At 69.0% G+C, this 53,582-nt stretch carries 60 protein-coding genes and 1 riboswitch (1 of these 61 cut by a window edge); of the genes, 30 read left to right on the top strand and 30 right to left on the bottom strand.

Annotated features, from left to right (window positions below):
* Positions 1–303 precede the first annotated feature (303 nt).
* Complete coding sequence (locus ACT54R_RS20670) at positions 304–1,980, bottom strand: lysine--tRNA ligase (protein WP_476329424.1); 1,677 nt, start codon at positions 1,978–1,980, stop codon at positions 304–306.
* 172 nt (positions 1,981–2,152) lie between these two features.
* Positions 2,153–2,255: riboswitch (glycine riboswitch) on the top strand.
* Between the two features lie 197 nt (positions 2,256–2,452).
* Here ACT54R_RS20670 and gcvT point away from each other — a divergent pair.
* From gcvT to ACT54R_RS20710, 8 genes are all read left to right on the top strand, one after another.
* Positions 2,453–3,619: a glycine cleavage system aminomethyltransferase GcvT gene (gene gcvT, locus ACT54R_RS20675; RefSeq protein ID WP_476329426.1), complete on the top strand. Its 1,167-nt coding sequence runs from the start codon at positions 2,453–2,455 to the stop codon at positions 3,617–3,619.
* A gap of 2 nt (positions 3,620–3,621) precedes the next feature.
* Complete coding sequence (gcvH, locus tag ACT54R_RS20680; protein WP_476329428.1) at positions 3,622–3,993, top strand: glycine cleavage system protein GcvH; 372 nt, start codon at positions 3,622–3,624, stop codon at positions 3,991–3,993.
* Positions 3,994–4,014: 21 nt separating this feature from the next.
* On the top strand, positions 4,015–4,491 hold the full coding sequence (locus ACT54R_RS20685; RefSeq protein ID WP_476329430.1) for an OsmC family protein: 477 nt from the start codon (positions 4,015–4,017) through the stop codon (positions 4,489–4,491).
* 18 nt (positions 4,492–4,509) lie between these two features.
* On the top strand, positions 4,510–5,850 hold the full coding sequence (gene gcvPA, locus ACT54R_RS20690) for an aminomethyl-transferring glycine dehydrogenase subunit GcvPA (RefSeq protein WP_476329432.1): 1,341 nt from the start codon (positions 4,510–4,512) through the stop codon (positions 5,848–5,850).
* A complete protein-coding gene (gene gcvPB, locus ACT54R_RS20695) occupies positions 5,850–7,424 on the top strand; it encodes an aminomethyl-transferring glycine dehydrogenase subunit GcvPB (protein WP_476329434.1) in 1,575 nt (524 codons plus the stop codon). Before gcvPA ends, gcvPB begins: the two co-directional genes overlap by 1 nt.
* 73 nt (positions 7,425–7,497) lie before the next feature.
* The gene (locus ACT54R_RS20700; RefSeq protein WP_168457579.1) at positions 7,498–7,938 is read left to right on the top strand and encodes an NUDIX domain-containing protein; all 441 of its coding nucleotides are present in this window, start codon (positions 7,498–7,500) and stop codon (positions 7,936–7,938) included.
* A gap of 95 nt (positions 7,939–8,033) precedes the next feature.
* Entirely contained in the window at positions 8,034–8,252 is a 219-nt protein-coding gene (locus ACT54R_RS20705) for a hypothetical protein (protein WP_476329437.1), read from the top strand.
* Positions 8,253–8,283: 31 nt separating this feature from the next.
* On the top strand, positions 8,284–8,877 hold the full coding sequence (locus ACT54R_RS20710) for an SCO family protein (protein WP_476329439.1): 594 nt from the start codon (positions 8,284–8,286) through the stop codon (positions 8,875–8,877).
* Here the strand turns inward: ACT54R_RS20710 and ACT54R_RS20715 are convergent.
* On the bottom strand, positions 8,822–10,834 hold the full coding sequence (locus tag ACT54R_RS20715) for a glycosyltransferase (protein WP_476329441.1): 2,013 nt from the start codon (positions 10,832–10,834) through the stop codon (positions 8,822–8,824). The genes ACT54R_RS20710 and ACT54R_RS20715 overlap by 56 nt on opposite strands.
* Positions 10,835–10,873: 39 nt before the next feature.
* On the opposite strand from ACT54R_RS20715, the gene ACT54R_RS20720 reads away from it, so the two are divergent.
* Entirely contained in the window at positions 10,874–11,842 is a 969-nt protein-coding gene (locus ACT54R_RS20720; protein ID WP_476329444.1) for a transporter substrate-binding domain-containing protein, read from the top strand.
* Between the two features lie 16 nt (positions 11,843–11,858).
* On the opposite strand, the gene ACT54R_RS20725 is transcribed toward ACT54R_RS20720, so the two are convergent.
* Complete coding sequence (locus ACT54R_RS20725; protein ID WP_476329446.1) at positions 11,859–12,467, bottom strand: TetR/AcrR family transcriptional regulator; 609 nt, start codon at positions 12,465–12,467, stop codon at positions 11,859–11,861.
* Positions 12,468–12,587: 120 nt separating this feature from the next.
* Between ACT54R_RS20725 and ACT54R_RS20730 the strand changes: the two genes are divergently transcribed.
* Positions 12,588–12,815, top strand: coding sequence for a hypothetical protein (locus ACT54R_RS20730; RefSeq protein WP_168457575.1), 228 nt, complete (start codon positions 12,588–12,590; stop codon positions 12,813–12,815).
* A gap of 75 nt (positions 12,816–12,890) precedes the next feature.
* Here ACT54R_RS20730 and ACT54R_RS20735 read toward each other — a convergent pair whose 3' ends face one another.
* From ACT54R_RS20735 to rph, 6 genes are all read right to left on the bottom strand, one after another.
* The gene (locus ACT54R_RS20735) at positions 12,891–13,211 is read right to left on the bottom strand and encodes a lipopolysaccharide assembly protein LapA domain-containing protein (protein WP_168457574.1); all 321 of its coding nucleotides are present in this window, start codon (positions 13,209–13,211) and stop codon (positions 12,891–12,893) included.
* A gap of 5 nt (positions 13,212–13,216) precedes the next feature.
* Positions 13,217–13,501 carry an integration host factor subunit beta gene (gene ihfB, locus ACT54R_RS20740; protein ID WP_024277130.1) on the bottom strand — a complete coding sequence of 95 codons (285 nt, stop codon included), beginning with the start codon at positions 13,499–13,501 and terminating at the stop codon, positions 13,217–13,219.
* A gap of 150 nt (positions 13,502–13,651) precedes the next feature.
* The gene (gene sppA / locus ACT54R_RS20745; RefSeq protein WP_476329449.1) at positions 13,652–14,617 is read right to left on the bottom strand and encodes a signal peptide peptidase SppA; all 966 of its coding nucleotides are present in this window, start codon (positions 14,615–14,617) and stop codon (positions 13,652–13,654) included.
* An 86-nt stretch (positions 14,618–14,703) separates the two neighbouring features.
* The gene (hemW, locus tag ACT54R_RS20750; protein WP_476330107.1) at positions 14,704–15,900 is read right to left on the bottom strand and encodes a radical SAM family heme chaperone HemW; all 1,197 of its coding nucleotides are present in this window, start codon (positions 15,898–15,900) and stop codon (positions 14,704–14,706) included.
* Between the two features lie 5 nt (positions 15,901–15,905).
* A complete protein-coding gene (rdgB, locus tag ACT54R_RS20755; RefSeq protein ID WP_476329452.1) occupies positions 15,906–16,538 on the bottom strand; it encodes an RdgB/HAM1 family non-canonical purine NTP pyrophosphatase in 633 nt (210 codons plus the stop codon).
* On the bottom strand, positions 16,538–17,251 hold the full coding sequence (gene rph, locus ACT54R_RS20760) for a ribonuclease PH (protein WP_476330110.1): 714 nt from the start codon (positions 17,249–17,251) through the stop codon (positions 16,538–16,540). The genes rdgB and rph overlap by 1 nt, the downstream gene beginning before the upstream one ends.
* 157 nt (positions 17,252–17,408) lie before the next feature.
* Between rph and hrcA the strand changes: the two genes are divergently transcribed.
* Entirely contained in the window at positions 17,409–18,509 is a 1,101-nt protein-coding gene (gene hrcA / locus ACT54R_RS20765) for a heat-inducible transcriptional repressor HrcA (RefSeq protein WP_168457571.1), read from the top strand.
* 119 nt (positions 18,510–18,628) lie between these two features.
* Positions 18,629–19,276 carry a nucleotide exchange factor GrpE gene (gene grpE, locus ACT54R_RS20770; RefSeq protein WP_168457570.1) on the top strand — a complete coding sequence of 216 codons (648 nt, stop codon included), beginning with the start codon at positions 18,629–18,631 and terminating at the stop codon, positions 19,274–19,276.
* Between the two features lie 17 nt (positions 19,277–19,293).
* Here grpE and ACT54R_RS20775 read toward each other — a convergent pair whose 3' ends face one another.
* Both ACT54R_RS20775 and efp read right to left on the bottom strand, forming a co-directional pair.
* Positions 19,294–19,695 carry a response regulator gene (locus ACT54R_RS20775; protein ID WP_476329455.1) on the bottom strand — a complete coding sequence of 134 codons (402 nt, stop codon included), beginning with the start codon at positions 19,693–19,695 and terminating at the stop codon, positions 19,294–19,296.
* A 170-nt stretch (positions 19,696–19,865) separates the two neighbouring features.
* The gene (gene efp, locus ACT54R_RS20780; RefSeq protein ID WP_476329458.1) at positions 19,866–20,435 is read right to left on the bottom strand and encodes an elongation factor P; all 570 of its coding nucleotides are present in this window, start codon (positions 20,433–20,435) and stop codon (positions 19,866–19,868) included.
* A 191-nt stretch (positions 20,436–20,626) separates the two neighbouring features.
* On the opposite strand from efp, the gene epmA reads away from it, so the two are divergent.
* A complete protein-coding gene (gene epmA / locus ACT54R_RS20785; protein WP_476329461.1) occupies positions 20,627–21,700 on the top strand; it encodes an EF-P lysine aminoacylase EpmA in 1,074 nt (357 codons plus the stop codon).
* Between the two features lie 72 nt (positions 21,701–21,772).
* Here epmA and ACT54R_RS20790 read toward each other — a convergent pair whose 3' ends face one another.
* The 8 genes from ACT54R_RS20790 to ACT54R_RS20825 form a co-directional block, all read right to left on the bottom strand.
* Positions 21,773–22,075 carry an STAS domain-containing protein gene (locus ACT54R_RS20790; protein ID WP_168457568.1) on the bottom strand — a complete coding sequence of 101 codons (303 nt, stop codon included), beginning with the start codon at positions 22,073–22,075 and terminating at the stop codon, positions 21,773–21,775.
* Positions 22,059–23,708 (bottom strand): Na/Pi cotransporter family protein, encoded by a 1,650-nt coding sequence (locus tag ACT54R_RS20795; protein WP_476329464.1) that lies wholly within the window; start codon positions 23,706–23,708, stop codon positions 22,059–22,061. The genes ACT54R_RS20790 and ACT54R_RS20795 overlap by 17 nt, the downstream gene beginning before the upstream one ends.
* Before the next feature lie 142 nt (positions 23,709–23,850).
* Entirely contained in the window at positions 23,851–24,294 is a 444-nt protein-coding gene (locus tag ACT54R_RS20800) for an ATP-binding protein (RefSeq protein WP_168457566.1), read from the bottom strand.
* A gap of 11 nt (positions 24,295–24,305) precedes the next feature.
* Positions 24,306–24,656 carry an STAS domain-containing protein gene (locus ACT54R_RS20805; RefSeq protein WP_168457565.1) on the bottom strand — a complete coding sequence of 117 codons (351 nt, stop codon included), beginning with the start codon at positions 24,654–24,656 and terminating at the stop codon, positions 24,306–24,308.
* Positions 24,657–24,773: 117 nt separating this feature from the next.
* Complete coding sequence (locus ACT54R_RS20810; RefSeq protein WP_476329468.1) at positions 24,774–25,448, bottom strand: hypothetical protein; 675 nt, start codon at positions 25,446–25,448, stop codon at positions 24,774–24,776.
* Positions 25,448–26,521, bottom strand: a complete 1,074-nt coding sequence (locus ACT54R_RS20815) for an ABC transporter substrate-binding protein (RefSeq protein ID WP_168457563.1) — start codon at positions 26,519–26,521, stop codon at positions 25,448–25,450. Before ACT54R_RS20815 ends, ACT54R_RS20810 begins: the two co-directional genes overlap by 1 nt.
* Positions 26,521–28,506: an MFS transporter gene (locus ACT54R_RS20820; protein ID WP_476329470.1), complete on the bottom strand. Its 1,986-nt coding sequence runs from the start codon at positions 28,504–28,506 to the stop codon at positions 26,521–26,523. The genes ACT54R_RS20815 and ACT54R_RS20820 overlap by 1 nt, the downstream gene beginning before the upstream one ends.
* Positions 28,503–29,141, bottom strand: a complete 639-nt coding sequence (locus tag ACT54R_RS20825; RefSeq protein WP_476329472.1) for a hypothetical protein — start codon at positions 29,139–29,141, stop codon at positions 28,503–28,505. Before ACT54R_RS20825 ends, ACT54R_RS20820 begins: the two co-directional genes overlap by 4 nt.
* A gap of 250 nt (positions 29,142–29,391) precedes the next feature.
* Between ACT54R_RS20825 and ACT54R_RS20830 the strand changes: the two genes are divergently transcribed.
* From ACT54R_RS20830 to ACT54R_RS20845, 4 genes are all read left to right on the top strand, one after another.
* Positions 29,392–30,138 carry a hypothetical protein gene (locus tag ACT54R_RS20830; protein WP_476329474.1) on the top strand — a complete coding sequence of 249 codons (747 nt, stop codon included), beginning with the start codon at positions 29,392–29,394 and terminating at the stop codon, positions 30,136–30,138.
* Entirely contained in the window at positions 30,128–30,961 is an 834-nt protein-coding gene (locus ACT54R_RS20835) for a hypothetical protein (RefSeq protein WP_168457559.1), read from the top strand. Before ACT54R_RS20830 ends, ACT54R_RS20835 begins: the two co-directional genes overlap by 11 nt.
* Positions 30,961–33,012, top strand: a complete 2,052-nt coding sequence (locus ACT54R_RS20840; protein WP_168457558.1) for a SpoIIE family protein phosphatase — start codon at positions 30,961–30,963, stop codon at positions 33,010–33,012. Before ACT54R_RS20835 ends, ACT54R_RS20840 begins: the two co-directional genes overlap by 1 nt.
* A gap of 279 nt (positions 33,013–33,291) precedes the next feature.
* Positions 33,292–34,500, top strand: a complete 1,209-nt coding sequence (locus tag ACT54R_RS20845; protein WP_476329478.1) for an MFS transporter — start codon at positions 33,292–33,294, stop codon at positions 34,498–34,500.
* A gap of 71 nt (positions 34,501–34,571) precedes the next feature.
* Here ACT54R_RS20845 and ACT54R_RS20850 read toward each other — a convergent pair whose 3' ends face one another.
* On the bottom strand, positions 34,572–36,020 hold the full coding sequence (locus ACT54R_RS20850; protein WP_476329480.1) for an FAD-binding oxidoreductase: 1,449 nt from the start codon (positions 36,018–36,020) through the stop codon (positions 34,572–34,574).
* A gap of 171 nt (positions 36,021–36,191) precedes the next feature.
* On the opposite strand from ACT54R_RS20850, the gene rimM reads away from it, so the two are divergent.
* The 3 genes from rimM to rplS all read left to right on the top strand — a co-directional run bounded on the left by rimM (position 36,192) and on the right by rplS (position 38,035).
* On the top strand, positions 36,192–36,746 hold the full coding sequence (rimM, locus tag ACT54R_RS20855) for a ribosome maturation factor RimM (protein WP_476329482.1): 555 nt from the start codon (positions 36,192–36,194) through the stop codon (positions 36,744–36,746).
* 48 nt (positions 36,747–36,794) lie between these two features.
* The gene (trmD, locus tag ACT54R_RS20860) at positions 36,795–37,508 is read left to right on the top strand and encodes a tRNA (guanosine(37)-N1)-methyltransferase TrmD (RefSeq protein ID WP_476329485.1); all 714 of its coding nucleotides are present in this window, start codon (positions 36,795–36,797) and stop codon (positions 37,506–37,508) included.
* A 104-nt stretch (positions 37,509–37,612) separates the two neighbouring features.
* Positions 37,613–38,035 (top strand): 50S ribosomal protein L19, encoded by a 423-nt coding sequence (gene rplS / locus ACT54R_RS20865; protein ID WP_476329487.1) that lies wholly within the window; start codon positions 37,613–37,615, stop codon positions 38,033–38,035.
* 56 nt (positions 38,036–38,091) lie between these two features.
* Here the strand turns inward: rplS and ACT54R_RS20870 are convergent, their stop codons facing one another.
* Positions 38,092–39,006, bottom strand: a complete 915-nt coding sequence (locus ACT54R_RS20870; protein ID WP_476329490.1) for a hypothetical protein — start codon at positions 39,004–39,006, stop codon at positions 38,092–38,094.
* Positions 39,007–39,254: 248 nt separating this feature from the next.
* On the opposite strand from ACT54R_RS20870, the gene ACT54R_RS20875 reads away from it, so the two are divergent.
* Both ACT54R_RS20875 and ACT54R_RS20880 read left to right on the top strand, forming a co-directional pair.
* Positions 39,255–39,845: an ANTAR domain-containing response regulator gene (locus tag ACT54R_RS20875; protein ID WP_024277102.1), complete on the top strand. Its 591-nt coding sequence runs from the start codon at positions 39,255–39,257 to the stop codon at positions 39,843–39,845.
* Positions 39,842–40,969, top strand: coding sequence for a CmpA/NrtA family ABC transporter substrate-binding protein (locus ACT54R_RS20880; RefSeq protein ID WP_168457551.1), 1,128 nt, complete (start codon positions 39,842–39,844; stop codon positions 40,967–40,969). The genes ACT54R_RS20875 and ACT54R_RS20880 overlap by 4 nt, the downstream gene beginning before the upstream one ends.
* A gap of 2 nt (positions 40,970–40,971) precedes the next feature.
* On the opposite strand, the gene der is transcribed toward ACT54R_RS20880, so the two are convergent.
* The 3 genes from der to ACT54R_RS20895 are packed head-to-tail and all read right to left on the bottom strand — an operon-like array spanning position 40,972 to position 43,403.
* The gene (gene der / locus ACT54R_RS20885; RefSeq protein ID WP_476329494.1) at positions 40,972–42,360 is read right to left on the bottom strand and encodes a ribosome biogenesis GTPase Der; all 1,389 of its coding nucleotides are present in this window, start codon (positions 42,358–42,360) and stop codon (positions 40,972–40,974) included.
* A 42-nt stretch (positions 42,361–42,402) separates the two neighbouring features.
* On the bottom strand, positions 42,403–42,663 hold the full coding sequence (locus ACT54R_RS20890; protein WP_476329497.1) for a hypothetical protein: 261 nt from the start codon (positions 42,661–42,663) through the stop codon (positions 42,403–42,405).
* A gap of 50 nt (positions 42,664–42,713) precedes the next feature.
* Complete coding sequence (locus ACT54R_RS20895) at positions 42,714–43,403, bottom strand: tetratricopeptide repeat protein (protein ID WP_476329500.1); 690 nt, start codon at positions 43,401–43,403, stop codon at positions 42,714–42,716.
* Positions 43,404–43,618: 215 nt separating this feature from the next.
* Between ACT54R_RS20895 and ACT54R_RS20900 the strand changes: the two genes are divergently transcribed.
* A complete protein-coding gene (locus ACT54R_RS20900; RefSeq protein WP_476329503.1) occupies positions 43,619–44,419 on the top strand; it encodes a LytTR family DNA-binding domain-containing protein in 801 nt (266 codons plus the stop codon).
* Positions 44,420–44,562: 143 nt separating this feature from the next.
* Positions 44,563–44,892 (top strand): N(2)-fixation sustaining protein CowN, encoded by a 330-nt coding sequence (gene cowN / locus ACT54R_RS20905; protein ID WP_476329506.1) that lies wholly within the window; start codon positions 44,563–44,565, stop codon positions 44,890–44,892.
* Between the two features lie 3 nt (positions 44,893–44,895).
* Here cowN and ACT54R_RS20910 read toward each other — a convergent pair whose 3' ends face one another.
* The 6 genes from ACT54R_RS20910 to ACT54R_RS20935 form a co-directional block, all read right to left on the bottom strand.
* The gene (locus ACT54R_RS20910; protein ID WP_476329509.1) at positions 44,896–45,399 is read right to left on the bottom strand and encodes a YaiI/YqxD family protein; all 504 of its coding nucleotides are present in this window, start codon (positions 45,397–45,399) and stop codon (positions 44,896–44,898) included.
* A gap of 51 nt (positions 45,400–45,450) precedes the next feature.
* Positions 45,451–46,116, bottom strand: coding sequence for a TetR/AcrR family transcriptional regulator (locus ACT54R_RS20915; RefSeq protein ID WP_476329512.1), 666 nt, complete (start codon positions 46,114–46,116; stop codon positions 45,451–45,453).
* Between the two features lie 31 nt (positions 46,117–46,147).
* The gene (gene proC / locus ACT54R_RS20920) at positions 46,148–46,984 is read right to left on the bottom strand and encodes a pyrroline-5-carboxylate reductase (protein WP_476329515.1); all 837 of its coding nucleotides are present in this window, start codon (positions 46,982–46,984) and stop codon (positions 46,148–46,150) included.
* A gap of 164 nt (positions 46,985–47,148) precedes the next feature.
* Positions 47,149–47,649: a YbjN domain-containing protein gene (locus ACT54R_RS20925; RefSeq protein ID WP_168457543.1), complete on the bottom strand. Its 501-nt coding sequence runs from the start codon at positions 47,647–47,649 to the stop codon at positions 47,149–47,151.
* Between the two features lie 341 nt (positions 47,650–47,990).
* A complete protein-coding gene (locus ACT54R_RS20930) occupies positions 47,991–48,305 on the bottom strand; it encodes an accessory factor UbiK family protein (protein WP_476329518.1) in 315 nt (104 codons plus the stop codon).
* Between the two features lie 145 nt (positions 48,306–48,450).
* Positions 48,451–48,930, bottom strand: a complete 480-nt coding sequence (locus ACT54R_RS20935) for a DUF1579 domain-containing protein (protein ID WP_476329521.1) — start codon at positions 48,928–48,930, stop codon at positions 48,451–48,453.
* Between the two features lie 155 nt (positions 48,931–49,085).
* Here ACT54R_RS20935 and lgt point away from each other — a divergent pair, with 155 nt between their 5' ends.
* From lgt to ACT54R_RS20965, 6 genes are all read left to right on the top strand, one after another.
* Positions 49,086–49,904 (top strand): prolipoprotein diacylglyceryl transferase, encoded by an 819-nt coding sequence (gene lgt / locus ACT54R_RS20940; RefSeq protein ID WP_476329524.1) that lies wholly within the window; start codon positions 49,086–49,088, stop codon positions 49,902–49,904.
* Positions 49,901–51,007 carry a class I SAM-dependent methyltransferase gene (locus ACT54R_RS20945; RefSeq protein WP_476329527.1) on the top strand — a complete coding sequence of 369 codons (1,107 nt, stop codon included), beginning with the start codon at positions 49,901–49,903 and terminating at the stop codon, positions 51,005–51,007. Before lgt ends, ACT54R_RS20945 begins: the two co-directional genes overlap by 4 nt.
* Positions 51,004–51,771, top strand: a complete 768-nt coding sequence (gene pgeF, locus ACT54R_RS20950) for a peptidoglycan editing factor PgeF (RefSeq protein WP_476329530.1) — start codon at positions 51,004–51,006, stop codon at positions 51,769–51,771. The genes ACT54R_RS20945 and pgeF overlap by 4 nt, the downstream gene beginning before the upstream one ends.
* A gap of 15 nt (positions 51,772–51,786) precedes the next feature.
* Positions 51,787–52,338, top strand: a complete 552-nt coding sequence (locus ACT54R_RS20955) for an RBBP9/YdeN family alpha/beta hydrolase (protein ID WP_476329533.1) — start codon at positions 51,787–51,789, stop codon at positions 52,336–52,338.
* 182 nt (positions 52,339–52,520) lie between these two features.
* Positions 52,521–53,189, top strand: coding sequence for a hypothetical protein (locus ACT54R_RS20960; RefSeq protein ID WP_476329536.1), 669 nt, complete (start codon positions 52,521–52,523; stop codon positions 53,187–53,189).
* A gap of 165 nt (positions 53,190–53,354) precedes the next feature.
* On the top strand, positions 53,355–53,582 hold the beginning of the coding sequence (locus ACT54R_RS20965) for a ribose-phosphate pyrophosphokinase (protein ID WP_168457536.1). 726 nt of this gene lie beyond the right edge of the window; 228 of the gene's 954 nt are visible here — the first part of the coding sequence; the start codon lies at positions 53,355–53,357; its stop codon lies beyond the right edge, outside the window.

Here is a 53,582-nt window from a genome sequence, read left to right on the forward strand (position 1 = left end):
AAAATCCGGCGGCGCGCGCCCAGCCGCGCCATGGGCCCTCCGGTCAAGCCGGAGGGCGACGGCGGTGTGGGGAAAAGCCCGGCCATGACGATGGCGCGAATACCTCTGACCGTTGCGTTGCCGGGTTATGGCGCCTCCCCTCTCCCCTTACGGGAGAGGGAGCGGGGCTGCTCACGCCCAACCGCCGTCATCCCCCGGTTTAGCCGGGGGATCCACCCGTCCGCCTGCGCTCTGCCTGAAGACCCAGCCCGACCCAACCGTGGATCGCCCGGCTAAACCGGGGGATGACGGCTCTTGGTCCCCTCACGCCGCCGCCAGCTCTCCCGCCAGCGCCTTGCGGATCAATTCCCGCGTCTCCGCCACCCCGTAGATGGCGACGAAGGAGCCGAAGCGGGGACCGCGTTCGAGGCCGAGGAGCACCTGATAGAGGGTGTTGAACCACTCCACCGAGACGCCCGGCCGCTCGGGCGTGGCGCCCTTGGCCTTGAGGTCCTGGTAGCGCGGGATGGGGCGCGCCACGTCGTAGAGCACGGTCTGGATGTCGTCCGCGCTCGCGCCGTCCGGCAGCGCGGCCAGCGCCGCGTCGAGCTTGGCGAGGGCGTCGCGCTCCACCTCGTCGGGGGTGCGGAAGACCTTGTTGGGCTTCACGAAGTCATGGAAGTAGCGCACCGCATAGCCCACCAGCTCGTGCAGCTTAGGGTGCGTCTGGTCCGACACGCCGGGCACGTGGCGCTTCAGGAAGCCCCACAGAACGCTCTCGTCCTCGGTGTTGGAGGCGGAGGCGAGGTTGAGGAGCATGGTGAACGACACCGGCATGTCCACGTCGGGCGGGTTGCCGGCGTGGATGTGATAGACCGGGTTGCCGAAGCGGAGCTTCCAGTCCTGCTGGGAATAGCGGGCGAGGAAGTTGAAATACTCGTCCACCGCCTTCGGGATCACGTCGAAGTGCAGCTTCTTCGCCGAGCGGGGCGACTGGAACATGTAGAGCGCCAGGCTCTCCGGGCTCGCATAGGTCAGCCACTCGTCGATGGTGAGACCATTGCCCTTGGACTTGGAGATCTTCTGGCCCTTCTCGTCCAGGAACAGCTCGTAGACGAAATGCTCCGGTGCGGTGCCGCCGAGGATACGGCAGATGCTGTCGTAGATCGGCGCGTTGGTCTGGTGGTCCTTGCCGAACATCTCGAAATCGACGTCGAGCGCGGCCCAGCGGGCGCCGAAATCCGGCTTCCACTGCAGCTTCACCTTGCCGCCGGTGACGGGGAGCGTGGTCTCGGTGCCGTCCTCATCGTCGAAGGTGATGGTGCCGGCCTTGGCGTCCACATTCTTGAGCGGCACGTAGAGCACGCGGCCCGAAACGGGGGAGATGGGCAGGAAGGGTGAATAGGTCGCCTGCCGCTCCTCGCCGAGGGTGGGCAGCATCACGGCCATGATCTCGTCGTACTTCTCGGCGGCCTTCAGCAGCACGGCATCGAGCTTGCCAGAGAAGTAATAGTCGGTGGCGCTGGCGAATTCGTAGTCGAAGCCGAAGGTGTCGAGGAAGCGCCGGAGCATGGCGTTGTTGTGCGCGCCGAAGCTTGGATAGTCGCCGCCGAAGGGGTTCGGCACCTTGGTGAGCGGCATCTGGAGATAGGGGCGCAGCGCCACCGGGTCCGGCACGTTCTCGGGGATCTTGCGCATCCCGTCCATGTCGTCCGAGAAGCACAGAAGGCGCGTCTTCACCTTGTCCTCGGTGAGGATGCGGAAGGCGTGCCGCACCATGGTGGTGCGTGCCACCTCGCCGAAGGTGCCGATGTGCGGCAGGCCCGAGGGGCCGTAGCCGGTCTCGAACAGCACCTCGTCCTTTGGCCGCTTCTTCAGCCGCTCCACCAGCTTGCGCGCTTCCTCGAACGGCCAGGCGGTGGCCGTTTCCGCGACCGCCTTCAGCTCGGCGGCGAGCTGGGTGGGATCGACGGGCGCAGGCGAGGCTTCGGACGAGGACATGACAGGCTCCGGAAAAGGAGCGCGAACTTAGGAATGCAGCCGCCCGGCGTCAACGCGGGGCGCCTTCCCTGCCCTCGCCGGCTCTTGCGTTGACGCCGGGCGGCAAACGCCTATGCTGCAGCCGCGTTCCGGATGCCCCGGCGAAAAGGGCAAAAGGAGCGCAAGACATCGGACGATCCCTGCGGGAGAGACCGGCGGCCTCATGGGGAGGCGTGCCGGCGCCGAAGGCGCAACCGCCCCGGAACCGCTCAGGCAAAAAGGGCCGCAGGGGGACGAAACTCTGGAAAGCAGTCCGGCCAAGCCTTCAGGGCGCGGCGGGGCTCACCGAAGGAGTAAGCCGTGCCCTTCCACGAGGCGCGGTGAAATCTCTCAGGTCGGCAGACAGAGGGGGCGCCGCGCGGGCCGCGCAGGACCACCGGGAACGGCGGTTCGGCAGGCCCGGAAATTGGCGCTGTTCGTCCGGGAGTCCCTCTTGGCCTCATCCCCTGATTCGCATTCCGACACCGAGCCTCTGCTCGAAACCCCGCTCTGCGCCGCCCATGGCGCGCTCGGTGCCCGCATGGTGCCGTTCGCGGGCTATCTCATGCCGGTCCAGTATCCCGAGGGCATCCTCGCGGAGCACAACTGGACCCGCGCCCATGCCGGCCTGTTCGACGTCTCCCACATGGGCCAGGCCCTCCTCGTCGGGCCGGACCACGAAACCACCGCCCGCGCGCTGGAAGCCCTCGCCCCGGCGGATTTCGTGAACCTCGCCCCCGGCAGGCAGCGCTATTCGCAATTGACCGCCGAGGACGGCGGCATCCGCGACGACTTCATGGCCACCCGCCCGGCGGACCCATCCGCCGACGGCACGCTGATCCTCGTGGTCAATGCCGCCTGCAAGGGTGACGACTTCGCCCATATCGAAGCCCACCTCCCCGACACCGTGAAGCTGGTGCAGCGCCCCGAGCGGGCGCTTCTCGCCCTGCAAGGCCCGGAAGCCGCGACGGTGATGGCTCGCCATTGCCCGGAGGCGGCGGACCTCGACTTCATGACCGCCCTCCCCCTGGCCTTCGACGGCGTTCCGGTGGAGGTCTCCCGCTCCGGCTATACCGGCGAGGACGGCTACGAGATTTCCGTCGCGTCGGAAGATGCCCCCGCGCTTTGGGCAGCACTGCTGGCCGAGCCGGAGGTGAAGGCCATCGGCCTCGGTGCCCGGGACAGCCTGCGCCTTGAGGCCGGCCTCTGCCTCTATGGCCACGACATCGATCTCTCCACCTCCCCCATTGAGGCGGCGCTGAACTGGTCCATCCAGAAGCGGCGGCGGCTTGAGGGCGGCTTTCCCGGCGCCGATCGCGTGCAGCGCGAGCTTAAGGAAGGCCCCGCCCGCGTGCGCGTCGGCCTGAAGCTGGAGGGCCGCGCCCCGGCCCGCGAGGGAGCGGAGATCGCCTCCAATGGGGAGATCGTCGGCCGCGTCACCTCGGGCGGCTTCGCCCCGACGCTGCAGGCGCCCATCGCCATGGGCTATGTGCCGCCCGCGCTCGCCGCGCCCGGCACGCGCCTCGACATTCTGGTGCGCGGCAAGGCCCTGCCGGCCGTCGTCACCGCCCTTCCCTTCGTACCCACGCGCTACGCGCGCAAGCAGAAAACCGGGGGCTGACCATGAGTGTGCGCTACACCAAGGACCACGAATACGTCCGCATCGACGGCGACGTGGCGGTGGTCGGCATCTCCGATTACGCCCAGGGCCAGCTCGGCGACGTGGTGTTCGTGGAGCTGCCCGAGATCGGCAAGGCGGTGGAAAAGGGCAAGGAAGCCGCTGTCGTCGAAAGCGTGAAGGCCGCCAGCGAGGTCTATGCCCCCATCTCCGGCGAGGTAGTGGAGGTGAACTCGGAACTCGAAGGCGCCCCCGGCCTCGTGAACGAGGATGCCGAGGGCAAGGGCTGGTTCCTGAAGCTGAAGGTGACCAACCCCGCCGAGCTCGACGAGCTGATGGACGAGGCCGCCTACAAGGCCTTCCTCGACACCCTCTGAGCGCGCCGGGAGGCGGACACCATGAGCGACGACCCCCCCATTGCCACCGTCCGCTGGGAGCGCGGCGACGCCGTCTTCACCGACGGGCGCTATCCCCGCGCGCACCAATGGATGTTCGACGGGCTGACCGTGCCCGGCTCGTCTTCGCCTGCGGTGGTCCGCCTGCCCTTGTCCAAAGCCGATGCGGTGGACCCGGAGGAGGCGCTCGCCGCCTCCCTCTCCGCCTGCCACATGCTGTTCGTGCTGGATTTCGCCCGCCGGGGCGGCTTCTGCATCGACGTCTACGAGGACAAGGTGATGGCCGCGTTCGGCAAGACCGAGCGGGGCAAGACCTGGATCTCCCGCATCGCGCTCAACCCCGCCCTCGTCTTCTCGGGTGACAAAACGCCCACCGCCGAAGACGTGGCGGCCTTGCACGACAAGGCCCACGACGAGTGCTTCGTGGCCAATTCCCTGCGCTCGGAGGTGGTCATCACCCCGAGCTTCACCATCGCCTGAAACGGGACCGGCGGCATCATGCGCTATCTTCCCCTCACCGCCGACGACCGCGCCGAGATGCTCGCGCGCATCGGCGTTTCGTCCGTTGACGACCTGTTCGCCGACATTCCCGCCGCCCAGCGCGAGCATGAGCTGCCGCGCCTGCCGCTCCACAAGAGCGAGCTGGAGGTGGAGCGCGCGCTTTCCCGCCTTGCGGCGAAGAACGTGCCGGCGGGGTCGGTGCCCTTCTTCGTCGGCGCCGGGGCCTATCGCCACCATGTGCCGGCGAGCGTGGACCACCTGATCCAGCGCTCGGAATTCCTCACCTCCTACACGCCCTACCAGCCGGAGATCGCGCAGGGCACCCTGCAATATCTCTTCGAGTTCCAGACGCAGGTGGCCGAGCTGACCGGCATGGAGGTGGCCAACGCCTCCATGTATGACGGCTCCACCGCCGCCGCCGAGGCGGTGCTGATGGCCCACCGCGTCACCAAGCGGCGCAAGGCGCTTTTGGCCGGCAACCTGCACCCGCATTATCGCGCGACCATCGAGACGGTCTCGCACTATGCCGCCGATGAGGTGGTGGCGCTGGCGCCGGTGCCCACGGGCGGGGAAGACATCATCGCCGCCATCGATGCGGGCTGCTCCTGCGTCGTCGTCCAGTCGCCGGACGTGTTCGGCAACATCGTGGATCTGAAGCCCGTCGCCGAGGCCGCCCACAAGGCCGGCGCTTTGCTCATCGCTGTGTTCACCGAGGCGGTCAGCCTCGGCCTCATCGAGCCGCCGGGGGCGCAGGGCGCCGACATCGTGGCGGGCGAGGGCCAGTCCATCGGCAATGCGCTCAACTTCGGCGGCCCCTATGTGGGCCTGTTCGCAACCCGGCAGAAGTTCGTGCGGCAGATGCCCGGCCGCCTCGCCGGCGAGACCGTGGATGCGGAAGGCCGGCGCGGCTTCGTGCTCACCCTCTCCACCCGCGAGCAGCACATCCGCCGCGAGAAGGCGACCTCCAACATCTGCACCAATTCGGGCCTCTGCGCGCTGGCCTTCACCATCCACATGAGCCTGCTCGGCCAGACCGGGCTCGTGCGGCTGGCGCGGGCCAACCACGCGGCCGCCTGCGACCTCGCGGACCGGCTCGCCGCCGTGCCGGGGGCAAGCGTGCTCAACGACACCTTCTTCAACGAATTCACCCTGCGCGTGCCGGGCAACGCGGCGGACGTGGTGGAGAAGCTCGCGGCGAAGGGCATCCTCGGCGGCGTCCCCTATTCCCGCCTCGCCCCCAAATCCGGCCTCGACGACCTCATCCTCGTCGCCGCCACCGAGACGACGACAGAAGACGATCGCGCCGCCTATGCCGCGGCCCTCAAGGAGGTGCTGTGATGAACCGCGAAGGCCGTGGCGCGACGACGCCGCATATCGTCGGGGGCACCAGCGCAGGCCCCGTCACCTTCACCGGCAACCGGGGGCTCGACCTCGAGGAAGGCCTGATCTTCGAGATCGGCCGCACCGAAGTGACGGGCGTGGACATTGCCGAACCGGCTCCGTTCAAGGACCGCCTCGGCACCCACGCGCGCACCGCGCCGCTGGAACTGCCGGGCCTCTCCGAGCCCGAGGCCATGCGCCATTACGTGCGCCTCTCGCGCATGAATTACGGCATCGACAGCGGGCTGTTTCCGCTCGGCTCCTGCACCATGAAGCACAACCCGCGCCTCAACGAGAAGATGGCTCGGCTGCCGGGCTTTGCCGACATCCACCCGCTCCAGCCCCTCTCCACCGTGCCCGGCGCGCTGGAGCTGATGGCGGAGCTGTCGCGCTACCTGCTGGAGCTCACCGGCATGACGGCGGTGGCCCTCACCCCCAAGGCCGGCGCCCACGGCGAACTCTGCGGGATGATGGCCATCAAGGCCGCCCATGAGGCGCAGGGCAATGGCGACCGCCATGTGGTGCTGGTGCCGGAGAGCGCCCACGGCACCAACCCCGCCACTGCAGCCCTCATCGGCTATGAGGTGCGCTCCATCCCCGCCCGGCCGGACGGCACCGTGGACCCGGAGGCGGTGAAGGCCGCGCTGGGGCCGGAGGTGGCCGCCCTCATGCTCACCAATCCCAACACCTGCGGCCTGTTCGAGCGGGACGTGGTGGCGATTGCGGCGGCGGTGCATGAGGCCGGCGCCTATTTCTATTCGGACGGCGCCAATTTCAACGCCATCCTCGGCAAGGTGCGCATCGCCGACCTCGGGGTCGATGCCATGCACATCAATTTGCACAAGACCTTCTCCACCCCCCACGGCGGCGGCGGCCCCGGTGCCGGGCCGGTGGTCCTGTCTCAGGCCCTCGCCCCCTTCGCCCCGGTGCCGGCGCTGGTCGCCACCGCGGACGGGCTGGCGCTGGTGGAGGATGAAGGGTCGGCAGGCGCCGAACAGGCCCTCGGCCGCATGAGCGCCTTCCACGGCCAGATGGGCATGTTCGTCCGCGCGCTGTCGTGGATGCTTTCCCATGGGGCGGACGGGATGCGGCAGGCCTCCGAGGACGCCGTCCTCTCCGCCAATTATGTCCGCGCCTGCCTGATGGACGTGATGAGCGCCCCCTTCGCCGAGCGCCCGGCCATGCACGAGGCGCTGTTCGACGATGCGTGGCTCGCGGGCACCGGCCTCTCCACCCTCGACGTGGCGAAGGCGCTGATCGACGAGGGCTACCACCCCATGACGGTCTACTTCCCGCTGGTGGTCCACGGGGCGATGCTGATCGAGCCGACGGAGAGCGAATCGAAGGCCTCCCTCGACCTCTTCCTCGGTGCCCTGCGCGACCTCGCCATGGCCGCCAAGGCGGGGGACAAGGAGCGCTTCCTCGGCGCCCCCCATTATGCCCCCCGTCGCCGTCTGGACGAGACCCGTGCCGCCCGCGCGCCGGTTTTGCGGTGGGTTCGGCCCGAACCGCTCCCGAACGCCGCCGAATAGGGGGTGTGAACGCGCCTGACAGGGTGGTGTGAACCACCCTTTCCCCCCTGTCAGGAGGGGCTATGCTCGACTGATGTTGTCCGCCCTCTCTTTCCTGCGCCGGATGCGCCACGGCATGACCCTCGGTGTCCGGGTACTGGCCACCGACGAGGCCGGCCGGCTCCTTTTGGTCCGACACACCTATGTGTCCGGCTGGCATTTTCCCGGCGGCGGGGTGGATTTGGGCGAGACCGCGGAACAGGCCGCGCGGCGCGAATTGCGCGAGGAGGCGAACGTGGAGGCCGAGGGACCCCTGACGGTTTCTGGCTGTTATTTCAATCCCTTGGTCGGGGGGCGGGATCACGTCGTCCTCTACCGCGCGGCCCGGTTGACCATCGGTCCCCGGCCGGAGCGGAACCTCGAAATCGTCGCCGCCGACTTCTTCCCGCCCGACGCCTTGCCCGACGATACCACCCCCGCCACCCTGCGCCGCATCGCCGAATGGCGCGGCGCTCCCCCATCCGACCGCTGGTGAGGCGCCCTGTCACGGGCGATTGACCGGCGCGGATTGGATAAATACCGCCGCCCGCGCTATCGTGGCGCCTGAAGTTTCATCCCAGCCGGCGCGCCATGTCCGTCACCCTGTCCCAGGAAACCGAGGTTTCGCAACGGCTTGCAGCGCACGCCGACGACGCTGCCGCGGCGCGGCGGGGGCTCGGGCGCGCTGGTGTCCTCGGCCTTGTGGTGGTCTTGGCGGCGCTCTGCGCGGGGGGACTGCTGCTGTGGGCGCGCTACGGCGCGGCCGTCTTCTTCGATCTGCTGAGCGCCGGCTTCTCCGGCTGCCTCTGAGCCCCGCGATTGCCCCCAAGGCCTTGAAATCATGTCGCCACGCACGAAGATCCTTGCCCTTTTCTCGGCCTTCGCCGCGGGCGCCCTCATCCTCGTCACGGCCGTCACCCTGTTCCTGCCGGAGCCGCCGCCGAAGGTGACGGGCCAGGCGGCGGTGGGCGGGCCCTTCAGCCTCACCGACCAGAACGGCCGGACGGTTACGCAGGCCGCCCTCAAGGGCAAGCCCACGCTCATCTTTTTCGGCTTCACCCATTGCCCGGACGTGTGCCCGACCGCGCTGTTCGAGATGTCGGAAATCTTCAACGCCCTGGGTCCGGACGCAGGCAAGGCACAGGCCTTCTTCGTCTCGGTGGACCCCGAGCGGGATACGCCGGACGTGCTCAAATCCTACGTTTCGAGCTTCTCGCCGCAGATCGTCGGACTGTCGGGCACACCGGAGGCGACCGAGCAGATCAAGCGGGAATTCCGCGTCTATTCCCGCAAGGTTCCGCTTAAGGACGGCGACTACACCATGGACCACACCGCCGTGGTCTATCTCATGGACAAGGATGGCAATTTCGTCGCGCCATTCAACTCCAAACGGCCTCCGGCCGAGGCTGCGGCGGAGCTGAAGCGCTACTTCTGAGCCCTCCCACGGCGCCCCGTCGCGCGGCCCCGTGCTCGGTCTTCTGCCAGTGGTAGGGCCGCCGGAGCAACTCGACCAGCGCGCGCCACGCCGCCAACGACAGCAGCAGCCAGTAGATTGGAATCATCGCGATCGTACCCCAGCCGGGCCCCATGCCCCGCCGGCCGAGCCCGACCATCATGGTCACGGCCGCACCGGCATAACCGGCCACGAGAGTGGTGTAGGTGAGCGCGCTCGTCATCACTTCCGCCATGTAGGTGCAGGGCAGACCGGCGACGCCGCCGACGATGTCGGCGATGAACAAGGCGAGACACAGCGGATGCACCAGCGCCGCCGCATAGGGGCCCGCCGTGAGCAGGACCAGCGCGACCGTGCCGCCCAGACCGAGATCCCGCACCAGCGCCCGCGGCCGGCGGCCGTGCACCAGTAGCGTCTGCGCCCAGCCCTTGAGCCAGCGGGTGCGCTGACCGATCCAGGCACGCCGCGTCACCGGCGCCTCCTCGAAGGTGGTGGAGGAAATGACGCATGTCTGCCAGCCGGCGCGGGCGAGGCGGATGCCGAGGTCGGCGTCCTCGGTGACGTTGTAAGGGTCCCAGCCTCCTACCTGATCGAGCACGCGGCGGCGGAAATGGTTCGAGGTGCCACCGAGCGGAATGGGCAGGCCGAGCGCGCTGAGCACCGGCAGCAACACGTCGAACTGGCCCGCATATTCGGCGGCGAACTGGGCCGATATCCAGCTGTCCCCGCCATTGTCGATGCACAGCCGCGCCTGCACGCAGCCCACCTTCCGCCCGCCCGTACGGAACGCGGCGACCACCCGGCGCAGTTGGTCCGGCTCCGGCAGGTCCTCGGCGTCGTAGATCGCCACGATGCTGCCGCGTGCGAAGGGCAGTGCCGCTTCCAGCGCCTTCGGCTTGGTGCGCGGCCCGACCGGCGCGACCGCCACCTCCATGATATGCGGCGGCAGGGTCATGCCCGCGATAGCGGCGCGGGTGGCATGGTCACCAGCTTCCACCACGAGCTTGATGTCCAGCTTCTCTGGCGGATAGTCGAGGGCTGCAAGGGCGGCGACCAGCCGCGGCACGCTCGCCGCCTCGTCGTAGAGCGGCACCAGCAGCGAATAGACCGGCAGGGAACGCGGATCGAGCACCGGCAGCGGCTCTTCCGGCGGCGCATAGAGGCAGCCGGCGAGACGCAGGGCGATCCAGGCCAGGAAGACGAGCGACAGAGCCGCCTGAACGCCGAGAACGGTCATCTCCGGCGCCAGCGCCAAAAGGGGTGCGAGCGACAAGCCGACAGCTGCGGCTCCGAGCCCAACGATGCGGCCGGGCCGCAGCGTCGATGCCGATTTGAGCGGATCGGACCGGACCAGACGCTCTGTCGCCGCGGCGGCCAACCGAGGGCCGCAGACCGCGCCGATGCGCCGGGCGAGCGCCAGTGGCGGGATCAGTTCCACCCGCGCCGCAAGACCCGCATCCCGCTTCAGCGCCCGTCTCAGGCGCCACACGATGCGGCCCCGCGCCGCCATCACGAAATGCGGGCGTCCACTCCCGCACACGAGGGTTCCCGTGCGCAGCACGGCCTCCGCCATCGCGAGGTCATCCTGAAGGTCCGGCAGGTTTGGCGCGGCTACGGAAAGGCCGAGGTCGCGAGCGAGGAGATGGGTGGCGGCGTCCTCATCGAGGACGCCCGAGGCGACCAGCACCTCATCGACGCCAACGCCGATTTCCCGTGCCCGCGCATGGGCTGCACGCAATGTGTCGACATCCACGTGATCGCGATAGGGACGAAGCTCGGGGGCAGCCAAGGTATGCGGGACGGCCGACGACCAAGGGGCGGAAGCAGCAGCCCCCTCCCGGGCGTGGTCCAGCCCGCGCCCAAGGTCGCGATGGCCCTCACCCACATCATGGCTTACATGGCTCCGCCCCTTGCGGGCGGCACCGGCATCCCCCACCATGCCCCAACCCTCATGCAACCCTAGGGTAAGCTCGCCACAATGCTTCCACCAGCCTCTTTCCTGAGCATCCGCGCGACCCATCTGCGCGCGCGCTGGACCGGCCTCAGGGCTCTGGTGCTGACAGCCGGCATGCTGACGGCAGGAGCAGCAGCGGCACAGCAGCCGCCCGCCGGTCAGGCGAGGCCGGCGCAGGGTGGCCCTCCGCCGCTGGTGGAGCGTGCGGACAAGATCGCCATCACGCCGGTGGTGGTGCCGAATTTCTGGAACGTGGAACGGCGGCTGGAGCGCCCGGACGCCGCCAAGCTCCCGAAGGAATTGCGGTTCGTCACGACGGACGACTACCCGCCCTTCAACTTCATCAATTCCACCGGCGCCCTGTCCGGCTTCAACATCGATCTGGCGCGGGCGATCTGCGCGGAACTCAGCGTCACCTGCTCTTTCCAGACCGCGGCGTTCGCCGACGTGGCGGACGTGGTGGACCAGGGCCGCGCAGAAGCGGCGATCGCCGGCCTCGTCGCCACCCCGGCATCCCGGGCGACGCTGGACTTCTCCGAACGCTATCTCGGCACGCCGGCGCGCTTTGTGGGGCGCAAGCAGGAAACGCTGGCGCAGGCGACGCCCGAGGAGGTGGCTTCCAAGAAGGTGGGCGTGGTCAGCCGCACGGCGCACGAGGCCTATCTGCGCTCATTCTTCAATGAGGCCGCCATCCGTCCCTATCCCGACCTCAAGGCGGCGCAGGAGGCGCTGAAGGCCGGGCAGGTGGACCTTCTGTTCGGCGATGGCATCACCCTCGCGCTCTGGCTGAATGGCACCGCCAGCGCCGCCTGCTGCCGCTTCGTGGGCGGCCCCTTCACCGAAAGCCGCTTCTTCGGCGATGGTTTCTCCGTGGCGGTGAAGGAGGGCAATGACACCCTGCGCCACGCGATGGACTTCGCCCTGCAGCGCATCTGGGAGAAAGGCGTCTATACGGACCTCTACCTGCGCTGGTTCCCGGTGGGCTTCTACTGAGCCGCGTCCGCGGCGTTCAGGCCGCCAATCGCGGGCCGCCGGCGATGAGGCGGGCGTTGCGCTCGATGGCCGCCGGATCGTCGGCAAGGCGGTCGGTCAGCAGATGCAGCCAGTTGAAGCCGATATAGAGGGCGAGGAGGTCATCGACCTCCTGCGCGGCGATCTCCCCGCGGTCCGCTGCGCGTTCGAACATGTGGCGCAGGTCCCGCAACCGATCCGGCAAGAACTTGTCGCGCAATGCGGATAGGGCGGCATCGGTCGTCTGGGCTTCGGCGATGAGCGCGCGGAAGGTGCTGCCGGACGGCGTCTCCCGCCAGAAGCCCCACAGGGCGCGGGTGTAGGCGAGAAGATCGCTCCAGAGGGCGCCGGTGTCCGGCAGCGCCATGTGGCTCGCCTTTTCCGCCGCATACACATCAACCAGCAGATCAGCCTTGGTGGGCCACCAGCGATAGATGGTCGGCTTGCCCGCCCCTGCCCGCCGCGCCACCTCATCAATGGAAAAGCCGGCATAGCCGCGCTCCGCCAGTAGCGCCCGCGCCGCCGTCAGGATCGCGGCCTCCGCTTCGGGATTGCGCCGCGCTCCGATGGAAGAGCGCCGACGGTCGGCGGGACTGGTGTCGGGCATGAGGCGTCGCCTTCCGAGATTTCCCCTTGCATAACGAAACGGGTCGTATATATCAATATCAATCAGAACGATCCGTTTCGTTCCTATCTTTCAGATCCTGCCGCTTCCGGAGTTGCTGCCATGAGCAATCCTGCAATCCTGGCCCACCTGCGCTTCCTCGCCCTGATGATGATCGGCGCCTATGCGCTCATCAATGCCATCCTGACGCTCCTTTCCCCCCTCACCGCTGGATGGCCGATCTGGGAATCCACGCTGCTCGCCGTGCCACCGATGGTGCTGGGGATGGTCCATTTCGTGCTCCCGATCGCGCGGCGCCACCTCACGCGCCCGGACCGGACGCAGGCGTGAGCCAAAACGAAAGAGCCGCCCTGATGACAGGACGGCTCCGACACCCGATCAAGGCGATCAGAAAAACAGAGCTGCTCAGTGGCGGGGCGCGGGCAGTCCGAGCTGCGACGACGGTGCCGGGCGGGCGGCCTCGGCCCGCTTGTGCTCGCGGCGGGCGGCGCGCGCTTCGCGGCGATAGCGGCCCTGCCGCGCCCAGGTGACCACCCCGCCGGCAATGACGCCGACGATCACCGCAGCGAAAATGATCGCGAACAGCGGCAGCGTCACCGACAGGGCCGGATGGTCCGGCGAGAAGGGATCGAGGGAGAGCGTGACCGGCTTGCGGTTGGCAACCGCCAGCGCCACCGCGAGGATCGCGAGGGGCAGGCCGATGAGGATGGAGAGGAAGCGGCTCACGGGGCCTACTTTCCAGTGTTGAGACGCTCGCGCATCTCCTTGCCGGTCTTGAAATAGGGAACGGTCTTTTCGCTCACGTCCACCTGTTTGCCGGTGCGCGGATTGCGGCCCACGCGTGCATCGCGCTTCTTCACCGAGAAGGCGCCGAAGCCGCGCAGTTCCACGCGATCACCGCGCTCGAGCGCAGAGGCGATCTGCTCCAGGATGGCGTTGACGATGTTCTCCACGTCCCTCTGGTAGAGATGCGGATTGGCCTCGGCGATCTTCTGGACAAGCTCGGACTTGATCATGGTGGCCCCAGTTCCCTCGAAAGCATCTGCCAAAAGTGAGCCAAGGCCCTTTGCGGCGGAGTGGGCGGCCGGATGTCCGGCAGGGTTGTCAGGTGTTGTTTTTCGGTGTTGCCGGAAAACCGCCAAGCGCTTGTGAACGCAATCTTAACCCTATGTCCGAGGGTGCCAGAGGGCCAACAGACCGTCAAGTTGACTGCGCTCCAGCGCGCCTTTCGCCGCATCCGTCAAAAGCGCCGCCGCCTGCGGGAAGCCGAGGGCGCTCACGACCCCGCGCGCAGCGCCCAGCAGCCAGCCGAACTCGTCGCCGACCTCCTTGGTGCGCCAGGTGCGGACCTTGAGGGCCTCGCTGACGCCCTTTTCGCGGGCAAGCCACGCGCGGGCGGTGCGCTCGTCGCCGAGTTCGTCGACCAACTGGAGTTCGAGCCCCTGATGACCGGTGAAAACCCGGCCATCCGAGACGTTGGCGAGCTTGGCGTCGGAGAGCTTACGGCGATCACCCACCAGGCCCTTGAACCAGGCGTAGCTGTCCTTGACCAGTGAATCCACGGCGGCGCGCGCCTCCGGCGTCACCGGCTCATAGGGATTGGGCGAGGCCTTGAGCGGGGAAGATTTGATATCCTCCATGGTCACGCCCACGGTCTTCAGAAGCTCGGTGAAGTTGGGAAACTGGTAGATGACGCCCACCGAGCCGACCAACGCATTGCGGCGGGCGACGATATGGTCCGCGCCCAGCGCCGCGATATAGGCGCCTGAGGCAGCGACGCCCTCCACGACAGCGACCACCGGCTTCTTCTCGGCGAGGCGGCGCAGCGCGTCGAACAATTGCTCGGATCCGGTCACGGTGCCGCCGGGGCTGTCGATGGAGAGGATGACGGCGCTGGCGCGGGAGCGGCCGATCTCCTCCAGAAGCTCCACCCGCTCGCGATCGTTGCGGATGATGCCGCCGATCATGATCCGCGCCACGTGAGGCGAGGAGGCGGGAATATCGCGGCCGACGAGGGCCGACACGCCCACAACCACCGCGGCGACGACGCCCAGCACCCCGAGCACGCGCCAGAATGTGACCTTTCGCCGGAGGCGGCGACGTTCGACGATCTGGTCGGCATCCAGCGACATGGCGCGCGTTCCTCGGCAGGCAGTCCCAAGCCCCACGCGGACTTAAGCAGGCGGCGCGGCGTTGGCAAGCGCTCCCGCGCGGGAGCTTACCCTGCCAGGGCGGCGATGACGGCGTTGAGAACCGGAAAGCCGGCGGGGGTGACACACAGACGGTCCGCCTCGCGCGACACCAGCCCCTCGGCTTCCAGCATCCCGAGACGATCGCGGGCGATGCGTCCGCCCAGGCGGGCGTGCCGGGCGAGATCGACGCCTTCCCGAAGTCGGAGCCCCATGAGCAGCATCTCATCCGCCTGCTCGGAGGCAGAAAGCGTCTCGTCCGAGACGATGCCGTGCCCGGCGGCCTCCACACGCTTCAGCCACTCCTCCGGCGCCCGCTCGGTGAAGGTGGCGCGGCGGGCGGCGCCCGACGCCAGCCGGCCATGGGCGCCGGCGCCGATGCCCGCATAGGTGCCGTAGCGCCAGTAGACGAGATTGTGCCGTGCCTCGGCACCGGGCCGGGCGTGGTTGGAGACCTCGTAGGCCGGCAGACCGGCCTGCGCCGTCACCTCCTGAGTCACGTCCCACAGGGCGCGGGACAGGTCATCGTCGGGCAGAATGAGCTTGCCGGCACCGTATAGCCGTTCGAACGGCGTGCCCGGCTCGATGGTGAGCTGGTAGAGGGACAGGTGCTCGCACCCCTCACCGAGCGCGCGCCGCAGTTCCGCCGCCCAGGCTTCGGGCGTCTGGCGCGGGCGGGCATAGATGAGGTCGAAGGACACGCGATCGAAAGCGCGCCGCGCGATGGCGACGGCCGCCAGCGCTTCCGCCACCGAGTGCATCCGCCCAAGGCCCTGAAGGTCCGCATCGTCCAGCGCCTGCACGCCGAGCGAGACCCGGTTCACGCCCGCCGTCCGGTAGCCGTGAAACCGCTCCGCCTCCACGGAGGTGGGGTTCGCCTCCAGCGTCACCTCGGCATCGGCCGTGAGCGGCCAGGCTTCGTCGATGGCTTCCAGGATGGCGGCGACCGTCGAAGGCGCCATCAGTGAGGGCGTGCCGCCGCCGAAGAAGACCGTTTCCGCCCGCCGTGGCCCCGACAAGGCCCGCATATGGGCGATCTCCCGCCGGAAGGCGGCGATGTAGCGGGCCTCGTCCGGCGGCACGAGGCGGACGTGGCTGTTGAAGTCGCAATAGGGGCATTTGGCCTTGCAGAAGGGCCAATGGACGTAGACGCCGAACCCCCCGTCCGTGTCCGCCCCCGGAAGAGAATGCGCAGGAGCGTTCGCGGAGGGGGCCTGATTTGAGATCGCGCTCACCCCTTCAGGCACGCCTGCGAGAGCTTCAGGAAGGCGCGGGCGCGGTGGGAGAGGCCGAAGCCCTTGGGGGGCATGCCGTGCTTCTCGTCCGCCGTCATCTCGGCGAAGGTCTTCACATGTCCCTCGGGGAGGAACATGGGATCGTAGCCGAAGCCCTTGGCGCCGCGCGGCGGCCACACGAGGGTGCCGTCCACTGTGCCCTCGAACTCCTCAAGATGTCCATCCGGCCAGGCGATGCAGAGCGCCGAGACGAAGCGGGCATGGCGCTGCGCCGGATCGGTGGCGCCGACCTTCTGCAGTTCGGCCTCCACCTTCTCCATGGCCATCTCGAAATCGCGCTCCGGTCCCGCCCAGCGGGCGGTGTGGATGCCCGGCGCGCCGCCCAGCGCATCGATCACGAGACCTGAGTCGTCGGCGAAGGCCGGAAGCTGCGCCGCATTGGCCGCGGCAACCGCCTTCAGGCGCGCATTGCCCTCGAAGGTGGTCTCGGTTTCCTCCGGCTCGGGCAGCCCGAGCTCGCCGGCGGAGACCGCCTCCACCCCGTGGGGCTCCAGCAGCATCTTCATCTCGATGAGCTTGCCGGGATTGTGGGTGGCCACCACGAGCCGCCCGGTGAGCTGGCGCGCCATCAGCCGATCGCCAGCTTCTGGAGCGACACGAGCTGATCCACGCCCGAACGCGCGAGCGAGAGCAGCGAGAGCAGTTCCTCCTGGGTGAACGGCGTCTTTTCCGCCGTGCCCTGGATCTCCACGATGCCGCCGGTGCCGGTCATGACAAAATTGGCGTCGGTCTCGGCGACCGAATCCTCGGCATAGTCGAGGTCGAGCACGGGCGTGCCCTCATAGATGCCGCAGGAGACCGCCGCCAGATGCTGCTTGAGCGGCATTTCCTTGATCATGGAGCGGGACTTCATCCAGCTCAGGCAGTCGTAAAGCGCGATCCAGGCACCGGTGATGGAGGCGGTGCGGGTGCCCCCGTCGGCCTGGAGCACGTCGCAATCGATGGTGATCTGCTTCTCCCCCATCGCCACCAGATCGGTGACGGAGCGCAGCGAGCGCCCGATCAGGCGCTGGATTTCCTGCGTGCGGCCGGACTGCTTGCCGGTGGTGGATTCGCGCCGGGTGCGGTCGTGGGTGGCGCGGGGCAGCATGGAATATTCCGCCGTCACCCAGCCGCGTCCCTGGCCCTTCAGCCACGGCGGCAGGCGCTCTTCCAGCGTCGCGGAGACGAGGACGTGGGTGTCGCCGAACTTCACGAGGCAGGAGCCTTCCGCGTGGCGCATCACGCCCCGTTCAAAGGACACCGCGCGCATCTCGTCGGGGGCGCGCTTGCTGGGGCGCATGATGGATACCTCTTTGTGCGTCATGGGCGCTCCTTTTAGAGCGCCGCGCGCCGGGAGGAAAGCAAGGGACGCGACAGAGCCTGCGCAGCGCTTGAACCCGGCCCCGGCGAGGGACACATTAGAGCCAGCGAAATCCTTTGTTCCGAAGGCTGAACCCGTGGCGCTCGATCCGTTCCTGCCCCTCTCGACCGGCGGCCTCGCGCAGATCGACCAGCGTTCGCGCGAGATTTTCCGGCAGATCGTGGAGAGTTACCTCGCCACCGGCGAACCGGTGGGCTCGCGCAACATCGCCCGCCTCATCCCCATGACGCTCTCCCCCGCCTCGGTGCGCAACGTGATGGCGGACCTGGAAGCGGCCGGGCTCATCTACGCCCCTCACACCAGCGCCGGACGCCTGCCCACCGAGCGCGGCCTGCGCTTCTTCGTGGATGCGCTGATGGAGGTGGGCGACGTCAACGAGCGCGACCGCGCCAATATCGAGACGCAGGTGCTCGCCGCCGCGCGCACCACAACCGTGGAAGGCGTGCTGCAGGAGGCGTCCGCTTTGCTCTCGGGCCTTGCCCGCGGCGCCGGCGTCGTCACCGCGACCAAGACCGACCCCCGCCTGAAGCACGTGGAGTTCGTGCCGCTGGAGCCGGGCCGCGCCCTCGTCATCCTCGTTTCCGAGGACGGGCAGGTGGAAAACCGGGCGCTGACGCTGCCGGCCGGCCTGCCAGTCTCCGCCCTCACCGAGGCGACCAATTTTCTCAACGCCCGCATCCGCGGCCGCACCCTCTCCGATGCCCGGCAGGAGATGGACAGCCTCCTCGCCGAGCTGAACCGCGACCTCGACACCCTGACCGCCCGCGTGGTGGAGGCCGGGCTCGCCTCCTGGTCGGGCGACGAGCCGGGCGGACGCACCCTTATCGTGCGGGGGCAGGCGAAGCTCCTGGAAGACCTGCGCGCGCTGGAAGACCTGGAGCGCATCCGCCTGCTGTTCGACGACCTCGAGACCAAGCGCGAGGTCTCCGAGCTGCTTGGCCGGGCGGAGGAGGCGCAGGCGCTGCGCATCTTCATCGGCTCGGAAAACCGGCTGTTCTCGCTTTCCGGCTCCTCCACCATCGTCGCGCCCTATCGGGACGGGCAGGGGCGCGTGCTGGGGGTGCTCGGTGTCATCGGCCCGACGCGGCTCAATTACGGGCGCATCGTGCCCATGGTGGACTTCACCGCCCGCCTCGTCAGCCGGGTGCTGGGCGCGCCGGGGGCGGACGCGGCCTGAGGGGAGGCATCACCCCGACTTGATTTTTCCCCCCATCGCCCCGATATGCGCCGGGACGATTGGCCTTTGCCCGGCGGCATGTGACCTCGGGCGAATCTCAAGGCAGGGGAAGTGACCGGATGAGCGAGCAGAAGCGCACGCCCGAGACCGGCGGCGACGCAAGCGAAAACGGCGCCGCGCGGGGGACTGCACAGGTGAACGAGGCAACCGCCGAGGCGGAAGCGAGTGCCATGGCGGATGCCGCTCTCGGCGACCCGGCAGGCGACAAGGCGCGCCTGGAAGCGGAGATCGCGAGCCTCAAGGACAAGTTCCTCCGGGCGTTCGCGGAGGCGGAGAATGTGCGCCGCCGCGCCGAGAAGGAAATCCAGGACGCCAAGACCTACGGCATCGCCTCATTCGCCCGCGACGTCTTGAACGTGGCGGACGATCTGGCCCGTGCCCTGGGTTCGGTGGAGGCAGAGGCCAAGGCGACCGCCGAAGGTGGTTTCAAGGCGCTGCTGGACGGGCTGGAGCTGACCGAGCGCGGCCTCGTCAAGGCGCTGGAGAAGCACGGCATCCGCAAGATCGAGCCGAAGGGCGAGAAGTTCGACCCCAATCTGCATCAGGCCATGTTCGAGGTGCCGGACCCGAGCGTCCCCACCGGGACCGTGGTGCAGGTCGTCCAAGCGGGTTACGTCATCGGCGAACGCGTTCTGCGCCCGGCGATGGTCGGTGTCGCCCGTGGTGGCCCGAAGGCCGAGCCCAGCAAGGCCGCCGGGGCGGCGTGAGGCTCGATTTCTGAAAGTTACATGTCGTTGGAGGCGGACACGTGCCGCCTCCCGGGCTCTCCGCCGCCCGGACCACCGCTCGCTCCGATCAGGTCGGCGAGGGCATCGGCAATGACGCGGCTGGTGTAGGGCTTGGCCACGCGCGGCGCGTCGGCAAATTCCGCCGGCATGCGAACGCTGCCCGTGTAACCCGAGCAGAAAATGAAGGGAATGCCACGTTCCGCGAGGACCGCTGCGGCCGGATAGACCGGCTCGCCGGCCAGGTTCACGTCGAGGATGGCAGCGTCGATGCGCTCGGAGGTCGCGGCCGCGACCGCGGCGGCGAGGCTCGCGACCGGCCCGACCACGGTGTAGCCCAGCGACCTCAGATTGTCGTCGAGCCCCAGTGCCACGAGGTGCTCATCCTCAACGACGAGCACCCGCCTTCCCGACAAGATCATCTTCAACGCCCTGGCTGACTGCATGTCCCCTCAGGGCCATGTCCGGGTTCAACCAGCGGCCGCGGGAAAAGTTCCACGCGCCGCAGCAAGGCGTTGTACGAACGCCGGAAGGTCGAATCCGCCCTTCCGGTTCGTCGCGAAGCCCGCGATCAGTCCTTCGCGCGTTCCACGTAGGAGGCGTCGGCGGTCATGATGACGACGCGGGTGCCGGCCGAGATGTGCGGCGGCACCATGGTGCGCACGCCGTTGGAGAGCATGGCGGGCTTGTAAGAGGAGGAGGCCGTCTGGCCCTTCACGGTCGGCTCGGTGTCCACGATCTCCAGCACCACGCGGGCCGGAAGCTCGATGGCGATCGGCACGCCGTTATGGGTGGAAAGCATGCATTCCATGCCTTCCTGCAGATAGACCGACTGGTCGCCCATCACATCCTTCGGCACGGTCACCTGATCGTAGGTTTCCGGGTTCATGAAGGTGTAGCCGTCGGAATCCTCGTAGAGGAAGGTGTGCGGGCGATCTTCCACGAAAGCGCGCTCCACCTGCTCGGTGGTGCGATAGCGCTCGGAGATCTTCACGCCGTCGGAGATGCGGCGCATGTCGAGCTGCGTCACCGGCGTGCCCTTGCCGGGGTGGATGTTCTCGGCGGTGAGCACCACGTACAGCTTGTCGTCGATGTCGACCACGTTGCCCTTGCGCAGGGTGCTGGCGATAACCTTGACCACGTCGTCTCTTCCTTGACCTGATGCGCGGCGTCCGCGCCGATTGAAAACCGGGGGACGGCGGCGCCGTCTGGCTGGTTCGGCGCGCACCATAGCGATAATGGCGCGCAACGCCAGTCTTGCACCCGTCTTTCCGGCACCGCGCGGCGGCAGTGGCCGGCCGCTCCGACCGGCCGCAAGGAGGAATCCATATCATGGCGGTATCGAGTTCCCCGCCCGCGCCCCCCTCCTCCGCATGGTGGCAGCCGGATGTCCACGCCGATCGCCGCCCCTTCCTGCTCGCCCGCAGCCGCATCGCCGCCGCCCTGCGTGCAGCGTTCGTGGAAGACGGCTTCATCGAGGTGGAAACACCGGCGCTTCAGGTCTCCCCCGGCAACGAGACCCATCTGCACGCCTTCGGCACGGACCTCATCGGCCCGGATGGCGCGACGCGCCGCCTCTATCTGCGCACCTCGCCCGAGTTTTCAGCCAAGAAACTGCTGGCGGCCGGCGAGTCCAGGATATTCGAGTTCGCCCGCGTGTTCCGCAATCGCGAGCGCGGCATGGCCCACCATCCGGAATTCACCATGCTGGAGTGGTATCGCGCCGGCGCGCCCTATACGGCGATGATGGAGGATTGCACCCGCCTCCTTGTCCGCGCCGCCGAGGCAGGCGGGGTGAAGGCCTTCTTCTATCGTGACAAGCCGTGCGACCCTTTCGCCGCGCCGGAGCGCCTGACGCTCGTGGCGGCATTTAACCGCCATGCGGGGATGGATCTCGAAGCCCTTTTGCCGTCCGCCGGAGAAACACCGGATGCTGCCCGCTTCGCCCGTGCGGCGGCCGAGGCCGGCATCCGCACCGCGCCCGACGACACCTGGGCCGACATGTTCTCGCGCGTGCTGGTGGAGAAGATCGAGCCGCATCTCGGGGTCGGCCGCCCGACCATCCTGACCGACTATCCCGTGAGCGAGGCGGCTCTCGCCCGGCCCAAGCCGGACGACCCGCGCCTGGCCGAGCGGTTCGAGCTGTATTGCTGCGGGCTGGAGCTTGCCAATGCCTTCGGCGAGCTGACCGATGCGCAGGAGCAGCGCCGGCGCTTCCAGAAGGACATGGACGAGAAAGACCGGCTCTATGGCGAGCGCTATCCGCTCGACGAGGACTTTCTCGCCGCGCTGGCCCTCATGCCGCCGGCCAGCGGCTGCGCCCTCGGTTTCGACCGGCTCGCCATGCTCGCCAGCGGGGCGCGGAGAATCGAGGATGCGCTCTGGGCTCCGGTGGCCGGAACTTGAAACACGCCACTCCGCTCAGGCGCCGCGCGGGCGTGAGGCGTTGTGCCGCTCAGGCGCCGCGCGGGCTTCTGGTCAGTTGATCTCGAACAGGGTCGAGAAGCCGGAGATGTCGAACACCTCGCGGATCTGCGGCTGGAGCGAGGACAGCGCGAGCTTGCGCTTGGCCCCGCGCATGGCCTTGCCGGCGACCAGCAGCGCGCGCAGGCCGGACGACGACACGTAGTCCACGCCGGCGAGGTTCACGGTGATCCCCCCGTCGGTCATCGACACGACTTCCATAAGGCTCGCCTCGAACGGCTTGGCGTTGGGCGTGTCGAGGCGCCCCGCCACCTTCAGCACCACGTCGCTTCCGACCTGCTCACGCTCGATGTGCATCAGCCTCTACTCGCTTGATGTCCGCCTCCGGGGCGGCCGGCTGATCCGGATTATCCTCATTCTCGGGCGTACGCAACGCAATCGCGCTGCGGCGCACCAGCCAGATCGCCCGCTCGAACAGGCTGGTCGCCAGCAACAGCTGCCGCGCGTCCGACCCCGCGCCAAGTGCCGAAGCGGCAAGCTGGCGACGGATGCGGTTCAGCATCTCCGAGCGATCACCGGAGAGCGCGATGATGAGATCGAGGTCCTCCACCGGCCCGTCCGTGGCGTCGGCGAGGGACAGGGTGATGGTGCGCAGCGATTCCGAGAGGGCGAAGGCTAGCGGCGGAACGTCCTCGAAGCCCTCCACCACCTCGGTGAAGTCGTGCAGCGTGTCCTGCAGGGTGCGCACGTTCTCCACCAATGCTTGGTGATGCAGCGCCACTTCCAGGCTGTCGCGGGCGAGGCCGACGACGATCAGTTCCGAGATGAACTGGTCGACGGCAAGGCCCACCGAGGCGGCGCCCCGCCACAGGGCGAGCCGCTCGCCGGCGTCGCCGCTGTCTTTCTGATCGAGGTCCGGCAGCAGGGTCGGCAGCAGCTTGATCAATCGCAGCGTTTCGCTGACCGCGAGGTCGAGCGCGGTGGAGGGATCGGCCAGTGCGTCGTCATGGATGAAGCGCGGGCGCGAGGCGCCGTCCTCGATCGTCGGCGGACTCAAGGCGGCGGCGAATTTTTCGGAGATGCCGCGGGCGAAGGCGACCGGAATGGCACCTGCAAGCTGCAGGGACAGGAACAGGATCGACAGGGACATGGACGCCGCGCCCTTGCCCGCGGCAGCGAGGGTTGCGACCCCATCGAAGCCGACGAGACCGCCGAGGCCGAAGAAGGCCCCGACCACAAGGCAGCCGACCGCCTTCACCAGCACATGGACGTAGCAGAGCTGGCGGCCCGTCCCTTCCAGCCCTCCGGCGGAGATGACCGCCGCGAGGCCCGAGCCGAGGTTCGCGCCGAGCACGATGAAGACCGCATCATTGAGGCCGAGGAGGCCGGCCTGCATCAGCGCCAGCACCAGAATGGTGGGGGTGGAAGACGACTGGCTGACGACCGAGATGGCAAACCCGAGAAAGAAGCCGAGCAAGGGCGTCAGATGGGCGGCAAGGCTTCCCGCTACGACCGAGATGTCGAGCGCCCGCGGCGCCTCCTTGATGAAATCGAGACCGAGCAGCGCCAGGGCGAGGCCGAATGCCACCCCCATCCATTGCGCCATGCCGCGGCGGCGGTCGAGGCGGAAGTGGAAGGCGATTCCCACGAGGCCCACGAGATAGAAGACGAGAAGCCGGAAATCGATCGCCGCCACGAAGACCAGCGCCGCGGTGCCCACATTGCCCCCGGCAACCACGGGAATGGCGTCGCGCGTGGTGAAGGCGCCGCCACGCACGAGATTGCCGCTAATGACCGCAACAGCGTTGGACGATTGCGTCGCCGCGCCCGCCAGCGTGCCGCACAGCAGCCCAGCCACCGGTGAGCGCGTGGCCCGGCGCAAAAGCGTGCGCAGCTTCCGGCCCGTTGCCTGCTGGAGATGCGTCGCCATCGCCTTGAGGCCGACGAACAGAAGGCCGAGGCCGGCCACAAGCTCGGCAATAACGAGCATAGATCAGGCATTCCCTTGCGGTATCATGGGAACGACGCGGACGCGGCCGAGGTTCAGCGGCCGGGACTGCGCAGTCCCCCGACCAACCATCATAGATCGCGAAGTGCGACACTCTCGTGAGCGGATGCGGCCTCGATCAGGCTCAGCCGGCTGCGTTGGCCACCAGGGTCAGCTGGTTTTCCTCGCCCTCGCGGCTGTAGTCGAGCGTCTCGAGGAAATGGCGCATCAGCTGCACGCCGTGGCCGCCGATCTTGGCGTCCTCGATGCTGTCCGGCACCACCGGCTCGGCGATGCTGGTGGGATCGAAGGGCACGCCATTGTCGATCAGCCGCACCGCCACCCGGCCTTCCGGCAGGCGCCAGCACTCGATGCGGATGTGCGGCTGCCGGTCGGTGCCGGCGAAGCCGTAGGAGACGACGTTGGTCAGCGCCTCCTCGAGGCTGAGTTCCAGCGCGAAGCGGGTGGCGTCGGGCCAGCCCTGCTCATCGGCCAGCGTGCCGAGCCAGCCCGTGGCATCGGTGATGTCGTCGATGCGCGCGCCCACATCGAGGGTCGAGACGAGGGTTCCGGCCGCGGGCGTCGCCATAGGAGCCGCCGTCAGGTTGCCGGAGAGACGCCGGCGGCCGCGAGCGCCTCGTCCCGCGTGGCGTGGATGCCGACGAGCTGGTCGACGCCGGTGGCGCGCAGCACCTTCTCCACTTGGGGGTCGCAGGCGAACAGCCCCATCGTTCCCCCCTTGCGATGCAGCCCCTTAGCACCCGCGAGCAGCAGGCGGATGCCGATGGAGGCCATGAACGGCGTGCTGGAGAGGTCCACCACAAGCACCCGCGCGGCCTCGCAGGACGACTTGAACTCCGGCTCCACCGCCGCCGCGCCGGCAATATCCAGCCGGCCCTCAAGGCGTACGAGGATGATGTCGGGGCCGAGGGGCGTCCTCTCGATCTTCATGGGGCCAGTTTCTCTCTGGATCGGGAAGCCCGCATCGCGCGGGCACAGATTCAGTGAACCATACGACAGTTTCGTGACGCGCAGGAGAGGCCCTTGGGGAACCCCTGCCCTGGGGACTCAGGCTTTTCGGGGGCGCGCGTAGAGCACGCCGGCGGCACCGGAATCGGTGCGGCAGCGGGCGTAGCCATGCCAGCCCTCGGCAAACAGCTCCTTCTGGCGCGCCGTGTCGAGGGGATCGACCAGAAGGGTCTCTTGCGGATCGAAGGTGGTGAAGTCGCGCACCATCACGTAGCGCGCATAGCCGCCGAAGAAGAGCTGGATGTCGTAGATCGGGAACCCCTCGGCGAGCAGGCTCGCCCAGCTCGGCGTGTTCACCGGAGCGGCGGTGGAGAACAGCACCATGTCGGGCGGCGCCGCCTCGACCCGCGCAGCGATCAGCACCCGCTGCAGTCCCCGGCCCCGATAGGCCGGATGAACCGAGGCGCCGGCCAGCCGGCCCACCGACAGGGCGGGATCGAGCCCGAGCAGCCGATGCGGGCCGTCCTTGGGCGAATGGTCGTGCTGAAGGATGCCGTAGGCGACCAGCAGCCCGCCGTCATAGAGCCCGATGATGAGGCCGCGTCCGCCGAGGATGCTTTCGAAATAGGACCGGTTCTCCGGCTTCACCACTTCGGGGCGAACCAGCGGGCCGATGGCCAGATGATGAAGGGTGTCGATCGCGTCGAGATCGTCCGGCCCGAGCGTGCGCTGAGTCAGCGTAGAGGGCGGCGCGGCCTCGCGCAGGGCGTTCATCACGTGATTACTTCCGCATAATTGAGCATGGCGATGGGCGGATAGACGCCGAGCTGCTTGGCCACGTTCATGTTGATGATGAGGGCGAAGCGCTTGAGCGTCTCGATCGGGATGTCCTGGGGCGGCACGTGCTGGACCAGGATTTCCGCCGCCTTGGAGGCAGCGAGCTGGCCCACCGAATAATAGCGGCTGACTAGCCCGACAAGCCCCAGCCCCTCACGCAGGAAGAACTCCGTCGCGCCAAAGGTGGGCAGCCCTGCCGCCAGCGCCGCCGGCCCCACCCGGTCGAAGATGGTGGCAAGGAAGGTATCCGCGGGAAGATAAAGCCATTCGGCGCCCTGCGCCTTCAGGTTCCTCACGAAATCCTCCACCCCGTCACCGGTCGGCTTGCTGCCCACCATGGTCAGGGGCTGCGCCAGCACCTCGGCGCCGATGGTCGCGGAGAAGGCCTTCATTTCGTCGATGATGGCGACCGAATTGCTCTCGTTCGGCGAATAGATCACGCCGACCTTCTTGAACGCCTTGTAGCTCTGCATGGCGCGCATCTGCACGTCGGTGGGCACCACATGGACCGCGCCCGTGACGTTGCGCCCCGACGAAGCGAGCGAGGGGGCGATCTTCACCTGCACCGGCGCCGCCACCAGCGCAAACACCACCGGGATGTCGCGCACGAAGCCGGCGGTGGGCGGCGCGTCATAGGGGCCTGCGACGCCGAGCGTCAGGGGCGTGCCATAGGTATAGATGAGGTTCGGCCGGAAGGTCGGCAGCACTTCCGCGAGGATCGGCTTCACCTTGCTCGCATCCCGCTCCACGTCGCGGGTCATGAACTCGACCTTGATGTCGTTGGCCGCGAAGTAGTCGCGGAAGCCGCGCTCCACGTCGGTATCACCACGGAAGGTGAGCATCAGGACGCGAAACGCCTCGCCATGGGCGGCAGGCGCGGGAGCGGGCGCTCCAGCCGGGCGCGGCTGGCCATTGGCGCCGTTGGTCTGGGCGAAGGCGCCGGGGACAGTGCCCACCAGCCCCGCAGCACCCGCGCCGAGGCCGAGTGCGAGGAGGGAACGGCGATCCATCAGGCGGAACTCCCTTCCGAGGCGGCCGCGGAGGAGGCGCGGCGCGAATGATGGACGAAGACTTTGCGTCCGGATAGCGCAAATAACATAGCTCCGGCTACCGCCACAGCGCCGAGAAAACCCGTAGCCGACGCAAAGCCCAGGGTCGAAAGCAGGAAGCCGGCGCTGGCGGGACCCGCGGCGTTGCCGGACCGCTCCACCAACCGGAACAGGCCGAGCACACCGGCCGCCCGGCCAGCGCCCAAGGTGGTCGCGGTATCTGCCACCAGCGCCGATTGGGACGCGATGGACATGGCCTGTCCCCAGCCCAGGGCCACCAGCGCGACCACGATCAGCGCCACCGAGGGGTGGATAAGCACCGCCATGGCGCCGATGCCGGAGACGAGCCCACCCGCCACCACGAATCCGGCGCGGGCGCTGAAGCGGTCGGCAAGGGCGGCGAAGAACGGCACGCCGATCACCATGAGGACCGGATAGATCATCTGGAAGCGGCCGATAGCCGCGGAGGAGAAGCCCTCGCGCTGCAGTTCCAGCGGCACCAGCAGGAAACACAAGGCTGCGAACAGGAATTTGGCAGGAAAGGCGCAGCCGAGGAGCAGCGACATCAGGCCGGGCGCGCGCCCCGCGGCTTTGAGGTCGGACAGACCCACGCTGGCGACACTGCGATGCCGTTCGGCGGCCGGCAGCGTCAGGCGCGCCACCAGCAGCGCCACGAGGGCGAGACCCGCCGACGTCGCGAAGGCGACGCCCGGCCCCAGGCGGTCGGCGATGACGCCGCCGATGGGTGGCCCGCACAGGCTCGCCACCATGATGGCGCGCACGAACACCGCCAGTGCCGCGCTGCGGGCCGCTCCGGAGGAGAGGTCCACCACATGGCCCTGCGCCGAAACGAACACCAGCGCGTAGCCGACCGCGGTGGCGACGCGGGCGGCCAGGAAGACGTCATAATGCGGGCTCACCGCCGAGACGACATAGCCCGCCGCCGCCAGCGCCGCGCCCGCGATGAAGCCGGGGCGCCGGCCGAGCCGCTCGGACAGCGAGGCGAACGGCACCTGGCAGAGGGCCACGACGGCCATGAAGGCGACGATGGGCAGGCTCGCCGACACATCCGGCCCGAAGCCGGCCGGCACGCCCAGCGCCTGGGCGGCGCGCGGCAGGAACGGACGGGTGAGTTCCTCGGCCAGCATGAACAGGAACAGGGCGGGGCGCACGGCGATGGCGGCCTCGCTCTCGGCCGCCTGCACCCGGCCGAGGCCCGTGCGGGCTTCGATCTGATCGAGCCGGGCCAGGGCCTCGGCATCGCCCCTGCGCTCCGCCTCGGAACGCAGGGCGAGATGGCGCTCGGCAAGGGTTTCCACATGCCGGTCGATGGGCAGGATCAGATCGCCGGCGGCCCCGCCGCCGCCTTCCTGGCGCGAGAGCACGCCACGCTTCAGCGCCTTCAGCCGCCGCTCCACCGCCACCAGCGATTCGAGGCCGCGAGTGCCGACGACCAGCGCCACGAGTTCCAGGGCCACCAGCAGGGCGACCACGCCGATGAAGGCGACATCCACCAGCACCGCGCCGACCTGCTGGGAGACGACCGAGGGATCGACCACGATCATCACCTCGCCGAGGCGATTGCCCGCGGCATTCTCCACCGGCACGAAAACCCGCGGCGCATCTCCGCCGGCCGGCGCATCGCCCGACCGCGCGAGTTCCTTTCCGCCGGCGGTGTTGAGGCTGATCTGCGTGAACTCGACGTTGGCGGCACGCAGATCATCGAAATAGCGGTTCACGCCCACCAGCCGGTCGAACGGGACGCCAACGTCGGCCGCACGCTGAACGAGGTCCGCGGCGGCGCGGCCCACCGAATTGGCCTTGGCGACGATTTCCGGCGCGATTGTGCGCTGGGCCGCCTGTTCCGCGCCCCATCCGATCACCGCCAGAGCCGAGCAGAGGATGATGACGATGGCGATGGAGATTCCGCCGCGCAGGCCGATCATGCGGCGCCCCCACCGGTGACGCCGGCGGCCGGCGGCTGGGTTGTCCTGTGCGCCTCCTCCACGGAGGCGAGCGCGGCCCGGGCGGCCGGCGGCCACAGGCGCGGCTCGGCGGCGCGCCGCACGGCCCGCTGCAACAGCGCGGCGAGCAACAGGCCGATGACCAGGGTCGCCACGCCGGCCCACAGGAGCGTGGGAAGCGCGATGCGCCTCAGGTCGGAGGCGAGCGCCGCCGAGCCGTTGGTCAGGATTCGGGTGTCATAGCGCACCACGACGCGGCCGAGGCTCTGGCCGATATCGTTGCGGACCGGACGCGTCAGGCCGCGCTCCGTGTCCCGGTTGGTATCGATGCCGACGCGTCCGGGCTCGCTCGAGAACAGCACGATGCCATGCTCGTCCGTGAGGTCCATGGAACGAATCGCGTCCTCGACGCGCGATTCGCGCTCGAGCACCGCCGTCAGCGCCTGTTGGGCGGGAAGCGCTATGCCGAGGGAGGCGGCCTTTTCGGCCACATCAACCACACGTTGCGCGGCGATGCCGCAACGGGCCTCGATCACGCCGCGATGGGCGTTGATGAGAGTGACATAGGAGAAATAAGCGCCGAAGGCGACGCACGCGGCCGCGATGAGCGCGAACACGATGATGAGCCCCAGTGTGGTCCGCCTCATGACCCTTCGCGCTCGAAAACCGCGCTCCCGGCGCGCCATCCAAACCCGCGCTCGAAACCGGCGCGCCTGACCTTGGGGCCAGGCCCCGGCCGCCCGACCTTCATGCCACGAAAAGCAAGCTGACAATGCAGGTTTTTTTGGTCGCAGGGGAGTTTTTTGTCTGGTTTGGCTGCGAGCGCGCGGTTAACGTCCGGCCGTCCACCCCACCGAAGTTCCCCGCATGACTTTCGTAAGCCGGCTCATCCTGGTCGCCGTCGTTTCCGTGACCGCTGCGGTGGTGGCGGTCGCGGTGATCGCGTTCTCGGCCAGCGACCGGGTGGGCGAAGAGATCGAGCGCGCCCGCGTCGCCAACCTGCTCGGCACGCTGCGGGCCTCCACCGAGGCGAATCTCTCCATCGGGCTGCTTCTGGACCAGATTTCCCTTCTGCAGCCGCGTATCGAGCGCGAGAAGGCGGGCGACCCTTCGATCCTCGCCATCGACATCTTCAATTCCGCCGGCCGCGCCATCTATTCCACCGACCGCAGCGTGATCGGCGAGGAGGTGAGCCCGGACTGGGTGAAGCGGCTCGGCGACGACAACCAGTGGGCGACGGCCGAGCGGGGAGACACCGTGTTCGGCACCCGCTTCGAGAACGACCTCGGCGTCGCCGGCGGCATTTCGGTCACCGTCTCGGACGAGGCGCGCAGCGCCCGCTCGGACCGGCTCGGGCTCGACCTCCTGATGCGCACCGGCGTGCTTTCGCTCGCCGCGTCCATCGCCGCCATCATCGCTGCCGTGGTGTTCGTCCACATGCTGACCCGTCCGTTCGACCGCGTCGCCAAAGCCCTGCGCGGGGAAGGCGGCTCCACGGGCGACGACGGAGGCCTCGCCCCGCTCGCCGAAGCCACCGTGAAAAGCTGGCGCGACGCCGAGGCGCGGGTCGACCGCGGCCTCGGCCAGCTTGGAGCGCTCGACGATGCGGCCTGAGATCGCCGAGAGCGGCCGCGCGCGCCTCGTGACCGGGCTGTTCGCCCTCATCCTCACCCTCATTCTCGGCGGTATCGCCGCGGCCGTGCTCGTCAACGGCTACCGCGCCCGCGTCGAGGAGAGCGCCCGCCGGGATGCGCTCGTGATCGGCACGTCGGTTGCCCGCACCCTCGCCCAGCAGTTCGAGAAGGCGGCGCGCTTCGGCATTCCGCTGAAGCTCCTGCCCGGCGTGGAGCAGCATCTGTCCGAGACGCTGACGCGCACCCCCGGCCTCACCCAGATCGTGCTGCGCGGATCGGACGGACGCGAGATCCGCAGCGCCATCGGCGAGCATTCCGGCACTGATTCGGTGAGCGCACCGGTGGTGGTGGACGGCAACACGGTGGCGGCGGTGGAAGTCACCACGAATCCCGCCGCCCTCGCCACCTCCTTCGCCGACATCGGACTGAAGGCGGCGGTGGTGGTCACGGTCTGCGCGGCGCTCGCGGCGCTCGCAGCCGGCCTGCTGGTGGGCAATGCGCTGGAGCGCGCCCGGGCGCGGCTCGCCACCGGCCTCGCCGAGGCGGTGAATGGCCAGTATGGCGAGCGCGACGTGATGATCCATCACGGCCGCCGCCTCGGCGCGCGCGGTGCGGTGGGCCGGGCCTTCCGCGAGCTTGAGCACGGCAACCGCAGGGTCGCCGAGCGCAGATCCGTGTTCGAGGCTTATGCGGAGGAGCTTCTGGCGGTGGATTTCGACGGCGGTCTCAGGCCGGACGTGGAGCGGGTCCGGCGCGAGGTGCTGGCGCCGCCGGGCCGTGCCGACAAGGTACGGGGTTCGTGATGCTGCTGCGCACCCGCATCACTCTCATTGTCGCCACGGGCTTCACCGTGCTCATGCTGGGCATCTGGGGCGCCACGGTGCTGCGCGACCGCGTGGCCCAGGCCCGCGAGGGCGAGCTGTCCATCGAGGGCCAGACCGTCCTCTGGCGCGAGATCGTCGCCTTCCAGACCGCCAACCTGGCGCGCATCCTGGAGCGCATCGACACCTCCTCGCCCTTCCGCATCGCGCTCAGCTTCTCGGACCGGCCGGGCATCGCCGCGGCGATCCGGGAGGTCGGCATCGACATCGACGATCCCGCCACCTATTTCGAGGTGGTGGCCGCCGACCGTGAGGTGGTGTTCAGCGACGGCACCACAAATGCCCGCTACATCCTGGATGCCGGCAGCCTCGACCGTGCCCTCAAGGGCGAGGTGCTGTCCGGTCTGCGCCAGATCAGCGGCTCGCAGGTGATCGTCATCACCACCCGCACCGTGGAACTGCCGGGCCGCGGCCGGGCCGTCCTGGTGCTCGGGCGCGACGCCTCCCTCGGCATGGAGCGGTTCGCCCGCGGCATCAGCGCCGCCACGACCCTCATCACGCTGCGCGGGCGGGTGGTCGCCAGCACCGATTTCCGCCTGTGGGAGCGGGCAAAGGTCTCCATCACCCCGCGCCGCCCCACCGCCGAGCAGCTCGTTCTGGATGGGCGCAATTACAACGTCACGTCCATCCCCGTCGCCGACGTCAGCGGCAGCGCCGTGGGTGCGCTGGTGAGCCTTGAGGACACCACGCAGACGGTGCAGGCCACGGCCTTCATCCGCCAGTCCGCCGTGGCCGGCGCCATCGGCCTCGTACTGCTCGGCGTCATCGGTCTCAACGTTTTCCTCTGGTACAGCTTCCGGCCGCTCGAATCGGCCATCGACGTACTGCAGGCCCTGTCGCGCGGCGACACCTCCGTGACGGTGGGCCACACCGGCAATGACGAGATCGGCCGCATCGCCTCGGCAGTGGTCGCGCTGCGCGGCAACGTGCAGGCCCTCGCCGAAAGCCGGCGCCAGCGCGACCGAGTGCGGCGGCGCCAGGAGGTGGTGATCTCGGGCGAGCTTCAGGCCCTGGCCGACGCCATCGACCCGACGGATCGCGAGGAAGTGCTGGCCCTGCTTGCGAAGGGCGAGGAGAGCGAGAACGACGATGAGCTGAAGCGCGTCGCCCGCGTGCTCCACGACCTGTCGCGGCGCATCGTCGAGCAGCACACCCGCCTCTCGTCCATGGTGGTGGAACTGCGCGAGGCCCTCATCACCAAGACCAAGCTGGCCGGCCTCCAGCAGGAGCTGGAGATCGCCCGGCAGGTTCAGCTCGCCATCCTGCCCAAGGAATTCCCGCCGGACGCGCGGGTCGCGGTCCATGGCCAGATGACCCCCGCGCGCGAAGTTGGCGGCGACTTCTACGATTACTTCATGATCGACGACACCACGCTCGGCTTCGTGGTGGCGGACGTTTCCGGCAAGGGCGTGCCGGCGGCCCTGTTCATGGCGATCTCGCGCACCCTGCTGCGGTCCACGGCGCTGTTCGAGCGCTCTCCCGCGGGCTGCATCCGCCGCCTCAACGACCTGCTGGCGGTCGAAAACGAGCAGATGCTGTTCGTCACCGTGCTCTATGGCGTGGTCGACCTCTCCTCGGGGAAGGTCACCTATGTGAACGCCGGGCACAATCTGCCCTATCGCATCGCCCGATCCGGCGAGGTCACCACCGTGCCCTCCACCGGTGGCATGGCGGTGGCGGTGCTCGAGGGCTTCGTCTACCAGCAGCACGAGTTGCACCTCGCCCCGGGCGATACCCTCTTCCTTTATACGGACGGCGTCACCGAGGCCTTCGACATCGACGAGCAGCCCTACGGCGAGGAGCGGGTAGAAGACCTGCTGCGCAGCGGCGCCGCCGACTGGTCGGTGGCCGAGCTGAACGAACGGGTACTGGCGGCGGTGCACGTGTTCGAGCGCGGCGCGCCTCAGGCCGACGACATCACCTGCCTGACGTTGCGTTATTTCGGTGGCCACGGCCCGCGCCGGACTCGCTGACCGTTCCCCGTGTGACGCCTGATGCGGCGGCCAGTGCGGGCGCACGGCAGAATATGCGTGCGTGCCGGTCGCCGAGGCGGTAAGCGTGCCCGGCAGGGTCTTGGAAACACGTGCCTGAAGCATCGAGGGAGCCAACCCTCGCCGGAGGTCGACCGCTGACGCGTGAAAGCGCCGGCGCAACGGCTTCCAGCCGACCAGAGAGGGGGAAACGCAGCATCCGGGACGGCGCAGCCGTGCCGGCCTGATCCCGGCGCCCCGCCGGGGACGGAGAGGCATGTCATGTCCATTGACGCGCGCGCGGCCGGCTGGCCCGCGGCCGAGGTTTCCTCCATCGGCGCCGTCTGCAGCGCCCATTTCTGCAGCCATTTCCTCCAGCTCGCGCTCGCCCCGCTGTTCATCATGATGCGGGCCGATCTCCAGGTTTCCTTCATCGAGCTGGGGCTGGTGCTCTCCGTCTTCTATCTGTTCTCGGGCGCCGGGCAGGTGGCTGCTGGCGTGCTTGTGGATCGCTTCGGCGCCGACAGGCTGCTTCTGGCGGGGATTCTCACCCAGGGCGCGGCGACGGCGGCCATGGGCTTTGCCCCCACCTATCTCCTTCTGCTGCCGCTCGCAGCGCTCGCCGGCCTCGGCAACTCGGTCTACCACCCGGCCGACCTATCCATCCTCAGCCACAAGGTGGCGGCGCCACGGCTTGGGCGCGCCTTCGCCGCCCATGTGATCGCCGGGAGCATCGGCTTCGGCCTCTCGCCCATCGTGTCCGCCGCCATCGGTGCCCATTTCGGCTGGCGCACGGCGCTCATCGCCATGGGTCTGCTGGTGCTGCTGGTGGGGCTTCTGCTCGCCGTCTTCCGCGGGCCGCTGCGCGCGCCGGCGGGACGCGCCGTCCATGCGGCGGCGGGAGGGGCACCGCTGTCGTTCCTTCAGGTGCTGGCCATGCCCGTGGTGCTGATGGCCTTCCTCTATTTCACCTTCACCTCCGTGGCCCTCTCCGGTCTCCAGAGCTTCTCCATCGTCGCGCTGCAGGAAGGCTTCGGCGCGGCGGTGGCGCTGGCGACGCTGGCAGTGGCGCTGTTCCAGGTGGGCAACACGGCGGGCGTCGCCATCGGCGGGCATGTGGCGGACCGCTCCGCCCAGCATCATCAGATCGCCATGGGCGGCCTTGCCGCCGCCGCCGCCTTCGGCTTCCTCGCCGCCTGGCTTCAGGCGGCGCCTGAGGTGACGGTGGGTCTGATCGCCGTGGTGGGCCTGTTCATGGGGCTCACCACCCCCTCGCGCGACGTGCTGGTGCGCGGCGCAGCCCCTGCCGGGGCCACGGGGAAGGTGTTCGGCATCGTCTATTCGGGCTTCGACATCGGCTCTCTGGTGGGCCCGCTGATGTTCGGCCTGATGCTCGACCACCACCATCCACGCATGGTCATTGCAGGCGCTGCCGCCGCCCTGGCCCTTGCCGTCGGCACCGCCTTCGCGGTGCGCCGCAGGCAGGACTAGGGGCCATCGGGAGAGCTTGGGCGAACGATAAAACGGCGCGACTTCGAGAAGGCCGCGCCGTTTCCATCAGCTCAATCCAGCAGCACCTTGCCGGGGTTGGCGAGACCGCGCGGGTCCACGGCGCGCTTGATGGCGGCCATCAGCTCCAGCGCCACCTTGTCCTTGTACATGGGCAGCTCCTCGCGCTTGAGGATGCCGATGCCGTGCTCGGCCGAGATGGAGCCGCCGATCGAGGCCACGAGATCGTGGACGATGCGGTTGAACTCCTCCCAGGTGGCGAGGTAGGCCGCCTTGTCCATGCCCTCGGGCTGGCTGAGGTTGTAGTGGATGTTGCCATCGCCCATGTGGCCAAAGGCGCAGATGCGGATGCCGGGCATATGCGCCTCGCACAGCCGGTTCGCCTCGGCGATGAAATACGGCACCTTGGACACCGGCACGGACACGTCGTGCTTGATGGAGCCGCCCTCGAACTTCTGCGCGTCGGACATGTCCTCGCGCAGCTTCCACAGCGCGTCGCACTGGGCCTCGGATGAGCCCACCACCGCATCCTCGATCTCGCCGGCCTCGAACGCCGCCTCGAACGTGTCGAGGGCGAGCTGGGAGAGGTCGTCGTTGGGGCGGGTTGAGGTGAGTTCGGCCAGCACGTACCAGGGGTGCCGCTCAGAAAGCGCGCGCACCGAGCCGGGCATGTGCTTGAGCACGATCTCCATGCCGAAGTCCGGCATGATCTCGAAGCCGGTCAGGCTGTCGCCAGCCGCATTGCGCAGGCGGCGGAACAGGGACAGCGCGGTCTCGGGATCGGCAATGCCCAGCAGCGCCGTCGCCCGGGCACGGGGCGCCGGGAACAGCCGCAGCACGGCGGCGGTGATGATGCCCAGCGTGCCTTCGGCACCGATGAAGAGGTCCTTCAGCGCGTAGCCGGTATTGTCCTTGCGCAGGCGCGAGAGGCCATTCCAGATGCGCCCGTCCGGCAGCACCACCTCAAGGCCGAAGGCAAGTTCGCGCATGTTGCCGTAGCGAAGAACAGCCGTGCCGCCGGCATTGGTGGAGAGGTTGCCGCCAATCTGGCATGAGCCTTCCGAACCGATGGAGAGCGGGAACAGGCAGCCCGCGCCCTCCGCCGCCTGCTGTACCTGGTGCAGCGTGCAGCCGGCCTCGGCGATGACGGTGAGGTCCACCGGATCGAGGTCGCGGATGCGGTTCAGCCGGCGGAGCGAGAGCAGCAGCGCGCCGAACGGCACCTGTCCGCCGACGAGGCCCGTATTGCCGCCCTGCGGCACCACCGGCACGCCGGCCTCGGCGCAGGCAGCGACCACGAAGGCGACTTCCTCGGTATTGGCGGGCTCGACCAGCGCCGGGGTCGTTCCCTGGTAGAGGCCCCGCCCCTCCACCAGATGGGGGGCGAGGTCGTGGGCGTCGGTGCGCACGTAGGACGCACCAATGCGGGCGGCGATACGGTCCAGAAGGCCTGAGAGGCGGACCGCATCGAGAAGGATGGGTTGGGGGGCATGGCTCGACATGGGGGCGCAAGGTGCATCAGCCGCCGCCGCCGGGCAAGCATCCGATGGGCCGCAAGGCAGCGCGAAAGCGCCGCGCGGGGAGGAAGGCACGGCCTTCCGCTTGGCAAAGACGGACATAAGGTCTAGAGCCGCCGCCGCGCCCCCTTGAAGGCGCCCAGCACCGGAGTTGAGATGACCGACCGCGTCCTCGTCGCCCGCATCGGCGCCCCCCACGGCGTAAAGGGCGAGGTGCGGCTGTTCGTCTTCACCGAGGATCCAGCCGCGATCCTCGACTACGACCCTCTTACCGATGCCACTGGCCGCACCCGCTATCGCATCACGGCGCTGCGGGCGGCCAAGGACCATTTCGTCGCGCGCCTCGCCAACGTCGCCGACCGCACCGCCGCCGAGGCGCTGACCAACGTGGACCTCTATGTCCCGCGCGAGGCGCTGCCTGCGCCGGAGGACGAGGACACCTTCTATCATGCCGACCTGATTGGCCTAGCCGTGGAGGACGAGGCCGGGGCGCGCATCGGCACCGTCACCGCCCTGCACGATTTCGGCGCCGGCGACATCCTTGAATATGCTCCGGCCCTCTCAGGCATCCGGGCGAAGACGCTCATGGTGCCCTTCACCCGCGATGCCGTGCCGGTGGTGGACGTGAAGGGCCGCCGGGTGGTCATCGCCGAGGCCTTCGTCGAGCGTCGCGACCCCGAGCCCGAGGCGGGCGAGGACAAGGAGGACTGAGGCGATCGCGGATTTGACTCCCGCCCTGCCCCGCGCCCATCTCTCCCCATGACCTTCTGCGCCAGCGTCCTCACCCTTTATCCGGAGATGTTTCCGGGTCCCCTCGGCCATGCGCTCGCCGGCCGCGCGCTGGCGAACGGGCTGTGGGGGCTGGAAGCGGTGCAGATCCGCGACCACGCCCTCGACCGCCATCGCTCGGTAGACGACACGCCGGCCGGCGGCGGGCCGGGCATGGTGATGCGGGCCGATGTGCTCGCCCGCGCCATCGACGCCGTGTCCCCGTCCGATGATCCCCGCCCCCGCCTGCTGATGACCCCCCGCGGCCGCCCGCTGACGCAGGCCCGTGTGCGGGAATTGGCGGCGGGCCCGGGCGCGGTGATCCTGTGCGGGCGGTTCGAGGGGGTGGACGAGCGCATCGTCGCGGCGCGGTCCCTTGAGGAGATCTGCGTGGGCGACGTGGTGCTCTCCGGCGGCGAGGCGGCGGCGCTGCTGCTGCTCGATGCCTGCGTGCGGCTCATTCCTGGGGTCATGGGCAAGGCCGAGAGCGGCACGGACGAGAGCTTCTCCAACGGCCTGCTGGAATATCCGCAGTACACGCGGCCGCAGCAGTTCGAGGGCCAGGGCATCCCCGAGGTGCTCACCTCCGGCGATCACGCCCGCATCGCCCGCTGGCGGCACGCCGAGGCGGAGGCCGTCACGCGCGCGCGCCGGCCGGACCTTCTTGCCCCGGCGCATGACGGATCCACGACGGAAAGGGAATGACAGCGCCCCTTTTCTCCTGTATGGAGCCGCGTCCCTTAACTTAAAACGACACGACGTGGCGCCGGGGCGACATGCTCCGAAGCGGCACCAAGAGGTTGGCGACAATGAACATTATCCAGACGCTCGAAGCCGAACAGGCGACGAAGCTCGCCGAGAAGCGGGCCATTCCCGAGTTCCAGCCCGGCGATACCGTGACTGTGAACGTGAAAGTGGTCGAAGGCGAGCGCACCCGCGTGCAGGCCTACGAGGGCGTGGTGATCGCCCGTTCCGGCGGTGGCCTGAACGAGAGCTTCACCGTCCGCAAGATTTCCTACGGCGAAGGCGTGGAGCGCGTGTTCCCCGTCTATTCGCCGCTGATCGACTCCATCAAGGTGGTCCGTCGCGGCAAGGTGCGTCGCGCCAAGCTCTATTACCTGCGCGACCGCCGCGGCAAGTCCGCCCGTATCGCCGAGCGTCAGGACCGCACGGCCGACGCCAAGGGCGGCAAGAAGGCCAAGGGCGCCAAGGCTCCTGCCGCCGCCGAGTGAGGCGCTGAGCCTTCTGTCGAGTAAAACGCGCCGTCGGCCCAGCCGGCGGCGCTTTTTTATGGGCTGAGCCGCTCCGGGCTCGCCCTGAGGCGCGCGATCAGCCCCTCGGGATCGGCCTCATAGGCCCGCCGCACCCGATCGAGCGCCCCCGCTCCGCCGCCGCGATGGCCGGCACCGCCCACATGCAGCCAGCCGTCCGCCAGCAGGAAGGGCTCCATCTCGCCCGTCTCCGGGTCGGCGAGATGCACCCGCCGGCGGCTCGACATCCGCAGGCGCGCGAGGTTCAGGTCGCGATAGAGCACGCCCCAGTTCTGCCCGCCGGTGTCGAGGGTGAGCGGGGTGTCGGTGCCGAAATCCAGCGGGAGGGCCTTCACCGCCGCGAAATCGAACACCGAATACCCCGGCCACAGGTACCAGGCCCCGTTGCCCTCCCCCTCCCGCACCATGCCGTAACAGGGCTGTCCCGCGAGGCGGCCGGAAAGGTCGGTCGGCTCCAGCGGGATCAGGTCGTGATCCAGCAAGGCGAAGGCGCGCGGAGCGGCTGGCCGGATGAGATTGGCGTAAATCCAGTTCAGCGCCACCCCATGGGAGCGCGAGCCGTTGCGCGCGCCACGATAGGGCGTCGGCGGCAAGGGGCAGTAGGTGAGCCCGCGCCGCACGCACAGGTCCGCGATGGCCGCGCGGGCAGCGGGGTCGGTGGAGTTGTCGCACACCACCAGCGGCGTCCCCGGCAGGAAGCGCGCCATGGCATCGGTCAGGAAGTCCACTGCCTGCGGCAGGTTGAAGGCGACCGTGAAGGCGACGACCGGTGCCCGCTCAGCAGTGATGCGTGCCACCACCTCCGCCTGACCCGGCGCGTGTCGGCGGGCGTAGATGCGATCCACCAGCACGTTGCGGACGCGCCGCAGCCGGTGGGCGAGCGGGGTCAGCGCGAGCCATTCGGCGGCAGCGTAGTCGGAAAGGTCGCGCATGGACGCCTTCTAAGGGCCCGGCAGGACGTCGGCCGGGACGGGGACGAACTGGAGCGGATCGCCGCAGGCCGGCCTGCGGCCACGCTCCACCACGGGCGTTCTAGAAGGACTTCGGGATCAGGTCCATGGCGCGGGCCGACCACTTGCCTACGCCGTGGCGCGCCAGGAGACTTGACCGCGCCGGCTCCGGAAGGTGAGGTATCGCAGGAATCCGCCAGCCCCTGCGGACAGCCCCAGCCCGGATCCCCATGGCCAACGACCTCACCCTCAGGATCGTGATCGTGGACGAGAGCGACGTCCGCGCCGCAATCCTGGAGGAGGGCCTCAAGGAGGCGGGCTTCGAGACGGTGCTGCGCATCACCGGCCGCAACAACCTTCTGGAGCGCATCTACGCCATCGATCCGGACGTGATCCTGATCGACCTCGAAGACCCCTCGCGCGACACCATCGAGCAGATGTTCCAGGTGAGCCGTGAGGTGAAGCGGCCGGTCGCCATGTTCGTGGACCAGACCGACTCGAAGACCATCGAGGATGCCATCGAGGCCGGCGTCGCCTCCTATGTGGTGGACGGGCTGAGGAAGGAGCGGGTGAAGCCGATCCTCGAGACCACCATTTCCCGCTTCCGCGCCTTCGCCCGCCTCAAGGCGGAGCTGGAGGAGGCGAAGACCCAGCTGGAGGAGCGCAAGGCCATCGACCGGGCCAAGATGCTGCTCATGAAGATGAAAGGCATCGACGAGGAGGCCGCCTACCACCTCCTGCGCCGCACCGCCATGAACGAGAAGAAGCGCATCGTCGACATCGCCCAGTCCATCATCACCGCCGCGGAGCTTCTGCGATGAGACGCCTCGCCATCGGCTTCATCCCCCTGACCGACGCCGCCGTGCTGATCGCCGCGGCGGAGCGCGGCTTCGCCATGGCCGAGGGCATCGAGATCGACCTGCACAAGGAAGTCTCCTGGGCCAACATCCGCGACAAGGTGAACATCGGGCTCCTGGATGGCGCCCACATGCTCGGGCCCCTCGCCATCGCCTCGTCGCTCGGCCTCGGCCATGTGCGGGTGCCGCTGGTGGTGCCCTTCGCGCTCAACCTCAACGGCAGCGCCATCACCATCGACAAGCACGTCTATGCGGCCATGGGCGAGGTGGGCGAGGACCTCTCCACCGCCCCCGGCGCGGCGCTGGCATTGGGCAAGGTGGTGCGGCAGAGGAAGGCGGAGGGGCGCGATCCGCTGGTGTTCGCCGCGGTCTATTCCTTCTCCACCCACACCTATCTCATCCGCCATTTCCTGAAGGCCGGCGGGGTAGACCCAGACCGCGACGTGCGGCTCGTGGTGGTGCCGCCCCCCTTCATGGCGGAAAGCCTGCGCGGCGGGCTCATCCACGGCTTCTCGGTGGGCTCGCCCTGGAATTCGGTGGCGGTGGATGCGGACGTGGGACGCATCGCGGTGCTGGGCGCGGAGCTGTTCGGCTGGGTGCCGGAGAAGGTGCTGGGCGTCCACGCCCGCTTCGCCAACGCGGAGCCGGAGGTGCTGCACCGGCTCGTCCGCGCCCTCTACGCCGCCGCACGCTGGTGCGAGGACCCGGCCAACCACGAGGATCTCGCCAAACTGCTCGGCGAGCCGCGCCACCTCAACCTGCCCGCCGACATCCTGCGCCGCACGCTGGACGGGCGGCTGCACACGGCTCCAGGCGGCGCGCTGCGGGTGCATCCGGACTATCTGATCCTGAATCGCGACGGCGCGAACCGGCCGTCGCCGGACCATGCCCTGTGGATGTACGCCCAGATCGTCGCCGCCGGTCAGGGCGAATTCGCGCCCGACGCCGCGCGCGAGGCCATGGGCGTTTACCGGCCGGACATCTTCGATGCGGCGGTCGGCCCGGTTCCGGTGAAGCATCCGGAACCCGACTGCGTGGGCACCCAATTTGGCGAGATCTTCGATCAGGCCGCCTTTCTGAAAGGCTGACCTTAATCGGCGTAAGGGTTGTCCTTCTCGCGCAGCGTCAGCCGGATCGGCACGCCGGGCAGATCGAAGGTCTCGCGGATGCCGTTCACCAGATAGCGGATGTAGCTTTCCGGCACCGCATCGGTGCGCGAGCAGAACAGCACGAAGGACGGCGGGCGCGCCTTGGGCTGGGTCATGTAGCGCAGCTTGATGCGCCGGCCGGACACCGCCGGCGGCGGGTGGTTTTCCGTCACCTGCTGGAGGAAGCGGTTGAGTGGGTTGGTGGCGACGCGCTTGTTCCACACCTTGTGGGCGGCCGCGATGGCCGCGACCAGCTTGTCGAGCCCGTGACCCATGAGACCGGAGACGGGCACGATGGGCACGCCCTTCACCTGCGGCAGGAGGTGGTCGATCTCCTCGCGCAACCGGGTCGCGAGCCCGCCGCGGGCCACCAGGTCCGCCTTGTTGTAGCCGATGACGAGGGCCCTACCCTCGCGCGCCACCAGGTCGGCGATGCGCAGGTCCTGCTCCTCGAACGGGCGGGTGGCGTCGATGAGGATCACCACCACCTCGGCGAACTTCATGGCGCGGAGCGCGTCCGCCGCGGACAGCTTCTCCAGCTTGTCGTCGATGCGCGAGCGCTTCCGCAGCCCCGCGGTGTCGAACACCTCCAGCGGGATGCCGGCATAGGTGACGTTCACCGAGATGGAATCGCGCGTGATGCCGGCCTCGGGGCCGGTCAGCAGGCGATCCTCGCCGAGCAGCTTGTTGATGAGCGTGGATTTGCCGGCATTGGGCCGGCCGAGCACCGCGACCTTGATGGGCCGGCGCGGCTTTTCCGGCGCGGCCTCGCCCTCGACGGCGGGAGCCTCCTCGTCGTCGTCCTCTTCGCCTTCATCCTCCTCCAGCCGGGTCTGCTCGGGCAGAGCGTCGCAGATGGCGTCGTAGAGGTCGGAAAGGCCCTCGCCATGTTCCGCCGAGAGCGGCACGGGATCGCCGAGGCCAAGGCCGAAGGATTCGAGCGCACCCGCCTCGCCGCCGCGGCCCTCACTCTTGTTGGCGAGGAGGATCACCGGCTTGCCGGACTTGCGCACGAGGTCGGCGAAGGCGCGATCGGTCGGGGTGAGGCCGATGCGGGCGTCGATCATGAACAGGATGGCGTCGCAATCGCCGATGGCCGCCTCGGTCTGGGCGCGCATGCGCCCTTCCAGGCTCGAGGGGGTCGCCTCCTCGAGGCCGGCGGTGTCGACGATGCGGAAGGTGAGATCGCCGAGCCGGCCCTCGCCCTCCCGTCGGTCGCGGGTCACGCCGGGACGGTCGTCCACCAACGCGAGCTTCTTGCCCACCAGACGGTTGAACAGGGTGGACTTGCCGACGTTCGGGCGCCCGACGATGGCCAGGGAAAAGGTCATGAAATGGGCTCGCGGCCGGCGGTCGGCTTCAGGTCTGAGGGATCATTGCTGCGGCTGGCCCTTCGGGGGCGTGGCCGGCAGCTTGTCGATGGGGGCGTTGGCATTGCTCGGCTGGCCGAGGCCCGACGAATAGTCCACCCCCGGCACGCCGTTCGGGAACACCGGCGTGCGGGTGCCCGGCACCGGCGGCTTCTTCTGCTCGAACGGGTTGAGGTTTTCGAGCGTCTCGCAACCGGCCGCAGTCAAGGCGAGGCCGAGCGCGAGCGCGAGGCGCAGGCTGCGGGCGACAGGGCGTGCCATCATCAAGCTTGTCCTCCTCATGCGCGGCGCGGTCATGCAGATCCTCTCGGGGTTCACTGAGTCGGCGCGGTGCCCGCGGCCGCCTCACCCGCGGGGGCGGTGGCCGAGGCGGTGAGCCGCCGGATGAGTTCGGCCCGGGAGCGGACGCCCGGTGGGGTGTCACTGTCGGTGGTGATATCGGTGGCGGTCTTGTTGGCCGCGGCAAGGTCGCCGGCCTTCAGCTCCGCCAGCGCCAGGGTCTCGCGCGCGGAATGGCGCAGCGGCCCGGTGCCGTTGGCGATGCCTCCGATACGCTGCTTCACCTCCGGCAGGCCAGCCGTATCGACCACCAGCAAGGCGGCGCGCACCAAAGCGAGGTCGCGGGCGAGGGGCGGCACGGAATTGTCGGCCGCGATGGCATCGAAGGCGGCGATGCCGGCCGCCTTGTCGCGGGCGGTGGCGGCAGCAGCGGCGCGGAACAGGGCAAGGGTGCGATAGCCGGCGGGCCCGCCCTTGGCGATGGCAGTGAAGGCGGTTTCCGCCTCCTGCATCTTGCCGGCATCGAAAAGGGCGACGGCGCTCTCATAGGCCTCGCTGGCCTTCACCGCCTGCTCGTGGCGCCAGTACTGGTAGCCGCTCCAGCCGGCTGCGGCCAAAATCACCAGCACGCAGGCGGCGATGATGACGCCGCCGAAACGGTCCCAGAGCTTGCGCAGGCGATCGCGCCGGAGGTCTTCCTCGATCTCGTGGAAAATGTCGGTCATGAGCTGAGAGCTTCGGGATCCAGGACTTGGGGATGGCCTGCCGAGGCAGGACCTTGCCGGCGACGCCGCACCGGGACGAGGGCGCGTAAAGTATCCATGCGGCCTCATCGTGGCAAACGGGCGATTTTGAGGCGGCTTCGCCTTGGCACCGGGCCCGTCCGGCGTAGGATACCCCCGCCCGCTGGGGCGCCGGACCGGGAGCCCGATGGGGAGTTATGGCCGTCACATCCCCCGCGAGATCGTCTCTCGCTGCCGCACAGTCATTTGAATACCGTCTCCAGCGCACCCCGGTCGGTGTGGTGCTGCTCGACGCGGATCTGCGCATCCGTTCGGTCAATCCGGTGGCGATGCGGCTCCTCGCGCCGCCGGGGCACCGGCTCGCGGGTGTGGATATCCTCTCGCTGCATCCCGGCGAGGCGCGCGACAAGGTGGCCTTTCTCATCGAGCGTGCCCGCACCTCGCCGGATGGCACCTCTTCCCTGGTAGTGACCACCGCCATGGGCACGCTGGTTGCGAAGGTCAGCCGGCTCGAGGCGGAACCTGACAGCCCGCCGGATGGCTTCCTGATGATGATCCACGCCCTGGTCGAGGCGCCCGTGATGGGTCGCGCCGCCGGGGCCGATCTGGAGGTCGACGGGCTGGAGGTGGCCGGCGCGGAGGCCGTGGCGGCCCTTTGCCCCCTCATGAAACTCCCGTTGGTGCGGGGCAAGGGCGATCTCATCAGCCTGATCGATGTCACCGAAGTCGCCTTCCTGGTGGCTCAGGGGCACTACGCGGAGGCGCGCACCGCCACCTTCTCCGCCTTCTGCCCCCGGCCGCTCGCCGATCTGGAGCGCCGGCTCGACCCGAGCCAGTTCGTGCGCGTGCATCGGCGCTATCTCGTCAACATGCGCCATGTCCGCGCCGCTGCGCGTGAGGACGGCGGCTGGCACCTCGTGATGGCCGATGCGGGCGAGACGCGAGTCCCCGTCAGCCGGGGCAAGGTGGAGGACATTCGCCGGCGGCTGGGTGTCTGAGGCCCCAGCGCCCGCCGCCATTCGTGCAGCCCTGATGCCGTTGGTGCAGGACGCTCGTGGATCGCGCCTTCTGCTTTGAAGCCGGCTCCCTTCGCCGCCCATGGTCTCCTCGACGCGCTTCGGCGCCCGATGGAGGACGATGGATGACCGAAGCTACCGCCGGCTTTCCCGCTTTGCCCTTCGCGCTCGAAGCGCCGGACCGCTACCTGACCTTCCAGGGCATCGATTTCGAGGGGAACATGAAAGTGGTGCTCAAGCACCTGTTTCGCTACATCGACGACCCGGCCCATGGCAACGCCTTCTGGGACCGCTTCAAGGCCCGGCTGGCGGCTGCGGAGGCGGGCGGCGGCACCATCTGCGACAAGCTGCTGCTGCTCCATTCCCACGTCTATTACATGGTCGAGCTGTTCGAGGAGCACGAGGACGAAGTCGCGCTGAACGACCTGAAAAGGCTGGAGGAAGAGTGCTTCTGACCGTCACCCGGCCGCGGGCGGAGGGGCGGGACGGAACCCGGCGCGCTTCAGCCGCACGATTGCGAGATCGAGGGCGGAGAGGAATTCCGAGCGGGCGCGCGGCGAGAACGGCTTCGGGCCGCCGGTGACGGCACCGGCCGAGCGCAGCTCTTCCATCAGGTTGCGGGTGGCGAGTTGCATGCCGATGGAATTCGCGGTGAAGGGTCGCCCGTCCGGCGCAATCACGCTCGCCCCAGCGGCGACGCAGCGGGAAGCGAGCGGCACGTCGGCGGTCACCACCACGTCCCCGCGCGAAACACGGGCGGCGATGAAGTCGTCCGCCACATCCGGACCGGCGGGTACGATGACCCGCTCCACAAGGGGATGGCGGGGCACCATGAGCGGCGCGTTGGCCACCACCAGCACGCGGATGTGGTGGCGGAAGGCAACCTTGTACGCCTCCTCCTTCACCGGGCACGCGTCGGCGTCGATATAGAGGGCGATGGGTTCTTCGCGGGGAGCGCTCATGCCTGTCCCATGGCAGGCCGTCGTTCCGGGAGCAAGGTGGGGCGGCCCGCCTCAGGCGGCGGACGCCGGCTCCTCCGCCTGAGCATCGGCAGCCTGAGCCGAGGCGCGGCGCTTACGCCAGGGGATGGCGATATAGGCGAGATCGTCCAGCATTCCGAGGAGCTTGCCGCCCTGCTCCAGCTCGCGGTCCAGCGCCGCCATGGTGGGCGCGAGACCCGGATCCTCGTCCTTCAGCCAGGTGTCGAGCACGCGGGCGAACAGAAGAGCCAGCCCCTTGGCCCGGACGCTGCCGGACAGGCCCGCGCAATCGATGCCCGCCGCGGCGAGCATCCAGCGCTGCGACGCTTTGGACAGGCGCAGCAGTGTCAGAGCGAGGGCTGGATCGCGGCGGGCGGAGCGGGTGAGACCACGCACGGCCTCCTTATGAGGCTCCAGCGCATCAAGGCGGCGCATGAGCACCTCGAACAGCCGCTCGCGCGGCCCCTCCCCCGCCAGATCGTCGCTGTCCGGGCCGCCTTCAGCGAGCACCTGCCGGTCGGTGGCGCGGAAAAAGGCGGCGAGGAGGTCGTCGGTCGAGGCAAAGGAGGCGCGCATCTGCGCCAGCGGCACGCCACAATGCGCGGCGACCCCGGACAGCGAGATAGCGCGGAACGGCGTCTCTGCCAAAAGGTCGAGGAAGCTGCGCAGGCAGGCCTCGCGCGTGGTCTCGGCGGTCATGGCCCTTCTCCTCGATCGAGAGACGACGTCCTCAGCCGGCGAGTTCCTTGCCGCGCCGGGTGGCGGCGGCGACGGCCTCCACCATCAGGGGCGGAAAGCCGCGGCCTTCATCCATGAGAACGGCCAGCGCCGCCGCCGTGGTGCCGCCCGGGGAGGTCACGTTCTGGCGAAGCGTCGCTGCGGAAAGGTTGGACTGGTCCATCAGTGCCCCAGCACCGGCCACGGTCGCGCGGGCGATGCGGGCGGAGAGGTCAGCCGGAAGGCCGGCGGCCGCGCCGGCCTGCGCCATCACTTCGGCGAGGAGGAAGGCATAAGCGGGACCGGAGCCGGAGACTGCGGTCGCGGCGTCCATCAGAGCCTCGTCATCGATCCATTCGACGATGCCGATGGCGCCGAGCAGCGCGGCGGTGAGATCCTTCTGCGCCTGCGTCACGCCCGGCGAGGGCACCGCGACGCTCACGCCGCGCCCGATGGCGGCGGGTGTGTTGGGAATGGAGCGGACGATCGCGGCATCAGCGCCGAAGATGTTGCCCATGAACGCCATGGTGCGCCCCGCCATCACGGAGACGACAAGGGTGCCCGGCTTCACGAGCGCGGCGACCGCCGGCAACGCCTCGGGCGCCACCTGCGGCTTGACCGCGAGGAGCAGGACGGACGGCGCGGCGATGGCCGCGTGCGGAGGATTGACCGAGACACCTTTGGCGGCGAGCGCCGACACCGATTCGGCCGTCAGGTTGGGATCGAGCACCACGGCCTTGTCCGCCGGGAGGCCCAGCTTGAGCCAGCCTTCCAGCATGGCCGAGCCCATCTTGCCGCAGCCGAGCAGCACCACCGGACCAGACAGGGATTTCAGCACGCTCTCGCTCATGACCGCCTCTTGAACCGGACCTGCTGCGGGCACGTCTGCGCCCGCGGGCCCCGCAGAGGACATCACATAGAGGAGGCTCACGCCCCGCGCCACATCGGCGGCGGGGATCGCGCCCACACCACGGACGCCAGAGGGCCGGCTGCCGCCGGCCCCGGTGGCGAGGCTCAGGCCTCGCCGACGGTCTCGAACAGGGCCGTGTCCATGGCCTCGCGGGCGGTCTTGCCGGCCCAGACCACGAACTGGAACGCGGGGTAGTAGCGCTCGACCGCATCGAGGGCGGCGTCGAGGATGGCCTCGCACTGGCGGTCGGAGGCAGTGGCGCCACCCGCCAGCACCAGCGCATGGCGGAACATGATGACGCCTTCCTGGGACCACATGTCGAAATGGCCCAGCCACATCTGCTCATTGACGAGGGCGAGGAGCTTCAGCACCTCGGGGCGGCGCCCCTCCGGCACCTTGAAGTCGAAGGCGCAGGCCACGTGGAGCGCCTCGAGCTCGTCCATCCACTGGAAGGAGACATGGCAGTCCGTCCAGCGGCTGGCGAGCGAGAGGGTGATCTCGTCCTCGTCGGAGCGCTCGAACGACCAGTCACGCAGAGCAGCGAGCTGCTCCACGAGATCAACGGGGTTCGCCGGCGCATCGGCTTCGATGTCGATGAGAGACATGGCCTCGACCTCGCGGTGTGAGGAACGCGGAGAGGGTCGAAAGCGACACTCCGTGCGACAGGCCACGGGCAGACAGGAGCCAGGGCAGGCGCAGGCGGCGTGCCGTTCGGAGGCTCGCCGTCAGGACATGTCCCGAAAGAGCGTGTCCTTCAAGAGAGCATCCTGGCGAGGCTGCGCCCCGTCGTATTCGAGCGCTACGACGAACCGGCTCCGAATCGCCACGAAAATCAGTATATCGCGGGTAAAGTTGACCCCGCTACGACAGATTGTGGGTACGCCATCCGCCCGGTGCCCTTTTGTCGCAGGGGCGGGATGCCGCCACAATTACCTAACGGAATACGTCAGGCCGGCCCGCCGGGCACTTCGCTCTCCGGGCCGGTAGGGCCGGTGGCGGTGGGATGGGTGTGGATGCGCAGGTTGGCCTCCAGCACGGCGATGCGGGCGGCGAGGCGCTCATTCTCCATGCGGGCCTCGGCGGCCATATCCTTCACCGCCTCGAACTCCTCGCGCTTCACCACGTCCATATCGCGCAGAAGGCGCTCGACCTGCGACCGCATGACCGTCTCGGCCTCGCGCCGGACTCCCTGGGCCACGCCAGCGGCATCGTTCACGAGACGCGCCATCTCGTCGAAAAGGCGACCGGTGGTCTGGGTCATGGAAGCCTCCTGGGGCCAGGCAGCCGCGTTCGGTCCGCGGCGAAATCGGTCCGGCGGAAGCCGGTTTCGCGAACATGGCGACAGAGCGGGCGGGACGCAAGGGTGCAGCGCAACATAGCCGTTCCTGCGCCCCCCGGCCGCGCCGTCAGCCCTCCCGGCTGTAGCGGACGCAGAAGAGTTCGCGCCATGTGCCGTCCGGCTGGCGCTGGCGCGAGGTGAGAAGACGCGCATCCTCGCCGTCGAAGGCGATGATGTCCTCATAGTCGGCGCTGTCGCCACTGCCGTCCATCGCCGGACCGCGGGTGGCGAGGGTCAGCGTCGTCCCCGCCGCATCGAGCCCGCCCTCATAGACCCACAGATGGCTCATCGTGGAGCCGATCCAGCTCCCCACGACTTTGCCGCGCGCCGGATCATATCCCAGCGTCATGAGGCTCGCGTGGATGCTGGCGTCCGGCATCTGCGAGGCGCCGTCCAGTAGCACCCAGGAGCCGAACAGCCGCGCCGTTTCGCGGCCCTTGATGGTGCCCTCGCCGTCCGGTGCGGGGGATTCCACGCTCCATTCGCCGACAAGCCGCCTCAGCCATGCCTCTTCCGGCGCCTGCTGCCGCTCTGTCTGCGTTTCCATGGCTTGCTCCTCCCGTTTCCTCCTAAGTTACCACCTCACCTTAGGGAAAATGTGGCGCGACCGAATCACGCCCGACCCGTGGCTTGACGCGGACTCGCCCGTCGCGGCACATGGCCCGTCATCCGGCGGCGCCGGTGCCGACATACGGGGAGCCGATGCCCACCCTCGCTTTGCCATTCCCCGCCATCGATCCGGTGCTGATCCAGGTGGGCCCGCTGGCGATCCGCTGGTACGCGCTCGCCTACATCGCCGGCCTCGTCATCGGCTGGCTGCTGGCCCGCCGTCTGGTTTCACGCCCCGCGCTGTGGGGCGGCACCTCGCCCATGACCGCGCAGGACCTCGACGACGCCCTGTTCTGGGCGACGCTGGGCGTGATCCTCGGCGGGCGCCTGGGTTATGTCCTTTTCTACAATCCGGCCTTCTTCGCGCAGAACCCGGCGGACATCTTCGCCGTCTGGAAGGGCGGCATGTCGTTCCACGGCGGGCTCGCCGGAACGCTGCTCGCGCTCGTGCTGTTCGCCCGCTCCCGCGGCATCCCGGTCTTCTCCATGCTCGATGTCGCCGCCGTGGTGGCGCCCATCGGTCTGTTCTTCGGCCGCCTCGCCAACTTCATCAACGGCGAGTTGTGGGGACGGCCGGCGGATGTGCCATGGGCCATCGTCTTCCCCCATGGCGGGCCGCTGCCGCGCCATCCCAGCCAGCTGTACGAGGCGGGGCTGGAGGGCGTCGTTCTGTTCTGCGTCATGCTGCTGGTGGTGCGCAGCGGCGAGCTGAAGCGCCCCGGCGTCGCCGCGGGCATCTTCGGCATCGGCTACGGCATCGGCCGTATCATTGGCGAGTTCTTCCGCGAGCCGGATGTTCAGCTCGGCTATCTCGCCTTCGGCACCACCATGGGCATGTGGCTCTCCGTGCCGCTGGTGCTGGCGGGGCTCGGCCTGCTCCTTTACGCGCTGAAGCCCAAGCGGGTGCCGTGAGCTCGCCGCTCGCAGAGGAGATCCGGCTGCTGATCGCCGCGGAAGGCCCCATGCCGGTCAGCCGCTACATGGAGCTGTGCCTTGGCCATCCCCGCCACGGCTATTATGTGACGCGCGATCCCCTTGGCGCGCGGGGGGACTTCACCACCGCCCCCGAGATCAGCCAGATGTTCGGCGAGTTGGTCGGCCTGTGGGCCGTGGCCGCTTGGCAGCAGATGGGCGCGCCGGACCCGTTCCGGCTGGTGGAACTCGGCCCCGGCCGCGGCACGCTCATGGCCGATGCCCTGCGCGCGGCGCGGCTCGTTGCGGCGTTCGGGGCGGCGGCACGCATCCATTTGGTGGAGACCAGCCCTGTCCTGCGCAAGGCGCAGGCGGGCGCGCTGGCCGCACAGGGGGATCGCGTCTCCTGGCATGACCGGGCCGAGGACGTGCCTGCCGGCCCGGCCATCGTTCTGGCGAACGAATTCTTCGATGCCTTGCCGGTGGACCAATATGTGTGGACCGGCGCCGGCTGGCACGAGCGTCGGGTCGGCCTGGGCGCTGAGGGCCAGTTCGTCTTCGGTCTTGACCCGGCCCCATCCCGCGTGGCCCCGGCCCGCGCCGCCCATCTGCCTCCGCCAGCACCGGGCGCCGTGCTGGAAGTGATGGAGAGCGGTCCGGCCCGCGTCCTTTCCGCCCGCCTTGCGAGGCAGGGGGGCATGGCCCTCGCCATCGACTATGGCCATGCCGGCGGCCATGGCGACACCCTGCAGGCGCTGCGCGCGCACCGCTTTGCCGATCCCCTCGCCGATCCCGGTGAGGCGGACCTGACCGCCCATGTGGATTTCACGCGCCTCGCCCTGCTAGGGCGGGAGGCTGGACTGAAGGCATTCGGGCCGCTGGAGCAGGGCGACTTTCTCGTCCGCCTCGGCCTTGCCGCCCGCGCCGACCGGCTGATGCGCGACGCACCGCCCAAGGCCGCGGACGCCATCGCCACCGCCGCGCGCCGCCTCGCCGGAACCGGGGATGGCGAGATGGGGCGGCTGTTCAAGGTGCTCGCGCTCGCCCATCCTGACCTTGGCACGCCGCCCGCGTTCGACCCGTCCGAGGAGTTCAGCCGATGAAGATCGAGGCGCCCCTGCTCAGCGCCCTGCCCGGCATCCGTCACGCCTTCTTCACCCGGAAGGGCGGCGTTTCACAAGGCATCTACTCCAGCCTCAACGGCGGCACCGGCTCCAATGACGATCCCGCTGCCGTGGCGGAAAACCGGGCGCGGATGGCCGAGGCGCTGGGCGTGGCGCCCACGCATCTCCTTGCCTGCTGGCAGGTCCATTCGGCCGATGCGGTGGTCGCGACCGAGCCTTGGACGCGCGAGACCGCGCCAAAGGCCGACGCGGTGGTGACGGCGACGCCCGGCATCGCCGCAGCCATCTCCATCGCCGACTGTGGACCGATCCTGTTCGCCGATCCCGGCGCGCGGGTGGTTGCTGCCGCCCATTCAGGCTGGAAGGGCGCCGTGGGCGGCATCGTCGCCGCGACGGTCGCGCGCATGGAGGAGCTGGGTGCGCACCGTGCCAGCATCCGCGCCGTCATCGGGCCGCTGATCCGCCAGCCGAGCTATGAGGTGGGGGAAGAGTTCGTCGGCCGCTTCCTCGCCGAGGACAAGGGCTTCGCCCGCTTCTTCGCCCCCGCCGACCGGGCGCATCATTCCCTGTTCGACCTGCCGGGCTTCATTCGCCTCCGGCTGGAGCAGGCAGGGGTTGGGCAGGTGGAGGACCTCGGCCTCGACACCTACACCGATGAGGAACGGTTCTTCTCCTATCGCCGCACGACGCACCGCAAGGAACCGGACTACGGGCGGCTGATGGCCGCCATCACCCTCGCCTGAGTCGCGGACATGCCGATGAAATCTTCCGATGCCGTCCTCCTCGTCGTGCCCGGCTGGCAGGGCTCGGGTCCCGACCACTGGCAGAGCCGCTGGGAGCGCAGCCTCTCCGCCGCCCGGCGGGTGATGCAGGCCGACTGGGACCGCCCCGACGCGGCCGAATGGCCGCAGCGTCTGGCCGAGGCTGTGGCGGCGGCGGAAAGGCCGGTGGTGGTGATCGCCCATTCCCTCGGCGTGCCGACGCTGGTGCATGCGGTGCCGCTGCTGCCGGCCGGCAAGGTGCGGGCGGCCTTCCTCGTGGCCCCGCCCGACCTTGATCGGGCCGATATCGACCCCGCCATCGCCGGCTTCGCCCCGGTGCCGACGGCGCCCCTGCCCTTCCCCTCCGTGCTGGTGGCGAGCCGGACCGATCCCTATTGCGACTACCGACGGGCCGAAGGCTTCGCCCTCGACTGGGGTGCGGCCATCGTCGACGCGGGCGATGCCGGGCATATCAATGCCGAGGCGGGCTATGGGCCGTGGCCGGAGGGCTCGGTGCGCCTGCTCGGCCTGCTGCAGTCGCTCGACTAAGCGGCGGAAGGCTTAAGAAGCCATCAACCACGCCGCGCGGCCGGCCCTGACCCTGCGGGATTTCCTGCCGTCGTTAACCGCACCTTAACCGTTTTTCTGGACCCGCCCGCCAATTCCCGCTACCCCTTTCGGCGACAAGCTCAACGCCGGGAACCGTCATGCGGGTATCAGAGGCAGGTGTCGTGGACGCAGCAGCCGAACGCGAGGGCTTTTCCCGCGCCGCGCGCCGCTTCATCTCTCCCCTGCGGCTTGCCGGCCTGGCCCTGTGCCTCGCCCTCGGTGCCTGCCAGACAGACGGCTCCGGCATGGCCAGCTCGGGTGGCGGCGGCGCCGTTGCCTTCGACAGCATCGACGGGCCGCCGCAGGCCACCTTCGAGAAGCTGGTGGGCCAGCTCAATTCCGAAGCGGAGAGCCGGCGCGTGGCAGTTGCCTCGCGCAGCGGCGGCGCCGCCTACCGGGTCAAGGGCTACCTCGCCATGCACGTCCAGAAAGGCACCGCCACGGTCGCCTACGCCTGGGACGTCTATGACCGCAACCAGAACCGCGTCGCCCGCCTCTCCGGTGAGGAGCCGGCCGGACGGGTGAAGGGCAAGGTCTCGGACGGCTGGGCCGCCTGCGACGACAAGGTTCTCGCGCGCATCGCCGACAAGTCCATGGCGAGCCTGGCCGAGACGCTCGGCGTCGGCGGAACGGCGCCCGCGCCGGCGGCCGCTGCGGCGGCCCCCGCCGCGACAGCGGCGCAGGAGGAGAAACCCGCTGCTGCCGAGCCCGCCGCTCGGCCCGATCCCGCTGGTGTTCCGGTGGCCGCGCTCACATCCTCGGGGCCGGTCCTCAGCTACGCCGCCAACTGACCGGACGACACGACATTCCAGCAACAGCCGGGGCCGACGATCGCGTGGCACCGACTTCTGCCGCGCCGTGGCCCTTTACAACATTGTGACGGCCCGCCTATCAGAGCCGGAACAAGTCTCGTTTCCGACCCTTCGATCAGGCCCGTTGCCGGGCGGAGCGTCCCAATGTCAGCGGAGAACGGTCCCATGAAGCTCGTCGCGGGCAATTCCAACCGCGCGCTCGCGGAAGCCATTGCCGCTTATCTTGCGACGCCGCTCACCAAGGCCGTGGTGCGCCGCTTTGCGGACATGGAGATCTTCGTCGAGATCCAGGAGAACGTGCGCGGGCAGGACGTGTTCGTGCTGCAGTCCACCTCGTTCCCGACCAACGATCACCTGATGGAGCTCCTCATC

This window comes from Xanthobacter sp. DMC47 (assembly GCF_056313845.1).

Coding starts and splice junctions, on each gene's coding strand:
- ACT54R_RS20670 (WP_476329424.1), bottom strand. CDS start 1,980: ATGTCCTCGTCCGAAGCCTCGCCTGCGCCCGTCGATCCCACCCAGCTC.
- gcvH (WP_476329428.1), top strand. CDS start 3,622: ATGAGTGTGCGCTACACCAAGGACCACGAATACGTCCGCATCGACGGC.
- ACT54R_RS20685 (WP_476329430.1), top strand. CDS start 4,015: ATGAGCGACGACCCCCCCATTGCCACCGTCCGCTGGGAGCGCGGCGAC.
- gcvPA (WP_476329432.1), top strand. CDS start 4,510: ATGCGCTATCTTCCCCTCACCGCCGACGACCGCGCCGAGATGCTCGCG.
- gcvPB (WP_476329434.1), top strand. CDS start 5,850: ATGAACCGCGAAGGCCGTGGCGCGACGACGCCGCATATCGTCGGGGGC.
- ACT54R_RS20700 (WP_168457579.1), top strand. CDS start 7,498: ATGTTGTCCGCCCTCTCTTTCCTGCGCCGGATGCGCCACGGCATGACC.
- ACT54R_RS20705 (WP_476329437.1), top strand. CDS start 8,034: ATGTCCGTCACCCTGTCCCAGGAAACCGAGGTTTCGCAACGGCTTGCA.
- ACT54R_RS20710 (WP_476329439.1), top strand. CDS start 8,284: ATGTCGCCACGCACGAAGATCCTTGCCCTTTTCTCGGCCTTCGCCGCG.
- ACT54R_RS20715 (WP_476329441.1), bottom strand. CDS start 10,834: ATGGTGGGGGATGCCGGTGCCGCCCGCAAGGGGCGGAGCCATGTAAGC.
- ACT54R_RS20720 (WP_476329444.1), top strand. CDS start 10,874: ATGCTTCCACCAGCCTCTTTCCTGAGCATCCGCGCGACCCATCTGCGC.
- ACT54R_RS20725 (WP_476329446.1), bottom strand. CDS start 12,467: ATGCCCGACACCAGTCCCGCCGACCGTCGGCGCTCTTCCATCGGAGCG.
- ACT54R_RS20730 (WP_168457575.1), top strand. CDS start 12,588: ATGAGCAATCCTGCAATCCTGGCCCACCTGCGCTTCCTCGCCCTGATG.
- ihfB (WP_024277130.1), bottom strand. CDS start 13,501: ATGATCAAGTCCGAGCTTGTCCAGAAGATCGCCGAGGCCAATCCGCAT.
- sppA (WP_476329449.1), bottom strand. CDS start 14,617: ATGTCGCTGGATGCCGACCAGATCGTCGAACGTCGCCGCCTCCGGCGA.
- rdgB (WP_476329452.1), bottom strand. CDS start 16,538: ATGGCGCGCCAGCTCACCGGGCGGCTCGTGGTGGCCACCCACAATCCC.
- rph (WP_476330110.1), bottom strand. CDS start 17,251: ATGCGCCCCAGCAAGCGCGCCCCCGACGAGATGCGCGCGGTGTCCTTT.
- grpE (WP_168457570.1), top strand. CDS start 18,629: ATGAGCGAGCAGAAGCGCACGCCCGAGACCGGCGGCGACGCAAGCGAA.
- epmA (WP_476329461.1), top strand. CDS start 20,627: ATGGCGGTATCGAGTTCCCCGCCCGCGCCCCCCTCCTCCGCATGGTGG.
- ACT54R_RS20790 (WP_168457568.1), bottom strand. CDS start 22,075: ATGCACATCGAGCGTGAGCAGGTCGGAAGCGACGTGGTGCTGAAGGTG.
- ACT54R_RS20795 (WP_476329464.1), bottom strand. CDS start 23,708: ATGCTCGTTATTGCCGAGCTTGTGGCCGGCCTCGGCCTTCTGTTCGTC.
- ACT54R_RS20800 (WP_168457566.1), bottom strand. CDS start 24,294: ATGGCGACGCCCGCGGCCGGAACCCTCGTCTCGACCCTCGATGTGGGC.
- ACT54R_RS20805 (WP_168457565.1), bottom strand. CDS start 24,656: ATGAAGATCGAGAGGACGCCCCTCGGCCCCGACATCATCCTCGTACGC.
- ACT54R_RS20810 (WP_476329468.1), bottom strand. CDS start 25,448: ATGAACGCCCTGCGCGAGGCCGCGCCGCCCTCTACGCTGACTCAGCGC.
- ACT54R_RS20815 (WP_168457563.1), bottom strand. CDS start 26,521: ATGGATCGCCGTTCCCTCCTCGCACTCGGCCTCGGCGCGGGTGCTGCG.
- ACT54R_RS20820 (WP_476329470.1), bottom strand. CDS start 28,506: ATGATCGGCCTGCGCGGCGGAATCTCCATCGCCATCGTCATCATCCTC.
- ACT54R_RS20830 (WP_476329474.1), top strand. CDS start 29,392: ATGACTTTCGTAAGCCGGCTCATCCTGGTCGCCGTCGTTTCCGTGACC.
- ACT54R_RS20835 (WP_168457559.1), top strand. CDS start 30,128: ATGCGGCCTGAGATCGCCGAGAGCGGCCGCGCGCGCCTCGTGACCGGG.
- ACT54R_RS20840 (WP_168457558.1), top strand. CDS start 30,961: ATGCTGCTGCGCACCCGCATCACTCTCATTGTCGCCACGGGCTTCACC.
- ACT54R_RS20845 (WP_476329478.1), top strand. CDS start 33,292: ATGTCCATTGACGCGCGCGCGGCCGGCTGGCCCGCGGCCGAGGTTTCC.
- ACT54R_RS20850 (WP_476329480.1), bottom strand. CDS start 36,020: ATGTCGAGCCATGCCCCCCAACCCATCCTTCTCGATGCGGTCCGCCTC.
- rimM (WP_476329482.1), top strand. CDS start 36,192: ATGACCGACCGCGTCCTCGTCGCCCGCATCGGCGCCCCCCACGGCGTA.
- trmD (WP_476329485.1), top strand. CDS start 36,795: ATGACCTTCTGCGCCAGCGTCCTCACCCTTTATCCGGAGATGTTTCCG.
- rplS (WP_476329487.1), top strand. CDS start 37,613: ATGAACATTATCCAGACGCTCGAAGCCGAACAGGCGACGAAGCTCGCC.
- ACT54R_RS20870 (WP_476329490.1), bottom strand. CDS start 39,006: ATGCGCGACCTTTCCGACTACGCTGCCGCCGAATGGCTCGCGCTGACC.
- ACT54R_RS20875 (WP_024277102.1), top strand. CDS start 39,255: ATGGCCAACGACCTCACCCTCAGGATCGTGATCGTGGACGAGAGCGAC.
- ACT54R_RS20880 (WP_168457551.1), top strand. CDS start 39,842: ATGAGACGCCTCGCCATCGGCTTCATCCCCCTGACCGACGCCGCCGTG.
- der (WP_476329494.1), bottom strand. CDS start 42,360: ATGACCTTTTCCCTGGCCATCGTCGGGCGCCCGAACGTCGGCAAGTCC.
- ACT54R_RS20890 (WP_476329497.1), bottom strand. CDS start 42,663: ATGATGGCACGCCCTGTCGCCCGCAGCCTGCGCCTCGCGCTCGCGCTC.
- ACT54R_RS20895 (WP_476329500.1), bottom strand. CDS start 43,403: ATGACCGACATTTTCCACGAGATCGAGGAAGACCTCCGGCGCGATCGC.
- ACT54R_RS20900 (WP_476329503.1), top strand. CDS start 43,619: ATGGCCGTCACATCCCCCGCGAGATCGTCTCTCGCTGCCGCACAGTCA.
- cowN (WP_476329506.1), top strand. CDS start 44,563: ATGACCGAAGCTACCGCCGGCTTTCCCGCTTTGCCCTTCGCGCTCGAA.
- ACT54R_RS20910 (WP_476329509.1), bottom strand. CDS start 45,399: ATGAGCGCTCCCCGCGAAGAACCCATCGCCCTCTATATCGACGCCGAC.
- ACT54R_RS20915 (WP_476329512.1), bottom strand. CDS start 46,116: ATGACCGCCGAGACCACGCGCGAGGCCTGCCTGCGCAGCTTCCTCGAC.
- proC (WP_476329515.1), bottom strand. CDS start 46,984: ATGAGCGAGAGCGTGCTGAAATCCCTGTCTGGTCCGGTGGTGCTGCTC.
- ACT54R_RS20925 (WP_168457543.1), bottom strand. CDS start 47,649: ATGTCTCTCATCGACATCGAAGCCGATGCGCCGGCGAACCCCGTTGAT.
- ACT54R_RS20930 (WP_476329518.1), bottom strand. CDS start 48,305: ATGACCCAGACCACCGGTCGCCTTTTCGACGAGATGGCGCGTCTCGTG.
- ACT54R_RS20935 (WP_476329521.1), bottom strand. CDS start 48,930: ATGGAAACGCAGACAGAGCGGCAGCAGGCGCCGGAAGAGGCATGGCTG.
- lgt (WP_476329524.1), top strand. CDS start 49,086: ATGCCCACCCTCGCTTTGCCATTCCCCGCCATCGATCCGGTGCTGATC.
- pgeF (WP_476329530.1), top strand. CDS start 51,004: ATGAAGATCGAGGCGCCCCTGCTCAGCGCCCTGCCCGGCATCCGTCAC.
- ACT54R_RS20955 (WP_476329533.1), top strand. CDS start 51,787: ATGAAATCTTCCGATGCCGTCCTCCTCGTCGTGCCCGGCTGGCAGGGC.